We start from the raw sequence: 56984 nt of genomic DNA, 5'->3' as shown, positions 1-56984 counted from the left end.
GTCCATTCGCTGTTCGCTTCGCGGAAACCGACCCGCCAGCGCCGGCGAAGTTCCCCGGGCGCGTCGATCCGCCGCGCTTCGCGTGGCAGGTCACGGCGAGAACCGGGAGCCTTTCACCGGCATATCCGCGCGGGTTCACGAATAGGCGCGGCACGCGCGTCGGAGAGTACGCTAGGCAGTCGCCGTGCGCTAACATGTGCCGGATCGGGGAGCGTCATCCGCCGCAGAGCGGAGCCTTTCCCGCCCTCGCGCGCCGGCCTCGCCGTGCGCCACCGAGCGACACCCCCACCAGGCCTTGGAACCGGTAGTCCAGACAATGAGCAACGAGCCAGAAAGCACGCAGCACAAGAGCGCCCTGCAGGGACTGAAAGGCTACCTGTCGAGCCAGATCCTCGGCCAGGAAAAACTCGTCGACCGCCTGCTGATCGCCCTGCTCGCCGACGGCCACCTGCTGGTGGAAGGCGCCCCGGGGCTGGCCAAGACCAAGGCCATCAAGGACCTCGCCGAGGGCCTGGAGGCCGAGTTCCACCGTATCCAGTTCACCCCCGACCTGCTCCCCGCCGACATCACCGGCACCGAGATCTACCGTCCGGAAACCGGCACCTTCGTGTTCCAGCAGGGACCGATCTTCCACCACTTGGTGCTGGCCGACGAGATCAACCGTGCCCCGGCCAAGGTCCAGTCGGCGCTGCTCGAGGCCATGGCCGAGCGCCAGGTCTCGGTTGGCCGCAGCACCTACGACCTGCCACAGCTGTTTCTGGTGATGGCGACGCAGAACCCGATCGAGCAGGAAGGCACCTACCCGCTGCCGGAGGCCCAGCTCGACCGCTTCCTCATGCACGTCAAGATCGGCTACCCGGAAGCCTCGGTGGAACGCCGCATCCTCCAGCAGGCCCGTGGCGAGGCGCTGCACGGCGAGGCGCGGCCGGAGCGCCGGGTGACCCAGGAAACCATCTTCGCCGCGCGCCAGGAAATCCTCGGCCTGTACATGGCCGACGCGGTGGAGGAATACCTGGTGCAACTGATCATGGCCACCCGCACCCCGGCCAAGCACGACGCGGAACTGGCCGAATGGATCTCCTACGGCGCCAGCCCGCGCGGCTCCATCGCCCTCGACCGCTGCGCGCGAGCCCACGCCTGGCTGGCCGGACGCGACTTCGTCAGCCCCGAGGACATCCAGGCGGTGCTGTTCGACGTGCTGCGCCATCGACTGATTCTGACCTTCGAGGCGGAAGCCGCCGGCATCGACCAGGACCGGGTGGTGCAGCGCATCCTCGACGTGGTCGCCGTGGCCTGAGGCCGCCGCCATGCTGAACACCGCCCCCGGTGTCGAGCTGGGCCTCGACGAACTGCTGGAGATGCGCCACCGCCTGCACGAGGCGCGCCTGTTCGCCTCGCAGAACCGCCGCAGCCCGCTGGTCGGGCTGCATCACTCGCGCCTGCGCGGCCGCGGCGTGGACTTCGACCAGGTGCGCATCTACCAGCCCGGCGACGACGTGCGCACCATCGACTGGCGCGTCACCGCGCGCACCCGCGAGCCGCACACCAAGCTGTTCCACGAGGAACGCGAGCGACCGGTGTTCGTCCTCGTCGAGCAGAGCCAGCGCCTGTTCTTCGGCTCCGGCCTGTGCTTCAAGGCAGTGCTGGCCGCGCGCGCGGCGGCCTTCATCGGCTGGTCGGCGCTGGCCCACAACGATCGCATCGGCGGCCTGGTATTCAACGACCGCGACTGCCACGAGATCAAGCCGCGACGCAGCAAGCACAGCCTGCTGCAACTGTTCAACCAGCTGCTGCGGGCCAACCGCGAACTGCGCGAGGCGCCGGCGGAGCAGCCCGGCGAACTGTTCGGCCTGGCCCTGCGCCGCGCCCGCGAAGTGCTGCGCCCGGGCAGCCTGATCCTGGTGTTATGCGACGAGCGTACCCTCAATGACGTCGCCGAGCAGCAGCTCAGCCTGATCGCACGCCATACCGACCTGGTGCTGCTGCCGCTGTCCGACCCGCTCGACCATGCCCTGCCCGCCGCCGGACTGCTGCGTTTCCGCGAAGGCGCCGCCGACCTCGAGCTGGACACCCACGCCGACGAGCTGCGCCAGGCCTATCGCGACCTGGCCGAGGTGCGCCGCGCGCGCTGGCAACGCCTGGCCCAGCGACTGGGCGTGCCGCTGCTGCCGCTGTCCACCCGGGAAGACCTGGTAGAGCAGTTGCGGGACCTGCTGGAACAACACCAGCCGGGGTATCGCGCATGAATCCGCTCGACCGGCTGGAGCCACTGATAGCTCCCCCGCCCGTCGGCTGGTGGCCCCCGGCGCCTGGCTGGTGGCTGCTGGCCGCCCTGCTGCCGTTGCTCGGCTGGGGGCTCTGGCGACTGCGCCGGCACCTGCCGCGGCGCACCATCGCCACCCGCGGCGAAGCACCGCTGGATCCGCTGCGCGAAGCGGCCCTGGCCGAACTGGCCGCGCTCGCCAAACCCTACGGCAGGGCTTCCGCCGGGCCCTGGCTGCAAGCCATCAATGGCCTGCTCAAGCGCGTCTGCCGGGCGCGCTGGCCGGACAGCGGCAGCCACGCGCTCAGTGGCCGCGCCTGGCTGGCGTTCCTCGACAACCGTTGCCCGGCCGCCGGCCTGACCCGCTGGATGATCCTGGTGGAGGGCGGCTACCGCGCCGACTGCACCCTCGACGACAAGGCCGTGGACGGCCTCGACGCCGCCGTCGCCACCTGGATCCGCAAGCATGTTTGAATTCGCCTGGCCCTGGGTCTTCGCCCTCGCCCCGTTGCCCTGGCTGCTGCGCCTGCTGCTGCCGGCCGCCGACAGCGGCGAGGCGGCGCTCAAGGTGAGCTTCCTCGACGAACTCGAAGACCTCGCCGGGCGCCGCGCCCGCGCACGCCTGCCGGCCTGGCGCCAGCAGGCGCGCTTCGCCCTGCTCTGGTTACTCCTGCTGCTCGCCGCAGCCCGCCCGCAGTGGGTCGGCGAACCCCTGCCACTACCCGCCAGCGGCCGCGACCTGCTGCTCGCGGTGGATGTCTCCGGTTCCATGGACTACCGCGACATGCGCTGGCAGGACGACGAGATCAGCCGCCTGGAACTGGTCAAGAAACTCTTCGGCGACTTCATCGAAGGCCGTCGCGGCGACCGCGTCGGCCTGATCCTGTTCGGCAGCCAGGCCTACCTGCAGGCGCCGCTGACCTTCGACCGACACACCGTGCGGGTCTGGCTGGACGAGGCGCAGATCGGCATCGCCGGGAAGAATACCGCGATCGGCGACGCCATCGGCCTGGCGCTCAAGCGCCTGCGCCAGCGCCCGGCGGAAAGCCGGGTGCTGGTGCTGATCACCGACGGCGCCAACACCGGCGGGCAGATCTCGCCACAGACCGCCGCGCGCCTGGCCGCCGAGGAGCGGGTGAAGATCTACACCATCGGCATCGGCGCCGACCCGCAACAGGGCGGCGTCATCGGCCTGTTCGGCCTCAACCCCGGGCTCGACCTCGACGAACCGGCCCTGCGCGGGATCGCCGAGACTACCGGCGGCGAATACTTTCGCGCGCGCTCCAGCGCCGAGCTGGAAAGCATCTCCGCGACCCTCGACCGCCTCGAGCCGGTGGCCCAGCAGACCACCCGGGCGCGCCCGGCAGTGGCACTCTACAGCTGGCCGCTGGCCGCCGCCCTGGCCCTGAGCGTGCTGCTGGTGGCGCTGGAGCTCTGGCCGCGGGAAAACTGGCGCTGGCCTCGCCGGAGACAGCCATGAACCTGCTGCTCGAAGCCTGGCCGCACTGGCTGCGCCCCTACTGGCTGCTGCTGGCGCCGCCGCTCGCCTGGTTGCTGTGGAGGTTGCTGCACCGCCAGCGTCGCGCCGGACGCTGGCAACTGCTGCTGCCGGCGTCCTTCCAGCCCTGGCTGCTGGTCGGCGGCGCCGGGCGGCAGAATCGCACGCCCTGGATCTGCCTCGGCATCGCCTGGCTGCTGGCCTTGCTGGCCTTGCTCGGGCCCAGTTGGCAGCAACTGGAACAGCCCTCGATGAAGCGCAGCGATCCGCTGGTGGCGATCCTCCAGCTGACCCCCGGGATGCTCGCTGGCGACCTCTCGCCGAGCCGCCTGGAACAGGCCCGACGCAAGCTCCTCGACCTGCTGCGGGCGCGCCACGACGCCCAGACCGCGATCGTCGTCTATGCCGGCAGCGCGCACACCCTGGTGCCGTTGTCGGACGACCTGCTCACCGCGCGCAACCTGCTGGACGCGGTGAAGCCGTCGATCATGCCCGAGCCCGGCCAGCGCGCCGACCTCGCCGTGCGCCAGGCCCTCGACCTGCTGGAACAGGGCGCCCAGGGCAGCGGTCGCCTGCTGCTGCTCGCCAGCGACCTGAGCGAACAGGAGCGGCACGGTATCCGCAGCGCCCTCGGCCACCGCGCGGCGCGCCTCGCCGTACTCGGCGTCGGCACGCCGAAGGGCGCGCCGGTACAGCAGGAAGACGGCAGCTTCCTCAAGGACGACCAGGGCGGCATCCTCCTGCCCAGGCTCGACGAAAGCGGGCTGCGCCGCTTCGCCGCGGAGATCGGCGCCGGCTACCAGCGCCTGCGGCCGAACGACCGCGACCTCGACAGCCTCGGCCTGCTGTCCCGCGGCGGGACACTGGAGGAAGATCGCGAGAACGCCCTGTTGCGCCTGCAACGCTGGGCCGACCAGGGTTATTGGCTGCTCCTGCCGCTGCTCCTGCTGGCCGCCTGCGCCGGCCGCCGCGGCTGGCTGTTCTGCCTGCCGCTGCTGGCGCTGAGCCTGCCGCAGCCGGCGCAGGCCTTCGACTTCGAGGACCTCTGGCGGCGCCCCGACCAGCAGGGTCAGCGCCTGCTGCAACAGGGCCAGGCGGCCGAGGCAGCGAAGCGCTTCGAGGATTTCCGCTGGAAGGGTCAGGCGCTCTACCAGGCCCGCGACTACGCCGCGGCCGCGCAAGCCTTCGCCCGGGGCGACCAGGCCGCCGACCATTACAACCGCGGTAACGCCCTCGCCCGCCAGGGCGAACTGGAAGCCGCCCTCGACGCCTACGAACAGGCGCTGGAACGCCAGCCGCGACTGGCCGCGGCGCAGCGCAACAAGGCCCTGGTCGAGGAGCTGTTGCGCCAACGCCAGGAGCAGGCAGCGCAGCAGCAGACCGGCGAGAACAACGAACAGCGCCAGGAGGCGAGTCAGCAGAACCCGCCATCCGGAAGCAGCCAGCGGCCTCCGCGCGACGCGGCCACCGTCGATGCGCAGAAGGCCCAGGCCGCCGCACCTTCGACCCGCCTGCCGGAAGACGAGGACGGGAAGACCGCCGGCGCTACCGGCGAGGCGCAAGCGCAAGCCGACGACACTGGCCGCCAGGGCGACGACGAAGCCGCCGACGGCCTCGACGACGAACGCCGCCAGGCCCTCGAGCAATGGCTGCGACAGATTCCCGACGACCCCGCCGAGCTGCTGCGGCGCAAGTTCTGGTACCAACAGCAGCAACGCCAGGAAGCCACGCCATGATCCGCCTGTTCTGCAGCCTGCTCCTCGTCCTCCTCGCCGTGCCGGCGCAGGCCAGCTTCAGCGCCAGCGTCGACCGTGCGCGGCTGACCGAGGGGGAAAGCGTCGAACTGACCCTGGAGTCGGACGATCCGACCCTCTTCGGCAAGCCCGACCTGAGCCCGCTGGATACCCTTTTCGAAGTCCTCGGCACGCGCCAGGTCAACCGCCTCGCCACGCAGAACGGCCGGGCCCAGGCCACCACCCGCTGGATCGTCACCCTGCTGCCGAAACAGAGCGGCTACGTGGCGATCCCGCCGATCAGCCTCGGCGCCAGCAGCACCCAGCCGATCCGCCTGCACGTGCTGGAAGCCCGCGACAGCGCCAAGGGCAGCAAGCTGGCGCCGGTGTTCATCGACGCCAGCGTCGACCAGGAAAAGGTCTACGTGCAGGCCCAGGTGATCCTCACCCTGCGCATCTACCACTCGGTCTCGCTGTACGACGACAGCAGCCTGACCCCGCTGGCGATGAACGACGCCAAGGTCGAGCAGCTCGGCGAGGCGCGTACCTACGAGAAGGAGCTCAACGGTATCCGACATGGCGTGATAGAGGTGCGCTACGCGATCTTCCCGCAGAAGAGCGGCGCCCTGGTCATTCCCGCGCAGGCCTTCAGCGCCACCCTGGTCGACCGCGGTGACGACGACTACAACCCCTTCGGCCCGCGCCCTGGGCGGCAGATGCGGGTGACTTCGCCGAGCATCCCGCTGCTGGTCCGGCCGAAGCCGGCCGACTATCCGGCCGACGTCCCGTGGATGCCGGCCCGCGCGCTGAGCATCAGCGAAAGCTGGAGTCCGCAGCCGGAACAGGCGCAGGTCGGCGAATCGCTGACGCGCAACGTGCTGCTGAAGGTCGAAGGGCTTTCCGGCACCCAGCTCCCGCCACTGCCGCTGCCCGACGTGCAGGGCCTGCGACGCTATCCGGACCAGCCGCAACTGGCCGACCAGAGCACCGACCAGGGCCTGATCGGTAGCCGCGAGGAACGCGAGGCGCTGGTGCCGGAACAGGCCGGACGGATCGAACTGCCGGCACTCGAGGTGGTCTGGTGGAACACCCGCGAGGATCGCCTGGAACGAACCAGCCTGCCAGCACGCACCCTGGAGGTGGCCGCCGCGCCGCAGGCCGAGGCGGAAACCCAGGCGCCGCCAGTGGCGCTCGGCGAACGCCTCGAACCGACCCTCTGGCCCTGGCAGTTGGCTACCGCCGCGCTGGCCCTGACCAGCCTGCTCGGCTTCGCCCTGTGGTGGCGCGCCCGTCAGTTGCCGGCGGTGATCCGTGCCGCGGCCAACGGCCCGAGCAGCCGCAGCCTGCTCGACGAGCTGCGCCGCGCCTGCCTGGCCAACGATCCGCAGGCGACCCGTCAGGCCCTCGACGCCTGGGCCCGCCAGCAGCCCGACACCCTGGCCGACATGGCGGCGCGTTTCGTGCCGCTGTCCGATGCCCTGGACGGGCTCAATGGCGCGTTGTACAGCGAAAGCGGCCATTCCTGGCAGGGCGAGGACCTGTGGCGGGCGATCCGTGCCCTGCCGGCGGCGGAACAAGCACCGGCGGGGACGGTCGATAACGGCGGCCTGCCACCGCTCTACCCACGCTGAACAGCGCTATGGTTAGGTCTGCCACGACGTTTCGATTGCGCAGGAGGACCCGCATGCGCTTCCGCTCACTGTTCCTCGCCCTGTGCGGCCTGCTCTCCTGTCATCTCGCGGCGGCCACCGAGCCGCCCACGCCGCCGCAACAGCCGGCCGAGGGCCCCGGCGGCGCGGCCTATCGCCATGCCAGCGTGCACCAGTGGCATTTCGGCGAAGGCGCCAACGAATACTGGGTCTTCACCCCCGAGCAGCCGGTGCCCGGCAACGCCCCGCTGGTGGTCTTCCTGCACGGCTGGAGCGTGATGCAGCCGGACCTCTACCGCGCCTGGATCGACCATATCGTCCGGCGTGGCGCGGTGCTGGTCTATCCGCGCTATCAGCCCAGCCTGAAGACGCCCAACGCGGAGTTCCTCGGCAACGCCACGGCCGCCCTCGGCGACGCCCTCAGACGCCTGCAGGCTGGCGAGCTGGGCGTGCGCCCGCGGCTGAACCAGGTCGCCTACCTCGGCCACTCCGCCGGCGGCCTGCTCGCCGCCAACCTGGCGGCCGCCAGCGAACGCCTGAAGCTGCCGGCGGCGAAGGCGCTGATGGTGGTCGAGCCGGGCAGGAGCCAGGGCAAGCGCTGGAACGGCGTCACCCAGGAACGCCTCTCGGGGCTGGCCAAGGGCACCCTGCTGCTGGCCGTCTGCGGCGACGAGGACAGCCATGTGGCCTGCACCGACGCCAGGCGCATCTACCGCCAGAGCCGGAACATCCCGGCCAGCGACAAGAACCTCCTGCTGCTACGCAGCGACCGTCACGGCAGCCCGCCGCTGCTGGCCAACCACGCCGCGCCCACCGCGCCGGTGTTCGGCCCGCAGTATCCGAAGGAAGAAGACAGCGACTGGCTGCTCGACCGTGTCGAGAAACGCCTCGAGGACCAGCGGGCCGAAGGCCGCTATACCGGCCACGACCCGCTGGTGATCGACGCCCTCGACTGGTACGGCACCTGGAAGCTGTTCGACGGCCTCACCGACGCCGCCTTCTACAAGCGCAACCGCCAGTACGCCCTCGGCGATACGCCGGAACAGACCGGCATGGGCCAGTGGAGCGACGGCACGCCGGTGAAACCGCTCAAGGTGCTCAAGTAAGTGCCTAGAAGTCGTAGCTCAATCGCAGGTTGACGGCGCTGCTGGCGACCCGCTCGCCCTTCGCTCCCTGCAATTCCAGACTGCCCAGCAAAGGACCGCGACGGGCATGCAGCGCCAGGCCCGCGCGGAACAGGTCGCGCGCCCGGCTGGCCGAGACCTGCTTCAGGGCGATGCCTTGCAGTCTCGCGTCGCCATGGCTTGCCGGCGCTCCCAGGGCGCGTTCGTAGCCCAGGTCCAGCTCCGGTTCCACCGACCAGTCGCCCAGGCGCAGACTGCGCGCGACGCTCATTTCCAATGTGCCGAAGCTCGCCCCTCGGGCTGCGCGATCGACGTCGAGCGCGAGTTCGCTGTGCTTTTCGCGGAAGCCTTTCCATTCCGTGCGGGTGGCCAGCAGGCCGATCCGTGGTTCGACGCGCCAGTCATCCTTGCGCCAGCGATATCCGGTCCTGACGCTGGCGTGGTAGAGCCAGCCATCGCTGTCGCCCTTGGCCGTGGCGAAGCCGGGGAGGTGGCGTCTGCTGGCCGCGTCCAGGTAGCCGGCGCCGAGCATGGCGCTGACGTAGCCGCCTTGCTCCAGGCTGTCGAAAGCCTGTACCAGGCCGACGGCGAGCTGGGTGATGTCCAGCTCGACCTTGCCGCCGGCGCTGCCGACCCGGCCCTTGGTCCGCGCCAGCGTCGCGCCGCCCCGGGTACGTTCGCCGAACGCCTGGACCATGCCCAGGGCGAGCCCGTCGCTGCGCTCGCGGCTACCGGCGACGCCCGCGCGTCCCTGGTTGCGCTGGCCGGCGGCGAGTCCCTGGAACCACAAGCGCGGTGCCTGGCCGGACTGCGTCCGGGACAGTTCGCCGAACATCGCGCGGTCCACCTGTGCAGGCTGGCGGCTCAGGTACGCCAGGCTGTCGGCGTACACCTGGCCGCCGGCGCCACGCTGCAAGCCACCCAGGTCGCCGCGAGACAGGCTGGCTTGCAGCCAGGAGTTATAGGCGCCGGCACGCAGGGCGATGGGCTGGTCGCGCAGAGCGTTCAGCGCCGCCGCGGTACGTCCGGCGTTGCCCGGCAGTGCCACCTGCCCGGGCAGGACGAGCGGAGCCAGGGCGAGGGAGATGCCGTCCGCGGCGAAGCGCAGGTCGTGGCGCAAACCTTTTTCGGCGAGGCCCGGCGCCTGCTGCAGGGCCGCGAAACCGCCCACGTAGGTGGCGCCCGGGGCGACCGCCAGGAGCTTCTGTCCCGCCCCCACCGCGGTATCGGTCGTCGTCAGTTGCAGCCGCCCGCCCAACCGTGCGAAAGCGCCCGCGCCGTCGAGTCGGATCGGCGGCTGTCCTTCCAGGGCCACCCGGGTGGTGCTGGATGGCGACAGTTCCAGGGAGCGAGTGAAGCCCGGCGCGCGGTCGGCGACGAGCACACCGTCGATCCGGGTTGGCGCGGCGACGGTGCCGCCACCGCTCAATTCGCCGGCCCGGCCCACGCTCAGCCGCGGTCCTTCGAGGATGCCGTCCACCACCAGGCGCCCGCCACGTACCTCGCTGGCAGCGGAGAAGCGATTGCGTCCGCCGAGGGCCAGTTCGCCCTCCTCGACCGCGACCCCGGCGAAACGATTGTCGCCCGCCAGCAACAGCGCGCCGCTGCCGGCCTTGGCGAGCACGCCGCCGGCGCTGATAGCGTTGCTCCAGACATCCCTGGCGTTCCAGCCGCCCCGGGCGGCGTCCAGCGTCACCCGCTGGTCGCCGAACAGTTGGCCCGGCCCCCGCACCGCCCGGGCCAGGTCCAGCAGGCCCCAGCCGAAACGCGCGTCGACCCCGGGCTCGCCGAGATCGGTAGCGGTGCTCAGCAGAGTCATGCGTACCTGCGCCATGTCCATGTAGGGAAAGCGCTCGGCCAGCAACGCCGCGCTGGCGCTGACCAGGGGCGCGGCGTAGGAAGTACCGCTCTCGTCGTCATAGAGGTAGGTCAGGCCCTCGGCCGAGGAGCCGCTCGCCGTGGCCACGTACATGTCGCCGGGCGCCGCCAGGCACCACTCCTGCGTCACCCCGCACTGGTTGGAATAGTCGGTGAGGTCGCGGTCCGGCCCCAGCGCGACCACGCTGAGGAAACCCTTTTCCAGCTCGGGCATGAAGCGCGGCAAGGTGGCGAGCAGGCCGGGCTGCGCGCTGCTTTCGTTGCCGGCCGCGAACACCAGCAGACGCCCTTCGCGCACACCGTCGGCCAAGGCCCCCAGGTACGGATGCGGGGCCGCGGGATCGATCGCCGCATAGGCGGCATCCACCGCCTCGGCGTCATTGCCGATTGGATCGTCGTTGTAGCTGTTGTTGATGACCCGCAACCTCGGCGCGCTCCGGTAGAGGGTGGTCAGGGCGCCATGGAAGAGGTCCTCGCTGCCCGGTTGCAGCAGGCTGGACGGGCTCGCCTCTGCGCCTGATTCTTCCCCTGTGTCGGCGCCCTCGTCATCGATGTCCTCGCTGGGATCCGACTGCGCCTGGAAAAGCCTGACCTGCGGCGCCACGCCGCCGCGGTAGTTGAAATCGCCGATGGTCTCCGCCCTGGCCGCGATGATTCCGCTGACATTCGCGCCATGACTGGCGACCCGGATTTCGCCGCTCTGCTCATCGCGTTCGAAGAGCGGCTGCATGGGATCGGCGAGCACTTCCTCGCCGTCGATGACCACTCGGCTGGCCAGCGCAGAGATCGCCTGGCCGGCGAAAGCCGGGTGACCGGGAAGGAACCCGCCGTCGATCACCCCGACATCCACGCCCTTGCCGGTCAATCCCAGCCCGCGTGCTTCCGCTACGCCGATGAAGTCCTGCTCCCAACCGCTGGGCCGCATTTCGGCCAGCGCACAAGGCGACAGCGACAGCGAAACGCCCAGCGGCACCAGTGTGCGTAACCCGCGCTTGCGAAAATCCTTCCAATGCGTCGTCCGCGACATGGCAAAGCTCCCCCCGCTCAACGAATGGCCACCGCACCCATTGCGGCGACCGCTCGGGAGCGCCACGCCTTTGCGGTCCACGTGCGGAACGTCCCGAGCAGGGCTGCACGCTAGTCGCGAGGCGGTTAACAAAGGCTTAAGGCCGCGTCCGGCAGATGGCCGCGAGGGCTTCGCGGCGGCAAGAACCGGCACCGTTTCACAGCGACAGCGTGAACCGTTCGATCGGCTGGACAGCGCTATCGTCGATCGACGAACATCGCCGTTCGAGCGACGGAAGCGCCGGGCACCCGGCCGACATGGCCCCCCGACGCTTCCCCAGCGCATTCTCCCGCCCCATCCGCGACGCGACCCAGGCCATGCACATCCACGTACTCGTCGTCGAAGACAACTTCGATCTCGCCGGCACCATCATCGACTACCTCGAGGCCGCCGGAGTGGTCTGCGACCACGCCCGCGACGGCCAGGCCGGCCTCAACCTCGCCCGCGACAACCGCTACGACGTGATCCTGCTGGACATCATGCTGCCGCGGATCAATGGCCGGCAGGTCTGCCGCCAGTTGCGCGAGGCGGGCCTGCAGACCCCGGTGCTGATGCTCACAGCCCTGGACACCCTGCAGGACAAGCTCGACGGCTTCGACGCCGGCGCCGACGACTACCTGCTCAAGCCCTTCGAACTGCCGGAACTGCTGGTCCGCCTGCAGGCCCTCAGCCGGCGTCGCAGCGGCCAGGCCCAGCGCCTGCAGGTCGACGATCTGGTGATGGACCTGGACAGCCGCCAGGTCAGTCGTGGCGGCACGCCACTGGCGTTGTCCCCCACCGCCTGGAAGATCCTCGAGTGCCTGATGCGCGCCAGCCCGGCGCTGGTCACCCGCGAACAGCTGGGGCGCAGCGTGTGGGGCGACGAGCCGCCGGAAAGCAACACCCTGAACGTGCACATGCACCACCTGCGCAGCACCGTCGACAAGGGCTTCGCCACTCCCCTGATCCACACCCTGCACAGTGTCGGCTTCCAGCTGGAGCGCAAATGAAACGCGGCCTGAGCCTGATCCCCATCGTCGGCGGCAGCGTCACCCTGATCCTCGCCGGGGTGCTGCTGGTCTATACCCGCATGCTCGGCGACTACGGCGAGACTGGCGCGCTCTACCTGCTCAGCATGATGATGGAAGAGGAAGGGCTGTACTTCGCCCAGCGCTACCAGGAGGACCCGGCGACGCCGGCGCCGGACAGCTATTACTTCAAGGGCAGCGTCGGCACCGCGGGCCTGCCGCCGAAGCTCAGGGACATGCTCGACAGCCCCCCCTACAGGAGCATCGGCGCCATGCAACTGCTCGGCAACTGGGACGACGATGACGAGGAAGAAGACGAAGACGCGCCCAGCGATGACGCCTACGTGGTGGTCCGCCAGCCGCTGGCCGATGGCAAGACGCTCTACCTCTACGACAACGACGCCGCCGGCAGCATCGACACACCGCTGTCCGACGCCATCATCGATGCCCGCATCAGGCAGACCTGGATCGTCACCCTGCTGGTGGTGCTGCCCTCGCTGGCGGCCGTCGGCCTGCTGGTCTGGTTCATCGTTGCCCCGCTGCGCAAGCTGACACGCTGGTCGATGGGCCTCGACGACCTCGCCCCGGACAGCCAGCGGCCGCGCTTCCACTACCGCGAGCTCAACGTCCTGGCGGAAACCCTGTGGAACAGCGTGACCCGGATCAAGGACTTCAGCCAGCGCGAGGAGCGCTTCCTGCGCTACGCCAGCCATGAGCTGCGGACCCCGCTGGCGGTGATCGGCATGAACCTGGAACTGCTCGACCAGCCCGGCCACCCGCCCTCCCCCCACGCCCTGCAACGCATCCGCCGCTCGGCCCTGGACATGCGGCAGATGACCGAGACCCTGCTCTGGCTCAGCCGCGAGGGTGGCGAGCTGCGCGACGACGGCCACATCGAGGTCGGCCGCCTGCTCGAGGACCTGCTGGAGGAACAGCAGACGCTCAGCCAGCGCCGCGGCCTGAGCTTCCAGCTCGACGTGGAGCCGCACAGCCTGCCGCAGACCCGCGCACGGATCATCATCGGCAATCTCCTGCGCAACGCCCTGCAGTACAGCGACGAGGGCGTCGTGGAAATCGTCGTGCGCGACCGCAGCCTGCGGATCAGCAATCCCATCGGCGCGGCGCAGAGCACGGCGGACTCGATGGCCTTCGGCTACGGCCTGGGCCTCGACCTGGTCCAGCGCCTGTGCCAGAAGAGCGGCTGGCGCCTGCATTACAGCAGCGACGAGCAGCGCTTCCGCTGCGAGCTGCTGTTCCCCGCCACGCCGGACTGAAGCGCGGCGGCCTTCCTCCGCGCAAAAAAACCGCGGCCTGGGCCGCGGTCTTGGCGAGGCTCGACGCGACTCAGTGAGCGAACACCGAGGCCTTCCTGGCCTGCAACTTGGCCGGGTTGATCAGGAAACGCGCCAGGGCCGGCAGCAGCCAGAGGGCGCCGAACATGTTCCACAGCAGCATGAAGGTCAGCATCAGGCCCATGTCGGCCTGGAACTTGATCGCCGAGAAGATCCAGGTGGCCACGCCGATCGCCAGGCACAGGCCGGTGAACAGCACCGCCTTGCCGGTGGAGCGCAGGGTCTCGTAGTAGGCCTCTTGCAACGGCAGGCCCATGCGCAGGAAGGACTCCAGGCGGGTGTAGATGTAGATCCCGTAGTCCACCCCGATGCCGACGCCGAGGGCGATCACCGGCAGGGTCGCGACCTTCACGCCGATGCCCAGCGCCGCCATCAGCGCGTTGCCGAGAACCGAGGTGAGGATCAGCGGCAGGACGATGCAGAGGGTCGCGGCGAAGGAGCGGAAGGTGATCATGCACATGGCCGCCACGCAGATGTACACCAGCACCAGGATGATCAGCTCGGACTGCTTGATCACCTCGTTGGTCGCGGCCTCGATCCCGGCGTTGCCGGCGGCCAGCTGGAATTGCAGGTCCTCCCTGTCGTTCTCCGCGGCGAAGGCCTGCACCGCCGCCACCGCCCGGTCGAGGGTCTCGGCCTTGTGGTCGTTGAGGAACACCAGCAGCGGCGCCAGCGAGCAGTCGGTGTTGTAGAGGCCGTCGGCCCGGGCGATGGAGTTGTTCAGCACGTCCTGATTGCGCGACAGGGTCTCCCACTTCAGGTTGCCCTCGTTCATCCCCTTGATCACCTGCTTGGACACGGTGACCATCGAGATCGCCGACTGCACGCCCTCGGTGTTCTCGAGCTTCCAGGCCAGTTCGTCCATGGCCGCCAGGGCCTGGTGGCTGGAACAGCCTTCCGGGGTGGTCTTGACCATCACCACCAGCACGTCCGAACTGGTCGAGTAGTTGCGGATGATGAAGTCGTTGTCGAGGTTGTAGCGCGAGTCGGGACGCAGCTCCGGCGCCCCCTGGTCGAGGTCGCCGATCTTCAGGTGCTTGCCGTACCAGAGTCCGCCGCCGAGCATCAGCAGGGCGATGACGATGGACACCGGCGCCACCTTCGGGCTGGCGAAATTCGACAGCAGGCGCCAGAACGGGTGCTCGCGCACCGCGTCTTCCTTGCTGCGCTGCACGGCCTTCTTGCTGATGCCGATGTAGGAGATCGCCACGGGCAGCAGGATCAGGTTGGTGAAGACGATCACCGCCACGCCGATCGAGGCGCCGATGGCCAGCTCGCGGATCACCCCGATATCGATCACCAGCAGGGTGATGAAGCCCACGGCGTCGGCGAGGATCGCGATCATCCCGGGCAGGAACAGCTGGCGGAAGGTCAGCCGCGCCGCCATCAGCGCATTGTCGGCGCCGCTGGACTGCAAGGCGATGCCGTTGATCTTCTGCACGCCGTGGGAGATGCCGATGGCGAAGATCAGGAACGGCACCAGCATCGAATAGGGATCCAGGCCGAAACCGACCAGGTTGAGCAGGCCGAGCTGCCAGAGCACCGCCACCAGGGTGGTGATCAGCACGGCGATGGTGCTGCGGATGCACCTGGTGAACCAGTACAGCAGGACCAGGGTGATCAGCAGGCAGATACCGAAGAAGCCGACCACCATCACCAGCCCGTCGATCAGGTCGCCGACCTTCTTCGCGAAGCCGACGATGTGCACCTTCACGTTGGGGTTCTGCAACTGGTACTTGTCGCGGATCTTCTCTTCCAGCTCATGGGAAAACTGCCGGTAGTCGAGCTTGATCAGCTCGCTCTGGTTCTTCGGGTTCGGATACATCTCCAGCAGCGGCACGTCGACGATGCTCGACTTGAAGTTGTTCGCCACCAGGCGGCCGATCTGCCCGGACTTGAGCACGTTGTTGCGCAGCTCCTCCAGCGCCCGCGGCGAACCGTCGTAGGTCTGCGGAATCACCTCGCCGCCGGCGAAGCCTTCCTCGGTCACTTCGGTCCAGCGCACGCTGGGGCTCCACAGCGACTTCAGGCCGGAACGGTCGACCCCGGGGATGTAGAACACCTCGTCATGGATCTGCCGCAGCGTCTCCATGTACTCCTTGGTGAAGATGTCGCCGTTGACCGCCTCCACCGAGATGCGCACGGTGTTACCGAGGTTGGCCAGGTCGTTGCGGTGCTCGAGCATCTTCTGGATGAACGGATGCTCCAGCGGGATCATCTTCTCGAAGCTGGTCGACGGCCGCACCTGGGTGGCCTGGTAGAACAAAAAGACGCTGACCAGCAGGCAAAGGAAGATCACCACCGGCCGGTTGTTGAAGATCAGGCGTTCGAGCAGGCTCGCCTTGTTTTGCTGATGCTGGTTCATGGAACTCATGCGACCCCCGCCTTATTGTTGTTGTTCGAGCGCGGCACCGTTCGCCGCAGCGAGGTGCACGCCGCCCTGGCCGACCAGGATCAGGTGGCCGTCGCCGGTGGCGCTGACGCCGGCCAGGGACAGCCGGTCGGGACGGTTGAAGACGCTGAAGCTGCGCCCGCCGTCGGTGCTTTCGAGGACGCTGCCGCCGTGGCCGACCACGACGATCCGGCCGTCCGCCAGCAGCGCGCCGTCGGAGAGACCGAATTCCAGGTCGCCGGCAGCGGCCTTCAGCGGGATCTCCTCCCAGCTGTCACCGAAATCGGCGGAACGGAACAGGTGCCCGCGCAGGCCGTAGACCAGCACGCCGCCGACGTCGGCGGTACCGATGGCGCCGAACAGCGAACCCTCGTAGGGGCCTTCGAGCTTTTCCCAGGTGGCGCCCCAGTCCTTCGAGCGGAACAGAATGCCGGCCTCGCCGACCACCAGCAGGCCGCTGTCCTTGACCGCGGCGATGGCATTGAGGTGGAACTGGTCCTCGTTGTCCAGGCGTTCGCTGACGTCTTCCCAGCGCTGGCCGCCGTCGCGGGTTTCCAGCAGCGCGCCATAGGCGCCGACGGCCAGGCCGTGCCGTTCGTCGGCGAACCAGATGTCCAGCAGCGGCGATTCGCGGCCGAGATCCTCGAACTGCCTGGTCCAGGTGCTGCCGGCATCGTCGCTGACGAGGATCTGCGCATCGTGCCCGACCGCCCAGCCCTTGCGCTCGTTGACGAAGAACACCGAGGTGAGCAACTGGCGGGTCGGCACCTTGGCCTGGCTCCAGGTCTTGCCATCGTCGTCGGAGAGCAGGATATGCCCGCGGTCGCCGACCGCGACCAGCCGCTTGCCGGCATGGGCGACGCTGAGCAGCAGGCTGCTGGCGGCCTTCGGCGATTCCACGGCGAACTGCGGCGGCGCGGCGGTTGGCGCCGACTCGGCCAGGACCGGGGTGGCGGCGAAGGTCAGGAGAGAAAGCGCCCCGAGAAACGACAGGGCCCTGCTGGCCAGGGGCGATCTGGAAGGAATGGCCGGATGCCGCGAAGCGTTTGCGGATTGGCCGAGCGAAGTGCGCCACGTCATGGGCTCACGCATGGATACCGTCCCCGTTGTTGTTATTAGTGGTTCGTGGTGAGCGTTATATAGCCAGCCTTTGGCGACGGAGACAATTGAAGCCACGTTATCTTTTGTTAAGCGTGTAAGCCGTCTGTAACGGGGGATCGGCGCCGCCCTCCTCCCCGGAGGGAAGCGGTCGGCGCCGGCGAGCGGAGCGATCAGCGGGTGCCGCGGCGGCGCAGCGCCGAGGGCTTGAAGTAGGAATCGTCCGGAACCGCCTGGGTGAAGTCGATGGTGCCCGGCTCCTCGTTGTCCAGGTTCTGCACGTGGTAGCGACGCGCCTGCAGGTCGTGGAACACGTCCAGCGCGCTCCAGGTGTAGGGCAGGTCGTAGAAGTTCTTCAGGTAGGCCATGGACACCCGCCAGAGTTCGCCGCGACCGTCGTACTGGTCGACCACCGCCGCGCTCCAGCTATCCTCGTCGAGATACAGGGTGCGCTTGGAGTAGATGTGCCGCGCGCCCGGCTTCAGGGTGCCTTCCACCACCCACACGCGGTGCAGTTCGTAGCGGGTGTACTGCGGATCGAGGTGCCCGTGCTTGAGCAGCTCGTCGTACTTCACCTCGGGACTGCTGACCTTGTAGTTGTTGTAGGGGATGTAGATTTCCTTCTTGCCCAGCAGCTTCCAGTCGTAGCGGTCCGGCGCGCCGTTGAACATGTCGGTGTCGTCGGCCGTGCGCAGGCCGTCGGCGGCGGCGATCGGCGTGTCGTAGGCGAGGTTCGGCGCGCGCCGCACACGACGCTGGCCGGCGTTGTAGCCCCAGGCCTGGCGCGGCTCCTTGACCTGGTCGAGGGTCTCGTGCACCAGCACCGCGCCACCGGCCAGGCGCGCCGGACTCTTGGTGAACGACAGGTAGTAGAACATCACGTTGTTCAGGTCGGCGAAGCTGCCGCCCTTGAGGTAGTACTTGAACAGCGCTTCCTGCTGCGAGGTCACCAGCGAATAGCTGCCGTTGCGCTGCACCGCGACTTCCGAGGCGCGGCGCACGACATAGGTGCCGCGGTAGCGGGCAACGTGGTTCCACAGCGCCTCCACGCCGCTCTTCGGGATCGGGAACGGCACCCCGCCATAGGCGTCGGCGAACCCGTTGCCGCCGTCCAGCAGCTTGGCGCTGGTGGCATTGGCGAAGGTGTTGTCGTACAGCCACTGCGGCGCCGAGCCGGAACGGCGGCTGGGGTAGACCGGCATCCGGAAGCTGTCCGGATAGGTCTTGAACAGCGCCAGCTGGCCCGGGGTCAGGTGCGCCTTGTGTTGTTCCAGGTTGGTCTTGTCGATGGTGAACAGCGGCTTGTCCGCGGCGAACGGGTCCGGATGGTGCTGGCCCGGCTTGTAGCCGGCCGGCGCCTGGGTGATACCGCCGGTCCAGGCGGGAATGCTGCCGGCGGCGTTGCCGGCCTTCTCCGCGCCCAGCGGGGTGAGGCTCGACTTCAACTGCGCCGCCTCGCCGGCGGAAACGCCGGCCAGCGCGCCACCGCTGCCCAGGGCCAGCGCCAGGGAGGCGCCGATCAGCAGGTGCTTGTTCAACATGAGGGTTCTCCGTGTGAGGTGCCGGGCGCTCGCGGCGCCCGTGTCGCTATCGGTTCGGTCAGAAGGAATACTTGACGGTCAGGCCGATGTTGTCGCGGTCGCGGATATTGTTGTTCTGTCCGCCGCCATAGAACTCGGTGTACTGCAGCTCGCCTTCCAGACTGTTCAGGTAGGTGGCCTTGACCCCCAGGGTGTAGGCCTTGCGGCCTTCGATGAAGTTGCCGGTCTGGTAGGAGTTACCTTCGAAATCGTCCTTGTAGACCACGTAGGGCGACACGTTGACCCCGGCGAACACGTCGTTCCAGGTGCCGCTGAGCAGCAGGGTGTAGCCGTAGGCGTTGCGGTTCACCTGGTCGCCACGGTCGCCGCCGGAGACATAGGAGCTGTTGCCGCGCCCGGCGTAGTAGCGGGTGCTGCCGTCGTAGGCGGTGTACTTCAGGCTGCTGCCGCGCAGGTGTTCCGAGGCCAGCTCGGCGACGCCGGTCAGCGAGTCGAAGCTCAGCGACGGGCCGAAGTTGTAGATGGTCCCCAGGGAGGTATTGAACGCCTCGACCCGCTCGTAGTTGTGGATCTGCCCGCCGAGGCCGACCATCTGCCCGCCGACGTTGATCTGCCCGCCATTGGCGGCCTGCGCCGCGCCGTGGGCGAGGTCGCCGATCAGGTCGTTGGTGGCGGCGATGCCGATCGGCAGGTTCGGCCGGTAGGCCAGCTCGCCGAACACCGAGGCGTCGCCCACCGTGGTGTTGAAGCTGAAGCCGTACATGCGGATGTCTTCGGCGAACTCGCGGCGCGCGTTGATGTTGCCCATCACGTCGGCGGTCACCAGGCCGCTGGCCAGGGCCTCGGCGAGGTTGCCGGCGATCGGCCGCAGGGTGTTGGCCAACGCCGCCAGGTCGGCGCCGGCGTAGTCGCCGATGTCGGCGTACAGGGTCGGTTCCTTGGAGTGGTAGTTGACGAAGTAGAAGCCGAACTCGGTGCTGTTCAGCTCCTCGGCGATGTAGCGGAAGGCCACGCCGAACTGGCCGTCGTTGCGCGCGTTGATGTCCTTGCCGATGGACGACACCTTCATCACGTTGCCGTAGGCCGGGGTCACGCCATTGGCATAGAGGCCGGTGTTCTTCAGCGCGCCGCTGAGCAGCGGGTTGTTGCCCAGCGCCTGGTACAGGCCGATGACGTTGCCGAAGCCGGGCACCGGGGTGTCCAGCGCGGTGCCGGTGAAGTCGCTGTAGCCGGTGTTGCCGCCGTCGGCGAACAGGTCGGTCTCGGAGAAGAAGGTGCCGACCGGGTCGAGGCGGGTCTCCTTCCAGTTCCACTGGTAGAAGGTTTCCATCGACAGGTTGTCGGTCAGGCCGATGTTGAAGCTCAGCGCCTCCACCGGCATCAGCACTTCCTTGAGTTCGGAGCCGGGCAGGCGGTACTTGGCGGCGTCCACCGGGTTGGTGGTGTTGACCCCGCCGCGGTAGAAGATGCCCTCGCCCCAGTTGAACACCTGGCGGCCGAAGCGCGCGCTCAGCGGCATGTTGCCGATGTCCCAGCTGCCGTAGACGTAGGCGTCGAGGATTTCCGCCTTGTGCCCGGCGATGTCGCGGGTCTGGCTGGTGAAGCGGTCGTCGTGGGGATGGCTCTGGCTGGGCTGCGACGGGGTGTTGTGGCTGTAGTAGTCGTTGCGCTTGTCCATGATCTGGGTGTCATAGAACGCCGTGCCACGGATGAACACGCCATAGTTGCGCCAGGTCGCCTCCAGGTCCGAGGTGATCTTGTAGACCTCGGAAACCAGGCCGGTATCGAAGTTGCGGTTGCCGTCGTTGGTGTTGATGTCGTTGTTGCTCTTGTCCTGGCCCTGCACCCGCCACAGGGTGCCGTAGGACAGGGTGGTATCGAGCGAACCGGACACTTCGTTGTCGAGGAAGCTGAACTCGACGGCCTGGGCCTGGCCGCCCAGCAGCGGCAGCAGCCCGGCGAAGGCGAAGCCGGCCCGGGCCGGCGCGCAGCGCAGCCGGGGCTGGTGGTTGGGGATGTACATCGGGAACTCACTCCATGTGGTCATGCGTTGGGCGCCGCCACTGCGGGCGGTTCGCCGTTCGGCCGTTTCTCTGCGGCCTTGTTATGAGTGATCGCGGCATCACCGGCCTCGCGTCGACGGAAGGGAAGCGCGCGACGAGGCAGTGCAACCGGGATGCCAATACAACGGAATCCTCCAGCCAATTCAATGGATTGCAACAAAAACAGGACTTCCTGCCGGATGACTGTTCATTCACTGACCAGAAAACCGGAGGTGTCCGACAAAACGCGCCAGGCGAAATTCGCCGATGGCGCGAAAAGTCCCTTTGCAGAGCCTGCGCCCGGGGATTCGCGAAAGGCGATTAGGCGGACTCCATCAATGCAAAACAGTGAAGCGATTCCCAGAAGTAACAAAGGGCGTTACCAGCCAGTGGCCAGTAACACCCTCTTCCAGGCGAGGCTGGCGGATCAGGCCAGGCTCTTGCTCACCACTTCGTAGACGTCGCTGGACAATTCGCCGGAGGCCAGGATGCGTTCCAGCTCGCCGCGCATCAGCGCCTGCCGCGCCTGGTCGTACTTGCGCCAGCGGGTCAGCGGCACCAGCAGGCGCGAGGCGATCTGCGGGTTGAGTGCGTTGAGCACGATCACCTGGTCGGCGAGGAAGCGATAGCCGGCGCCGTCCGGACGATGGAAGTTGACCAGGTTCTGGTTGGCGAACGCGCCGATCAGCGCGCGCACCTTGTTCGGGTTCTTCAGGGTGAACGCCGGGTGCTGCATCAGCGCCTGGACCCGCTCCAGCCCGCCCGGCAGCGGCGAGCCGGCCTGCACGCTGAACCACTGGTCCATCACCAGCGGGTCGTCCTTGAAGTAGTCGGCGAACATGGCCAGGGCCTTGCCCTTCTCCGCCTCGAAGCCGGAGTTGACCAGCACCGCCAGGGCGGTCAGGCGTTCGGTCATGTTGTCGCAGCCTTCGTACTGCTCCAGGCAGGCGGCGAGGATTTCCTCCCGGCCCGACAGCGACAGGTAGGACAGCGCGATGTTCTGCAGGCTGCGCCGGGCGATGTGGGAGGCCTCGGCGAGGTAGGCGGTGTCGCGGGAAATCGCGCGGTTGGCCTGGTAGCGCTGCCACAGCGGTTCGAACAGCGCTTCGCCGATACGCTGGCGGGCGAATTCGCGGGCGGCATGGATCGCGTCGACATCGGCGACTTCGCTGATCTCGGTGAGATAGGCCTCGCTGGGCAGCGAGAGCATCTCGGCGACCATTGCCTGGTCCAGCGCCTCGTCCGCCAGGAGGGTGCGGTAGGCCTCGATCAGGCGTGGGTCGAGTACCAGTCGCTCGCCGCGCTGGTGCTGGCCGATCAGCTCCTGCAGGACCTGCACCGAAAGCTGCTGGCCGGCTTCCCAGCGGTTGAAGCCGTCGCTGTCGTGCTGCATGAGGAACAGCAACTGGTCGCGGCTGTAGGGGAAGCTCAGTTTCACCGGCGCGGAGAAACCGCGCAGCAGCGATGGCAGCGGTTGCTCCGGCACCTCGACGAAGACGAAGCGCTGCTCGGCCTCGGTCACCGCCAGCACGCGGTTGCCGCCCTGGGCCGCGGCCTCGCCTTCCAGGCGCAGCGGGAGTTCGTTGCCCTGGCCGTCGAGCAGGCCCATCTGCAGCGGGATGACGAAGGGTTCCTTGCTCGGCTGGCCGGGAGTCGGCGGGCAGCTCTGACGCACCGTCAGGGTGTAGCGGCGGGCGGCGGCGTCGTACTCGCCTTCCACCGCCAGGCGCGGAGTGCCGGACTGGCTGTACCAGCGCTTGAACTGGGTCAGGTCGACGCCATTGGCGTCTTCCATGGCCTTGACGAAGTCGTCGCAGGTCACCGCCTGGCCGTCGTGGCGCTGGAAGTACAGGTCCGAGCCCTTGCGGAAGCCCTCAGCGCCGAGCAGGGTGTGGATCATCCGCACCACTTCCGAGCCCTTCTCGTAGACGGTCAGGGTGTAGAAGTTGGAAATCTCGATGAACGAGTCGGGGCGCACCGGATGCGCCATCGGCCCGGCGTCCTCGGCGAACTGGTTGGTGCGCAGGAAGGCCACGTCCTCGACGCGCTTGACCGTGCGCGAGTTCATGTCGGCGGAGAATTCCGAGTCGCGGAACACGGTGAAGCCTTCCTTGAGCGACAGCTGGAACCAGTCGCGGCAGGTCACCCGGTTGCCCGACCAGTTGTGGAAGTACTCGTGCGCCACCACTCCCTCGACCCGCTGGTGGGCGGCGTCGGTGGCGGTCTCGGCGCGGGCCAGGACGCAGCTGGAGTTGAAGATGTTGAGGCCCTTGTTCTCCATCGCGCCCATGTTGAAGTCATTGACCGCGACGATCATGAAGATGTCCAGGTCGTACTCGCGACCGTAGACCTCCTCGTCCCAGCGCATCGACTTCTTCAGGCTGTCCATGGCGTGCTGGACCTTGTCGATGTTCTCCGGCTCGACGTAGATGCGCAGCGCCACGTCGCGCTGGCTCATGGTGCGGAAGCTGTCCTCGACGCACCAGAGGTCGCCGGCGACCAGGGCGAACAGGTAGGCCGGCTTCTTGAACGGGTCTTCCCAGGTCGCCCAGTGCCGGCCGTTGCCCTCGGAACCGCTGGCCACCGGGTTGCCGTTGGAGAGCAGCACCGGGTAGCGCTGCTGTTCGGCGCTGACGGTGGTGGTGAAGCGACTCATCACGTCGGGACGGTCAAGGTAATAGGTGATCTTGCGGAAACCCTCGGCCTCGCACTGGGTGCAGAACATCTTGCCGGACTTGTATAGGCCTTCCAGCGCGGTGTTGCTTTCCGGATGGATACGCACCGTGCTCCTGAGGACGAACTCGGCCTGTAGCGGTTGCACCCCGAGCTGCTCGTCGTCCAACTGGTAGTCGCCGGCGCCGAGCGCCTGGCCATCCAGTTCGAGCGCCAGCAGTTCCAGTTGCTGGCCATGCAGCAACAGCGGCGGCAGGCCGGCGCCGCGCTCGGGGTTGCGCCGCAGCTTCAGCTCGGCGTGCACCAGGCTGTGGTCCTCGAACAGTTCGAATTTCAGGTGGGTCTCGTCGATCAGGTAGTCCGGCGCCTGATAGTCCTTGAGGTGGATGACTTTCGGTTGCTCGGTGCGCATGGCTTGTGGCCCTTCTGCTCAGTGATGCACGGCGATCTGGTAGGCCGTGTATTTGCGAATGTTGATCACCCCGGTGTCGAGGATCAGGTACTGGCCCTTGATACCGCGAAGCGTGCCTTCGACGATAGGCGTTTTTTCCAGGTCGAGGCTGGCGATCTTGCTCGGGTAGGCCTCGACCGGGTAGGCGATCTCGACCGGATCGAGGTCGATGACCGGTTGGATCGCCTGCAGGCCGAAACGTTGCTGCAATTCGCGCAGGCCGTCGGCGCACTGGTCGAACAGTTGCTCGCGGACTGCCGCCAGGTCGACCGGCTCGGCCTCGCCCTTGAGCATGGCCCGCCAGTTGGTGCGGTCGGCGACCTGGCTGCGCAGCAGGTCTTCCACCAGGCCGGACTGCTGGCGGGTGGCCACGCGCAGGATCGGCAGCGCCTGGCGCGCGCCCTGGTCGATCCAGCGGGTGGGAATCTGGGTGGCGCGGGTGATGCCGACCTTCACCCCGGAGGAGTTGGCCAGGTACACCACGTGGTCGGTCATGCAGAAGCGCTCGCCCCACTCCGGTTCGCGGCAGGTGCCCTGCTCGTAGTGGCACTTCTCCGGGCTGACGATGCAACTGTCGCACTGCGCCAGGCGGGTGAAGCAGGGATAGCAATAGCCCTGGCTGAAACTCTTCTTCGTCTTGCGCCCGCAATGGCTGCAGAAGATGCTGCCGAGGTACTCCAGGCGCAGCGGCCGGCCGATCAGCGGGTTCACCGCGACTTCGCGGTCGTCGAGGCGGAAGGCGTATTGCACGGGGGCATTGCTTTCCAGGCGCGCCGTCATCTTGCTCAGCGCGCCACGGGCGATTTCTTCCATCAGTGCACGGAGTCCGACTTGAACAGGATGTTCGGGATCGGCTCGTCGGAGTGCGAGGAACAATGCTGCGGGCCCATGTAGCCGGTGCGCTCCTCCTCGGGGAGGTTCTGCAGCTCCCAGGCGATCACCGCCTGCAAGCACAGCTCCTTCTGCTCCTGGGTCAGCTTGCGGCCGTCCGGCCACTTGCCGATCTCGATGGCCAGCTTGAGGTTCTGGTAGATCTCGGGGGTGATGTTCTCGATCGCTTGGTTGAAGGACGACATGGCCGGCTCCGCTGAAAAGGCATGCCGAGCATTCTACCGGGCCGTGGCCGCCGGCGCACATCCACGCGGCCACGGCCCCTCGCTCACCGCCTCCGGCGCGCCAGCAGACCGCCGAGCAGCCCGGTGACACAGCCGGCCAGCAACCCGCCGACATGCGCGCCGTTGGCGATGGAGCCGAAGCCGAGCAGGTCGATCACCCCGGACAGGCACACCAGCAGCCAGACCAGCATCATCGCCACGACGCCCCGGGGCAGGCGATAGGCCTGGCCCGGCGCCAGGTACTGGAAGATCCAGCAGTGTCCGAGCAGGCCGTAGAGCACTCCGGACAAGCCGCCGAACAGGCTGGCGCCACTCACCGCGTACTGCACCACGTTGGACACCAGGCCGAACAGCAGGGTCAGCCCGAGCAGCATCAGGCGTCCCTGGCGGAATTCGATGCGCCGGCCCAGTTCCCAGAACCACATGGCGTTCATCGCCAGGTGCAGCCAGCCGAAGTGGATCAGCATCGGCGTGAACAGCCGCCACCACTGACCCGCCGCCAGGCTCTCGGCCAGCGGCGTGAACAGCGCGTACTGGCCCTGGATACGGAAGTCCTGGAAGGTCAGCCAGCGCATCGTCGCGAAGTTGTCGCCAAGGTAGGTGACGGCGGCGACGACGAAGGTCAGCAGCAGCACCGCGGCGGTCATCGGGCTCATTCGCAGTTGCCGGACGAACCCCTGCCCCGCCGGTCGCGGCGCGGCCTCCAGGGTTGCCTGCGGATCGCCTTCGGGATAACGCCGGTACAACTCGCGGACCTGCTCGGCGAGCCGCTCGTCGGGCACCCAGAGGACCTGCTGGCCGGATTCCTCGCTGACCCGATGCGGCACGTTCAGGCGCCGCAGCAGGCCGACGAAGCCGGCCAGGTCGACCGACAGGGGGAACTTCAGGACCTGGACCGCGCTCATTCGTCAGCCTCCGGCCGCTTCACTTCGACCCAGACGAACTTGTTGCGGTCCAGGCGGGTTTCCTCATCCAGGCGGTAGGCCGCGAGCTTGCCGTACATCACCGCGCTGTAGTCCAGGCAGGCCAGGTTCGGCCGGATCGGCGCCGGCGTGCCGCGCCGCCAGTAGTGGCCGACGAACAGCAGCGGCTCGGCGGCGCCATAGGTCAGCAGGCTGGACTTCTGCTCCTCGCTCAGCGGCTCGCGGGCGATCGCTTCGGGCAACGCGTCGGGCTGGAAGACGATGTCGCCATAGGTGCGCGGCGCCTCGTCCTCGACCCAGAACTTGGTGCGGAAGAAGGAACGGGTGTAGCCGTCGCTGCTGGTCAGGGTGGCGCCGTGCGGCAGGCGCATGTCGGTGCCGCGCAGCAGGCGGTTGCAGGCCAGGTCGGCGAAGCTTCCGGGCTCCGCCGATTCCTGCAGGAAGGCTTCGCTGATGCGGCCGTCGGGGAACTGCCGGCGCAGGGTTTCTACCAGCCCGCCGTCCCAGCAGGCATGGACCATGCGGAAGCGCCCGGCATCGAGGAACAGCGGCAGTTGCTGGAACCAGCCGAGGAAGTCGCGCCAGTCGGCGTCGTGGCCTTCGAACTGCTCGAGGGTTTCCTTGATCAGCCGGGCGTGCCGCGGCGTGTGCTCGCGGACGTACTGGCGACCGCTACCGGGCGCCGCCGGGGTGCTCCAGCCGAGCGCGTTGAATTCGTGGTTGCCCATGATGCACAGCGCCTCGCCGGCGTCGACCATCGCGTGCACCCGGTGCAGGGCTTCGCGGATGCGCGGGCCGCGGTCGACGATATCGCCGAGGAACAGCGCCTGCCGCCGCGGATGGCGCCAGACGCCGCCCTGCAGGCGGTAGCCGAGCAGGTCGAGAAGGCGGTCCAGGGTATGCGCGCAGCCGTGGACATCGCCGATCAGGTCATAGCCACGTCCGGGGTCGAGTTCCATCAGTCGCCTCCGCCCAGGCGGCTGCCCCAGCCGAGCTTGGTCCGGCAGATCTCGTAGTAGTTGTGGTCGATGGGGTGGATCAGGCGCAGCTTCTGCGGCTTCTTGCTGATCGTCACGGTGTCGCCGGGAGCGCAGGTGAAGTGGTTCTGCCCGTCGCAGGAGACCTGCGGGTAGATCTGCATGTTCGGCGACACGACGATCTTCAGCTCGCTGTTGCCGTCCACCACGATCGGCCGGCTGGAAAGCATGTGCGGGTACATCGGCACGATGACGATGGCGTCCAGCTTCGGATGCATGATCGGCCCGCCGGCGGACAGCGCGTAGGCGGTGGAGCCGGTGGGGGTGGCGACGATCAGGCCGTCGGCCTTCTGGCTGCAGACGAACTGGCCGTCGATGTACAGCTCGAACTCGATCATCCGGGTCGACTTGCCCGGGTGCAGGACCACGTCGTTGAGCGCGTCGCCCTGCCCCATCGAGTCGATGCCGCGACGCACCTGGGCGTCGAGAAGGAAGCGGCTCTCGACGATGTACTGGCCGTCGAGCACCTCACCGACCTTGGCCTCCAGCTCGTCGGGGCGGATGTCGGTGAGGAAGCCCAGGCTGCCGCGGTTGATCCCCAGCACCGGGACCTTGTGCCGGGCCAGCGCGCGGGCCGCGCCGAGCATGCTGCCGTCGCCGCCGACCACCACCACCAGGTCGCAGATCTCGCCCATGATCTTCCGCGAGCAGGTCTGCAGGCCGTGCCCGGGCAGAACCTCGGCGATGGTGTCCTCGAGGATCACGTGCAGGTGACGGTCGATCAGGAATTTCTTCAGCCGGCGGATGGTATCCAGCACCTGGGTGCTGCCGAGGCGGCCGATGATGCCGATATTGCGAAAGGGTTCCATGGGGTTCCTGCGAAAAGCTGCGGGCGGGATAGCGCGGATTATGGGCGAAAGCCGCGGACAGCGGCAAACCGCGCCCGCGCCGGGATGTCGCCACGGGCGACGCAACCCGGCTACCCTCAGGGTATGACGCTGCTGACCGAACTGCTCGACGAATTGCGCCAACCGGCCGTCCGCGACCTGGCCTGGACCCTGCTCGCCCCACCGCTGCTGCGCGAGACCCCGGCGCCGCAGCGACACCCGCTGAGCGCCAGCCGCTGGCACCAGGAGCCGGAGCGCCTGGCCGCCTGGCTGCGCGAACAGGAGCGACAGCCGCAGCACCTCGCTGCCTGGCTCGCACAGTGGCCACGACAGCGCCTGGGCCTGTATTACGAGCATCTCTGGCAGTTCGCCCTGGAACAGGCCCCGGACGTGCGCCTGATCGCCGCCAACCTGCCGGTGCGCGACGGCGGGCATACCCTTGGCGAGCTCGACCTGCTGCTGCGGGACGACGACGGCATCCATCATCTGGAACTGGCGATCAAGCTCTATCTCGGCCCCCAGGCCGGCCCCGGCGACTGGCTCGGGCCCGGCGGCCAGGATCGCCTGTCACGCAAGCTGGAACACCTCTGCCGACACCAGTTGCCACTGGCGGCGACGCGCGAGGGTCGCCAGGTTCTGGCCGACCATGGCGCCGAATCGGCCGCTTCCGCATTGTGGCTGAGCGGCTACCTGTTCCACCCCTGGCCCGGCCCGGGCAGCCTGCCCGCCGAGATCGAGCCACGGCATCTGCGGGGCCGCTGGCTACGCCAGCGCGACTGGCGGGCGTACCTGGCCAGCCTGGGCGAGCCAGCCGCCGCGCAACGCTGGCTGCACCTGCCACGCGCGCACTGGCTGGCGCCGGCCCTGCGGCCGCAGGATCCGCTCGATCCGCCACGCGCCGGCAGCGACTGGGACACAGCGTTCGCCGACGAGCCGCGCCCGCAGATGCTGGTGCGGGTGGTACCGCGTGACGGTCACTGGGTGGAAGCCGAACGGTTGTTCCTGGCCAACGACGACTGGCCGCCGGGCCTCAGCCTGTGGGGCGCCGCGCGGCAGGCCGCGGACGCCTGATCAGAGCAGTGCCAGCAGACGCTCCTGCAGCGCCCGGCGCCCCTGCAGGCCTCCGGTGTGTAGCGCCACCAGGCGGCTGCCACGAGCCACCTCGCCGCGCTCCACTGCCTCGCGCAGGGCGAGCAGCAGCTTGCCGGTGTACAGCGGTTCCAGGGCGACGCCACTGGCCGTCTCGAAGCCGACGATGAACCGCGCCAGCGCGCCATCGAGGCGGGCGAAGCCGCCGCGGCTGGCGTCCAGCAGGCGATAGCCGGCATCGGCGACGCCCGCTGCGGCGAGAGTCGTCGCCACCTGCGCGGCGACGCCGTGGTCCTCCGGCACCGCCAGGGCGCCCACCACCGGATGCCGCCCGGCCTCGCCAAGCACCAGGCCGGCCAGTGTCGTACCGGTGCCGGCGGCCACCCAGACGGCGTCGTAATCGTCCCAGCCGAGCGTCGGCAACTGGGTCGCTATGCGCTCCACCAGCCCGCTGCAACCACGCGCGCCCAGCAGCCCGCCACCGCCCTCGGCGACCGGCAGCAACCCGGGATAACGCTCCCGCCAGGGCGCCCAGAAACCGCCGGCGTGCCGCTGGCGATAGCCGCCGTAGCCGAGCCAGTGCAGTTCCATGCCGAGACTGCGCAGGTCGCGTACCGTCGGCGTATCGACTTCGTTTCCGCGTACCAGGCCGACGCAGCGGAAGCCGAAACGCGCAGCGGCGCCGGCCAGCGCATGCAGGTGGTTGGAATGGGCGCCGCCGAGGCTGATCAGGCCGTCCAACCCGCGCTCGCGGGCCTGCGCCAGGTACGGGGCGAGTTTGAAACCCTTGTTACCGGAAATCAGCGGATCGACCTGGTCCAGGCGCAGCAGCGCCAGTTCGACCCCGGCGCGGGCCAGCCAGTCGGTTTCGATGCGTTGCAGGGTGGCGTGCGGGGACCAGTCGGGAAACGGCAAGGGCTCAGCTCACGGTGCGCAGGCGCCCCGTGGTCTTGTGCCGGGCGCAGCAGTTGGTGTCGCCGGCGACGAAGCGCGCCGGGTTGTCGACCCGGTCGAGCGGCAGGTTGCAGCGCTCGCCGCCGGGCAGCAGGGCCTCGCAGCGTGGCTGCTGGAAATGATCCAGCCACTGGCGGTACTGGCTTTCGGAGACGAAGCACTTGGCCGCCGCGTAGGCCAGCGGATTGTCCTGGTAACGCGGGATATCCTGCAAGGGAATGGTCAGGTGCCCGGCGCCGGGGTGGTAGGCGACGAACACCACGCCCTGGCTGGACAGGCGCTCCAGCAGTTGCTCCGGCCCCTGGGCGGCGAGACGGTCGCGTTCGGCGCGCAGTTCGGCCAGCTCCTGCTCCAGTTGCTGGTCCAGTTCGTTGCGGTAGGCCAGTTCCACGTCGCGGATCGAGATCTGCTCCTTGTAGCCTGCAACCGCCGCCGCCACCCGCGTTTCCAGCTCGTCGGCGAATTCCGAGCGCAGCAGATCGGTCTCGCTGCGCCCCTGGGTCTCGATGAAACGCAGTTGCCGGGTCAGTTCCTCGCGGTTGCGCTGGAACTGTTCGCCCTGCTCCACCAGACGCTGCTGCAGCGCGGTGTTTTCCCGCGCCTGGCGCTCCAGGGCCTGCTGCAGGCTGAGCACCTCGCTGCGCAGGATGTCCAGTTGCCCGCGGGCCTCCTGCTCGCGCCTGGACAGTTCCTGCTCGTGCTGGCGAGCCAGCCCGGCAAGGCGCTGCTCCTGCTGCTGGGCCAGGGCGGCAAGCTGCTGGCGCTGCTGCCTGACCAGTTGCGCCAGGCGGGCCAGTTGTTCGTCGTCCGGCTTGCGCGTCTCCGCCGGCGGGGCTTTCGACGCGGCGGCGTCGGCGGCATACCACTGCTCTTCGGCAGCCATCTGCAACCGCTGCGGCTCCACCGCGGCCGGCTCGTCGTCCACCAGCAGGCCGAGCTGGTTGCGCCTGAGCGCGTCGCGGATGAGGACGAAATGGTTGCGTCCGGCGCTGCTCTCCGGATCCCACAGGTGCATCTGGTGCCAGGACACCGGACACTGGCTGCGGCAGGCCAGGCGGATCGGCCCGCCGCCCATGTCGGGACCGCGTCCGGCGCGTTCGGCGAGGTTGCGCAGGGGCAGGTTCCAGCCGGTGTCGGCGGCGCCCTGCTCGTCGAAGTCGAGATAGAAGAACACCGCCGCCCGCGCCTGCAGGCGCGGGTTGATCAATACGTAGGCCAGGTGCATCTGCTGGTCGGCATACTCCGGCATGCGCACCAGGCCATCGAGCAACGCCTCGAACTCGGGGTACAGCATCTCCTTGCAGACGCCGCTGTCGTTGAAGAACAGCACGGCTTCCGCCATCTGTGGCTTTTTCTGCATGCTCATCGCTCACCCTCGGACGCCTGGCGAGGCGGCCCGCATCCGGCAGTACCATCTGGCATGTCACCTGAAAAACAGGTGCTATCTCGTTGTTCGGGCAAGTCTAGGGGAAAAAATGTCGCGGGCAATGTGACTGGGTTGGCAGACACCCGGGCGCTACCGGACAGCCCGCCGAGCGGTAGGGGAATTTGTGATGCGTTTGGTTTTTGGGCGGACGGAGATCACCGTGGCAGAGCGCCACCGTTCACCGAATGGGCACGAAGCCCCTGCCCACGTCGTCGAGCGCGGGCAGGGCGAGGCTCGGAACCTCTTCACATCCAGCGAACGCCAGGAAAACCGGGCGAATACGGCAGGGAAGCGCAGCTCACAGGCGGCAAACGAGCATTCCGGAGCCGTTTTCGACACGGTTTTTCCGACGCGCGACAGACGGCTGAACGGATGCTCAGAGTTCGGCGGCCAGGCGCGAACCCTGGTTGATGGCGCGCTTGGCATCCAGTTCGGCGGCGACGTCGGCGCCACCGATCAGGTGCACGCTCTGTCCGGCCGCCAGCAGGCCCTCCTGCAGCTCGCGCAGCGGATCCTGGCCGGCGCAGACGATCACGGTATCCACCGGCAGCACCTGCGGCTCGCCGTCGGCGATGCGGATGTGCAGGCCGGCGTCATCGATCCCCAGGTACTCCACCGCGTTGAGCATCTGCACCTGCCTGTTCTTCAGGCCGGCGCGATGGATCCAGCCGGTGGTCTTGCCGAGGCCGTCGCCGACCTTGCTCTTCTTGCGCTGCAGGAGGAATACCTGGCGCGCCGCCGGATGCACCTCGGCCTTGACCCCGGCAATGCCGCCACGGGCCTCCAGGCGGGCATCGATGCCCCACTCCTTCCAGAACGCCTCGCGGTCCAGGCTGGTGGAAGGGCCGGCGTGGGTGACGAACTCGGAGACATCGAAGCCGATGCCGCCGGCGCCGATCACCGCTACCCGGTTGCCCACCGGCTTGCGTTCGAGGATCGCGTCCAGGTAGCCGATCACCTTCGGATGCTCGATGCCGGGGATCGCCGGGGTGCGCGGGACGATGCCGGTGGCGAGGATGATCTCGTCGTAACCACCGGCCACCAGTTCGTCGACCCCGACCCGGGTATTCAGGCGCAGCTCGACCCCGGTGCTCTGCAGCTTGTTGCGGAAATAGCGCAGGGTCTCGTGGAACTCTTCCTTGCCGGGCACCCGCTTGGCCACGTTGAACTGCCCGCCGATCTCGCCGGCGGCGTCGAACAGGCTGACCCGGTGCCCGCGCTCGGCGGCCACGCTGGCGGCGGCCAGGCCGGCCGGACCGGCACCGACCACGGCGATCTTCTTCGCCCGGGCGGTGGGGATGTAGTTCAGCTCGGTCTCGTGGCAGGCGCGCGGGTTGACCAGGCAACTGGTCAGCTTGCCGCCGAAGGTGTGGTCGAGACAGGCCTGGTTGCAGCCGATGCAGGTGTTGATCAGCTCGGCCTGGCCTGCCGCGGCCTTGTTGACGAAATCCGGATCGGCGAGGAACGGCCGGGCCATGGAGACCATGTCGGCGTCGCCCTCGGCCAGCACCCGCTCCGCCACCTCGGGGGTATTGATGCGGTTGGTGGTGATCAGCGGGATGCCGATCTCGCCGCGCAGCTTGGCGGTGACCTTGGTGAAAGCCGCGCGCGGCACCTTGGTGGCGATGGTCGGGATGCGCGCCTCGTGCCAGCCGATGCCGGTGTTGATCAGGGTCGCGCCGGCCTTCTCGATGGCCTTGGCCAGCAGCACGATCTCGTCCCAGCTGCTGCCGCCCTCGACCAGGTCGAGCATCGACAGGCGATAGATGATGATGAAGTTCGGCCCCACCGCCTCGCGCACCCGGCGGACGATCTCCACCGGCAGGCGCATGCGGTTCTCGTAGCTGCCGCCCCAGCGATCGGTGCGCTGGTTGGTGTGCTGCACGAGGAACTGGTTGATGAAATAGCCTTCCGACCCCATGATCTCGACGCCGTCGTAGCCGGCGACCTGGGCCAGGCTGGCGCAGTTGACGAAATCGGCGATCTGTTTCTCGATGCCCTCCTCGTCCAGTTCCTTCGGCTTGAACGGGTTGATCGGCGCCTGGATCGCGCTCGGCGCCACCTGCTTCGGGCTGTAGGCATAGCGACCGGCATGCAGGATCTGCATGCAGATCTTGCCGCCCGCCTCGTGTACCGCCTGGGTCACGATCCGGTGCTTCTCCGCCTCTTCCGGCGTGCTCAGCTTGGCCGCGCCGGAATACACGCCGCCCTCCTCGTTCGGGCCGATGCCGCCGGTGACCATCAGGCCGACGCCGCCGCGGGCACGTTCGGCGAAGTACGCCGCCATGCGCTCGAAGCCCTGCGGTTTCTCTTCCAGGCCGGTGTGCATGGAACCCATCAGGGTGCGGTTGCGCAGGGTGGTGAAGCCGAGGTCCAGGGGGGCGAGCAGGTGCGGATAGGGAACGGCGGCGGTCATCGGGGGTCTCCACATCGGGCGAAACGCGTTCACGGATATGCCGCGGCCTCGGGTGCGATGCGCGATACGGGCGGCGGTCGGTATGGCGACGACTCTAAGGAGCGCCAGGGACGCGCTCAATGATCCTAAGTGACAAGTTACTGATCGGAATGCACAGGGACGCTTGGCAAGCCGACGCCACTCCCCTACCCTGTGGGCTGCCTTGGAGACCCGCATGCGCAAGCTGATCTTCCTGATCCTGATCACCCTCTTCGCCGCCTACGCCGGCTGGGCCGAACACCGCCCGGTGGGCCACTACCTGTCCGACCTGCGCAGCCAGGTCAGCGTGGTCCAGGGCCAGCCCGGCGAGCGCGGCAACCTGCTGGCGGTGCAACCGGAGCTGCTCACCCCGGACTATCAGAGCGCCGAGCGATTGCAGCTGAAGTTCCACGCCTACCTGGAAAACGCCCGCCGCCAGGGCCTGCTCAACGCGCGCACGGTGGTGGTGTTTCCCGAGCACGTCGGCACCTGGCTGGTGGCCAGCGGCGAGAAACCCGAGGTCTATGCCGCCGCCGACTGGCGCACGGCGATGGACTGGATGGCCGCCAGCAACCCGTTGAAGGTGGCGCGCGGCTGGATCACCGCGCGCGGCGACGAACGTCTCACCGACACCCTGTTCCGGATGAAGGCGGTGGACATGGCCCATGACTACCAGACCCTGTTCGGCGGACTCGCCCACGAGTTCAAGGTGACCGTGGTGGCCGGCTCCATCGTGCTGCCCGACCCCGAGGTCGAGGATGGCGAGCTGCGCACCGGCACCGGCCAGCTGTACAATGTCAGCCTGACCTTCGGCCCCGACGGCCTCCCCCTCGGCCAGCCGCAACGCAAGGTGTTCCCGACCCGCCACGAGCTGAGCTTCCTCAACAATGGCCGCGGCGAACGCCTGCAGGTGCTGGATACCCCGGCCGGTCGCCTGGGCGTCCTGATCGGCACCGACAGCTGGTACCCGGATACCTACGCCACCCTGGTCGAACGCCAGGTCGAACTGCTGGCGATTCCCGCCGCCCTGAACCAGAGCGGCCGCTGGCAGCAACCCTGGCCCGGCTTCGACGCCGAACTGGTGCCCGGCGACGTGCGCCTGGCGCCGAACAGCCTGAGCAACGCCGAAGCCTGGCAACGCCTGGCGGTCGGCGAACGCCTGCTCGCCAGCGGCGCCCGTGGCGCCGCCGTGGCCTTCGCCCACAGTCGCCTGTGGAACGCCGTCGAGGACGGCCAGAGCCTGCTCGGCTCGCCCCAGGGCATGCGCCAGGCCAACCCCGGAGGAGGCGCGCAACTGGTCAATCTCTGGCTATGAGCACGCCGCGGGTGCGCCTCGGCGACCTCTCGGTCGGCTTCGTCCAGGCCCTGGCCGATGCCCTGCTCGCCGCCGGCGTCGATCCCGCAGCGCTGCTCGAGCAGTACGGCCTCGACCAGCGGCGCCTGGCCGAACCCGGCGCGCGCCTGTCGATTCCCCGCTACATGCGCCTGGGCCACGCCGCCATCCAGCTCAGCGGCGACCCCGCCCTGGGGCTGCAGATGGGCCGCCTGAGCCGTCTCGGACAGATGGGCCTGGCCGGGGTCAGCGTGGCCCAGGCGCCGAACCTGCGCGCCGCGGCGCGGGCGATGATCCACCTGGAACCGCTCTACGCGCAGAACTACCGCGGTCAGTCGAGCCTGGTGGAAGACGCCGGCGGCGCCTGGTTGCGCTTCTATTCGATCAGCCCCTACAACGCCTACAACCGCTTCGTCGTCGATTCGGTACTGGCCGGCTGGATCAGCCATCTCGGCGCCCTGGCCGGGCAGCCGCTGAAACCCGAACGGGTGGAAATCGAGTATCCGGCGCCGGCCTGGGCCGACCGCTACGAGGCGTTCTTCGGCTGCCCGGTGGCGTTCGGCGCGCCGACCAACCAGTTGCACCTGAGCCAGGCCAGCCTGGCCCTGGGCAATGCAGAGCACTGCCCGAGCACCTGGAACCAGATGCTGGAGATCTGCAATCGCGAACTGGAACAACTGACCCGCACCCGCAGTTGGCGCGAGCGCGTCAGTCGCCTGCTGGGGCCACTGCTCAACGGCCGCGAGCCGGACCTGGAGGAAGTCGCCACGCGCCTCAAGCTGCCGACCTGGACCCTGCGGCGCAAGCTGGCCGAGGAAGGCACGCAGTACCGCAGCATCCTCAACGAGACCCGCCGCGACCTGGCGATGGTCTACATCCGCGAGACCGACCTGGCCTTCGGCGAGATCGCCTACCTGCTCGGCTTCGCCTCGGCGGAAGCCTTCCAGCGCGCCTTCAAGCGCTGGAGCGGGCAGACTCCCGGCGAGTTCCGCCGCGCCCAGCGGCAGAACGCCTGATCACATCTCGGTGGCGTCGTCCGCCGGCTCCGGCAGGTCGTATTCGGCGGCATGCCGTTCCAGCAGCTCTTCCTGGTAGTCGTCCATCGCGGATCACCTCGTTGGTCTGTGCCTTTCAGCTGTAGACGAGAAAGATGACAGCGGGATTACCCCGCGCGGATCGGCGGCGCAAAGCGACCCGGCAGGCGAGGATGGCAGGCATTCGGGACGACAGAAACGAAAGAAGCGGCCAATGGCCGCTTCTTTCGTGGCTCACCCCGCCTTGGCGTGGTGAAGATGTATGGCGCAGCGGACGGGACTCGAACCCGCGACCCCCGGCGTGACAGGCCGGTATTCTAACCGACTGAACTACCGCTGCGCGTCGGCTGGGCAAGATGCCCGGTAAAGCGTCTTCCTCTCGTTGCAGCCAGGCTGCCCGCCTTCTACCGGAAGACGGCGAGTTCGGGGCGATGAACTCGGGAGGGGAAGTGAATGGCGCAGCGGACGGGACTCGAACCCGCGACCCCCGGCGTGACAGGCCGGTATTCTAACCGACTGAACTACCGCTGCGCGTAACCTGCGAGATTGGTGGGTGATGACGGGATCGAACCGCCGACCCTCTGCTTGTAAGGCAGATGCTCTCCCAGCTGAGCTAATCACCCTTCACTCTCGAAGTGGGGCGCATTCTACCGACGGGAAAACCTAAGTCAATGCCCTGATTGAATTTTTTTTGAAATTTCAGCGAACGCCCATGCCACGCCCGCCGCCCGGGCCTTGCCGTTCCGGCGACGGGTCGCTCATTCGACCCGCAGGCTCAGGCGCGCCGAGACCCGCCCATCGACCTGGCGGTCCAGCCCGGCTTCCGCCACCTGCACGCCCTGTCCGTTCAACTGCTCCAGCCAGGGCAACAGCTTGGCGAAGGGCGCCGGCTGCAGGGCCACCTGAACGGCGCCCTCGCCTTCGTTATCGAGCCGCTCGACGCTCAGCCCGGCCTGCGCCGCCGAGGCGGTGACCATGCCCTGCAGCGCCGCCGGGTCGACCTGCGCCTGCGGCGCGGCGGCATCGGCCTGGCGCACGTTGGGCGCCTGCTGCTGGATGTAGGCGTGCAGCGCGCGCTGCTCGGTGAAGTACTGGCGCGCCGACTGCAGGTGGCGCTCCGCCGGACGCCAGAGCGCCAGGTAGAGAATCACCAGCAGGAAGAATGCGCCGAGCCAGGCCAGCGCCAGGCGGTCGCGCGCCGGCAGCGCGCGCCAGCGGATCGCCAGTTGCGAGGTTTCGGCCTGGGCCTTGAGGCGTTCGTGGAATTGCGTCATGACCTTCATCTCAACCTCCTATCACCAGGCGCGCGCTGACCGTCGAGCCATCGCGGCTGGCCGAACCCAGTTGCACCGCCAGCCCCGACTCGCTGAGCCGCGAGCGCAGCCGTTCCAGCACGTCGAAGCCGGGCGCGCGCACCTGCAGCGCCACGTCGCCGCGCGCGGCGCTGAAGTCCAGTTGCTCGACGCTGACCGTCGATTCATCGCCGATCACTGTCGCGGCCTGGCCGAGAAGGCCGAGCAACTGGCCCTCGCCGCCGCTGCTGGCACTGTCGGCCAGGTGCTGGTCGAACTGCGCGCGCAGGTTGATCAGTTTGCGGTCCTCCGGGAACAGCTGGCGGTAGAGCTCCGCGCTCTGCGCCGCGTAGCGGTCGCCCTCGCGCTGCAATTGCCAGGCCTGGACCAGGGTGAAGCCCCACTGCAGCACCAGCCACAGCCCGATCAGTCCCAGCGCCGGACGCCAGCGGCGCCACTGGCTGCTCTGCTGGCGCGCGGTGAACTCGGCCTGGGCCAGGTCGGTGCCCGGAGGCTGCTCGCTCAGCCAGACATGCGGATTGCCCGCCAGCGCCTGGACTTCCAGCCCCTCCGGCGCCGCCACGGCTTCCGCGGCGAAGGCCCGCTGCGGCGGCGGACAACTGTCGCGCAACACCGCCCAATCCTCGTTGCCGCAGGACAGCCGCACGGCTCCGCTGCCACCGAGCAGCCAGCGCTCCTCCAGCCAGAACAGGCAGGTACCCTCGCCCGGCAGGCAGTCGGCATCCACATGCAGCGCAGCCGGCGCCTTGCCCGCGCCCTCGGCCAGCGCCAGCCAGGCGGCGAGCCAGGCGCGCTGCACGGCGAACACCCGGTGGCGACCGTCGGCCAGCGCCGGGCCGAGGGCCAGGTGCATCTGCTCGACATCGTCGGCCAGTTGCTCCTCCACCGCGAACGGCAGCGACTGGCGCAGCCAGCGCGCCTTCTGCGTCGGCAGGTTCACCGCGCAGGCGGACACCGCCTCCACCGGCAGGTACAGCCGCCAGGGCACGCGGATCTCCGCCAGCGCCTGTGCGAACGGCGCGCGCCGGCACTCGCCGTCCTGCACCCACCATACCGGCAGTTCCCCATCGGCCCCCGCCGTACTGGCGGGTGGCAGGAACAGCGCACTCACTCCACTCATCGCTCGTCCTTCTTCCAATCGTCGCCGCCCGTCGACGGAATGGGCGTTCCGCCCTGTCCCATGTCGCGGGCCATCACTCGTATCTTGCCGTTCTTGCCACGCTGCAGGGTACTCACCAGCACCTGCCGGCGGTCGCCCAGGGCGACCTCGCTGATCACCTGGAAGTAGCGGGTGCCGACGGCGAAGTTGACGTTATCCGTTTTCGATCCCAGTTGGTTCAGATGCTTGGTGAACTCGGTCTTTTCCCGGAAACCTTCCCGCCCGCGAGCCGCCACGATGTTCTCGGCCTGGCCCGGGTCGATGCCGAACAACGCGGCGATGACCGGCACGCTGGCGGTGTTCACGTTCAGCGGCGCGTCTTCGGGCAGCGCGCTGACGAACGGCAGCAGGCGGCGGTAGTCGGCCTCCGACAGTTTCAGCAGACGCAGCTCGGACACGTCCTTGAGGCTGCGGTTGGCGGCGCGGTAGGCCGGCGCCTCCAGCAGGTACTGGTTGTCCTCGGCGCCCTGCTCGCCCTGCGGGTTCTGGTCGGCGTCCAGCCAGTCGGCCAGCCGGTCCGGCAGGCCCTTGACGACGTCTTCCTTCATGCCCAGGGTTTCCAGCAGGCGACGGAACTGCTTCACCGAATCCGGCTTGACCTTGCGCTTGCGCACCAGCCCGTTGAGGTTGAAGCGCCCGCTGGGATCCTCGATCCGCACCCGCAGCTCGCCGCCATCGTCCAGCTTGAACGGCGCCATCGGCCGCGCCCAGGCCTCGCCCAGATGATCCACCGATTCGCGGGTGTTCTCGCCGCCCTGGCGCAGGTCGCGGCGCAGCACCGCTTCCGCCAGGCGTTCGCCACCCAGCGCGTAGTGCCAGGCCTGGCGCACGTGCAACTGGTTGGCGCTGCTGCGGATCGCCAGTTGCTGGCGGATGATCAGCCCGGCGCAGACGATGGTCACCACCGCCACCACCAGCAGCACCGTGATCAGCGCGACCCCCTTCTGCCCGCGCCTCATTCCGGCGCCCCCGGCATGCCTTCCGGCGGCCGCGGCACCCCGCCCTCGCCGTTCTCGCCATTCTCTCCGTCCGTCTGGCCCTGCGGCTGGTCCTGCTTGAGCGGCGGGTCGAGCAGGCGCCAGAGGCGCACCAGCTTGCCGTAGTGGCGGTGCTCCAGGGTCATCTCCACCGCCAGCGGCAGGCTCTCCAGGCGCTCCTCCTCGCTACCCTCGTCGGTCGGCCAGTGGCTCTGCCAGTTGTGCTCCTTGTCGAGGAAGCGCCAGCTCAGCGCGGTGACCCCGTCAAGCACCTGCTGTACCCGCGGCCTGCTGTCCTGGGCGCGGTCCAGCACCAGCCAGTAGCGGCGTTCGAGGACCTCCCCGGACAGCGACCAGCGCACCCGTTGCAGGCGCGAGCGCGCCTGGCCGAGCGGATTGCGCCAGCCACCACGGGTGAACTCGATGACCTGGTCGTCCTCGCCCTCGCTGAGGAAGGCGCCGCGGTTGTCGCCCAGCTCGTCACGTACCGGACGTTCGAGCGCCTGGGTCAGGTCGCGCTCCAGCACGCCCATCGCCCGCACCAGCTCGCGCATGCGCTGTTCCTGCACACGGGTCGCCTGGTCGGTCTGCATCACGCTGTCGAACATGCGGTAGGTGGCCAGGGCCAGCAGGGCGAAGATGGCGATGGCGATCAGCAGCTCGAGCAGGGTGAAACCCCGCTGTGAACTCATGGCTGGCTCCCGAGGAAGCCCACCAGACGCGCCGCGGCGCGCTCCTCGAGGTTGCCGCGCTCGCGGCCGAGCGGCTTCGCCGCGACCCAGACGATCACCCGCCGCATCTCCTGCTCGGACGTACTGTCGATCTGGGTACGCCACTCCCAGCGGCGTCCGGCGAACTCCAGTTCGCCCTGGTTGCGTCCGCTGGACGGTGGCGTCTGTTCCAGCTGCAACTCGTTGAGGCGGTTGTCGGCGATCCACATCGCCAGGGTCTTGTCCTCCAGTCGCGAAGCGTTCTGCAGGCTGCGCGCGCTGGCGCTGAGCACGCTGGCCGCGACCATGGCGAAGATCGCCAGGGCCACCAGCACTTCCAGCAGGGTGAATCCACGCACACGCCTCATCGCCGCGCCACCTCGACCCGCGGCAAGCGGAAACCGTCGCTGCTCAGCGACAGCGCGCGGCCTTCGGGTCCGCGCTCGGCCAGACGCAGGCGGAACGGGCTGAGTTCGCCGCTGGAGAGGATCAGCAATTGCGGCTGGTCGGTGCCTTTCTTCTGTTCCTTCTCGCCCTTGCCGCCGGCCAGCACCAGCGGCTGGCCGTCCAGCTCGAAGGTCAGCTCGGCCCATTCCGGCAGGCGATGGCTGTCGCGCGCCACCGGCAGCCAGCGCGCCTTCGCTTCGTCATAGCGCAGCACCTGGTAGGCGTCGCGCTCCAGGCGCAGGCCGTATTCGCGGTTGTCCAGCACGGCCTCGTCGGTCAGCACGCCGATCAGCCCGGCGAGCCGCTCGGCCTCGCTGTCCAGCTCCCGCGAGGTGCTGGCGAAGCCGGTGCTGAGCACCGCCAGGCCGATCAGCACGCTGATGATGACCATCACCACCATCAGCTCGATGAGGGTGAAGCCGCGCGATTCGCGCATGTCCGCTCAGTTGTCCCAGTTGCCGATGTCGGCGTCGTTGTCGCTGCCGCCTTCCTTGCCGTCGGCACCCAGCGAATACAGGTCGAACGGGCCCTTGGTGCCCGGCGCCAGGTACTGGTAGGGATTGCCCCACGGATCGACCGGCAGCTTCTTCAGGTAGCCGTCCTTGTTCCAGTTCTTCGGCTGCGGGTTGCCGGTGGGCTTCTTCACCAGCGCCTCGAGGCCCTGCTGGGTGCTCGGGTAGGCGAAGTTGTCCAGCTTGTACATGTCCAGCGCGGCGGCGATCGCCTTGATGTCGCCCTTGGCCACGGTGACCTTGGCCTGGTCCGGACGGCTCATCACCTGTGGCACCACCAGGGCGGCGAGGATGCCGAGGATCACCACCACGACCATGATTTCGATCAGGGTGAAGCCCGACTGTTGGCGACGCTGCAATGGGCGGCTCTGATTCACGCGATTACCCCACGAGTTGGTTGAGAGAAAGGATCGGAAGAAGAATGGCAAGGACGATGACCAGCACCACCGCGCCCATGAATATCAGCATGAACGGCTCGAACAGGCCGACCATCAGGCCGATCTGCGCGGCCAGGTCGTTCTCCTGGTTGCGCGCGGTGCGCGCCAGCATCTGGTCCAGCTCGCCGGAACGCTCGCCGCTGGCGATCATGTGCAGCATCATCGGCGGGAACTGCCCGGTGGCCTCCAGCGAGCGGGTGAGACTGGCGCCCTCGCGGACTTTCTGCGCCGCCTTGACCACCTCGTTGCGGATGATCCGGTTGGCGATCACCTCGGCGGCGATCGCCAGCGCCTCCACCAGCGGCACGCCGCTGCGGGTGAGGATCGCCAGGGTCGAGGCGAAGCGCGCGGTGTCGGTGGAGCGCACCAGCCGTCCGACCAGCGGCACGCGCAACAGGAAGCCATGCCAGCGCTCGCGAAAGGCGTCCTTGCGCAGCGCATAGCGGAAGCCGATCACCCCGCCGATCGCCGCGACGAAGGCCAGCGCGCCCCAGGCCTTGACCCAGTCGCTGACGCCGATCAGCACGCGGGTCAGCAGCGGCAGGGTCTGTCCGCTGTCGATGAACACGCGGACCACGTCGGGCACCACGTAGCCCAGCAGGAAGCCGACGATGGCCAGTGAGGCGACCATCAGGATCACCGGATAGAGCAGCGCCAGCTGGATCTTCTGCCGCGACTGCTGGCGTTGCTCGGTGTAGTCGGCGAGCTGCTCCAGCACCGGGCCGAGGTGCCCGGCGTGCTCGCCGGCAGCCACCGTGGCGCGATACAGTTCGGGGAAGGCCGAGGGGAACTCGCGCAGGCTGCCGGCCAGGCTATGCCCCTCGAGGACCTTGGCGCGCACCGCGAGGAGCATCGACTGGATGCGCTGCGAGGTGGATTGCGCGGCGGCGGCGCGCAACGCTTCCTCGATCGGCAGCGCGGCCTGGACCAGGGTCGCCAGTTGCCGGGTCACCAGCGCCAGGTCGCGCGCCGACAGCCCGCGGGCGAAGCTCAGGCGTCCGCCCTGCCCGCCCTGCTCGCGGGTACGCGTGGGTTTCACCTCGAGCGGTGCCAGTTGGCGTTCGCGCAGCAGCTGGCGGACCTGGCGCGCGCTGTCCGCCTCCAGCACGCCCTTCTGCTGGCGACCGCCGGGGTCGAGGGCGAGGTATTCGAAAGCGGCCATTATTCTTCCCGGGTCACGCGCAGGACTTCCTCGACCGTGGTGACGCCTTCCAGCACCTTGCGCCGGCCGTCGTCGCGGATGCTCGGTCCGCTGGTGCGGGCATGCCGGGTCATTTCCTGCTCGGAGGATTCGTTGTGGATCAGCGAGCGCATGTGGTCGTCGAACACCACCAGCTCATAGATCCCGGTACGCCCGCGGTAACCGTGCTGGTGGCATTCGCCGCAGCCGCGGGCGCGATGCAGGGTCGGCGGCGCGGCGGGGTCGACGCCGAGCAGCGCGCACTCGGCCTCGTCCGCCAGGTAGGGCTCCTTGCACGCCGGGCAGAGCACCCGTACCAGGCGCTGGGCCAGCACGCCGAGCATCGAGGAGGACAGCAGGAACGGTTCGATGCCCATGTCCACCAGGCGGGTGATCGCGCCGATGGCGCTGTTGGTGTGCAGGGTCGAGAGCACCAGGTGCCCGGTCAGCGAGGCCTGCACGGCGATCTCGGCGGTCTCGCGGTCGCGGATCTCGCCGACCATCACCACATCCGGGTCCTGCCGGAGGATCGCGCGCAGACCGCGGGCGAAAGTCATGTCGACCTTGGCGTTGACCTGGGTCTGGCCGATGCCCTCCAGGTGGTATTCGATCGGATCCTCGACGGTGAGGATGTTGCGGGTGCGGTCGTTGAGGGTGGTCAGGCTGGCATAGAGCGTGGTGGTCTTGCCCGAACCGGTGGGGCCGGTGACCAGCAGGATGCCGTGCGGCTTGCGCACAGTCTCGTCCATCAGCTTGCGGTCGCGCTCGCTCATGCCCAGGTGCTGCAGGTTCAGGCGCCCGGCCTGCTTGTCGAGCAGGCGCAGCACCACACGCTCGCCGTTGGCCGAGGGCAGGGTCGAGACACGGATGTCCACCTCGCGCCCGCCGACCCGCAGGGAAATACGGCCGTCCTGAGGGATGCGCTTCTCGGCGATGTCCAGGCGGGCCATGACCTTGATCCGCGATACCAGCAACGCCGCCAGCTCGCGCTTGGGTTCGAGCACCTCGCGCAGTACCCCGTCGACGCGAAAGCGCACCACCAGGCGCTTCTCGAAGGTCTCCAGGTGGATGTCGGAGGCGTTCTCGCGGATCGCCTCGCCGAGGATCGCGTTGATCAGGCGGATGATCGGCGCATCGTCCTCCTGCTCCATCAGGTCCTCGGTTTCCGGGACCTGGTCGGCCAGGGCGGCGAGATCGAGACTCCCGCCGAGGTCTTCGGCGAGCTGCATGGCCGCGGAGGAATCGTGCTGGTAGGACGCGGCCAGGGCCTGGTTGAAAGCCTCCTCGCCGAGCGCCTTGAGCGGCAGGCGGCGACCGGCGAAGCGCTGCGCCTCGGCGATCGCCGCCGGCTCCACCTGCGGCCGGCAGGCCAGCCAGTACTGTTCCTCCAGGCACAGGAACAGCAGGCCCTGGCGCTTGGCGAAGCTGAACGGCAGGCGCCGGGGCGGCGTGCCCGGCGCGGCGATGTCGGGTAACGGGGCTGTCATCATGGATGCCTTATAGCGGTAACCTAACAGAAGTATCTTGGTCGTATATGACCACTGAATGGTTACCGTCAGTATTGTTAGTTGTTAGTCATTTTGTGCGGCCGGTCCCGAGTCCCTCTTGCAGGAGTATCCTGGCGAGCCGTTATCTTAAGCACAAGCGCGCCTGGCCCTGCCAGTCACACCTGTTACACCTATTGATAGAAGTAGGTAGCCTACTGGCAACGAACTGCTATGATCCCTCGGCGATCTTCAGACATAACGATAAAGACCAGGAGTGATGTATTGCCTTTCTCCGGCGCCTCTTCCCGCTGGCTGCAGCGGTACGCCCCGGCCCTTCTGGCTGTTGCCCTGATCATCGCCATGAGCATCAGTCTCGCCTGGCAGGCCGCCGGCTGGCTGCGCCTGCAGCGCAGCCCGGTCGCGGTCGCCGCCTCGCCGGTCAGCCACGAAGCGATCCACAGCGATCCGGCCCGCCTGGCCCGGCTCTTCGGTACCAGCGCCCAGGACCCCAACGCCCCGCCACCGGCCACCAACCTCGACCTGGTGCTCAAGGGCAGCTTCGTCCAGAGCGACCCCAAGCAGTCCAGCGCGATCATCCAGCGCCAGGGCGACAAGCCACACCGCTATGCGATCGGCGGCGAGATCAGCGACGGCGTGAAGCTGCACGCGGTCTACCGCGACCGCGTCGAACTGCAGCGCGGCGGGCGCCTGGAAAGCCTGCCCTTCCCGCACCGCTCCGGAGGGCTGCTGGCCAACGCGGACACCATTACAAGCGAGAACGACTCGATCGAACAACTGCAAAGCCTGCAGGATGAGAACGCTGCAGCATTGCGCGAGCGCCTGGACGCCTTGCGCCAGCAGATGGAAGCGACACCCATCGCAGAACCCGCCGAAGAAGACTCGAGCGAGCCCACGACCACGCCTACGGAAAGCGACTGACCCGATGTCCCAGCCTTTGTTCCGCGCCCTGCTTGCCCCCTCCAGTCGTTCGTACGTCCCTGCCGTCCTTCTCAGCCTGGCCCTCGGCATCCAGGCCGCGCACGCCGAAGACAGCGGCAGGAACGCCGTCGCCCCCGCCGGCAACCAGCAGGAGGCACACTGGACGATCAACCTCAAGGATGCCGACATCCGCGAATTCATCGACCAGATTTCCGAGATCACCGGCGAGACCTTCGTCGTCGACCCGCGGGTCAAGGGCCAGGTCAGCGTGGTGTCCAAGGCCCAGCTGTCGCTGAGCGAGGTCTACCAGCTGTTCCTCTCGGTGATGAGCACCCACGGCTTCACCGTGGTGGCCCAGGGTGACCAGGCGCGCATCGTGCCCAACGCCGAAGCCAAGACCGAGGCCGGCGGTGGCCAGAGCGCACCGGACCGCCTGGAGACCCGGGTGATCCAGGTCCAGCAGAGCCCGGTGTCGGAACTGATTCCGCTGATCCGCCCGCTGGTCCCGCAGTATGGGCACCTCGCCGCGGTACCCTCGGCCAACGCGCTGATCATCAGCGACCGCAGCGCCAACATCGCGCGGATCGAGGACGTGATCCGCCAGCTCGACCAGAAGGGCAGCCACGACTACAGCGTGATCAACCTGCGCCACGGCTGGGTGATGGACGCCGCCGAGGTACTCAACAGCGCCATGAGCCGCGGCCAGGCCAAGGGCGCGGCCGGCGCTCAGGTGATCGCCGACGCGCGCACCAACCGCCTGATCATCCTCGGCCCGCCGCAGGCGCGCGCCAAGCTGGTGCAACTGGCGCAGTCGCTGGATACGCCGACCGCGCGCTCGGCCAATACCCGGGTGATCCGCCTGCGCCACAACGATGCCAAGACCCTGGCGGAAACCCTCGGGCAGATTTCCGAAGGCATGAAGAACAACGGCGGCCAGGGCGGCGAGCAGAGCGGTGGCGGCCGTCCGAGCAATATCCTGATCCGCGCCGACGAAAGCACCAACGCCCTGGTCCTGCTGGCCGACCCGGACACCGTCAACGCCCTCGAGGACATCGTCCGCCAGCTCGACGTGCCGCGCGCCCAGGTGCTGGTGGAAGCGGCCATCGTCGAGATCTCCGGCGACATCCAGGACGCCGTCGGCGTGCAGTGGGCGATCAACAAGGGTGGCATGGGTGGAACCAGGACCAGCTTCGGCAATACCGGACTGTCCATCGGCACCCTGCTGCAGGCGCTCAAGGATGACAAGATTCCCAACCCGCTCCCCGACGGCGCCGTCGTCGGCATCGGCAGCAGCAGCTTCGGCGCGCTGGTCACCGCGCTGTCGGCCAACAGCAAGAGCAACCTGTTGTCGACCCCGAGCCTGCTGACCCTGGACAACCAGAAGGCGGAAATCCTGGTCGGCCAGAACGTCCCTTTCAATACCGGCTCCTACACCACCAACAGCGAAGGCTCCAGCAACCCGTTCACCACCGTCGAGCGCAAGGACATCGGCGTCAACCTCAAGGTCACCCCGCATATCAACGATGGCGCCGCGCTGCGTTTGGAAATCGAGCAGGAAATTTCCTCCATCGCGCCGAATGTGCAACAGGTCAGCGACACCGATATCATCACCAACAAGCGCTCGATCAAGAGCACCATCCTCGCCGAGAACGGCCAGGTCATCGTGCTCGGCGGCCTGATCCAGGACGACGTGGTGCAGGCCGAATCCAAGGTCCCGCTGCTTGGCGACATCCCCTGGCTGGGCAGGTTGTTCCGCTCGACCAAGGACACTCACACCAAGCGCAACCTGATGGTCTTCCTGCGCCCCACCGTGGTCCTCGACGGAGCGGGCCTGGCGGCGATTTCCGGGAAAAAGTACAGCGACATCCGCGTGCTCGACGGACGCCGGGGTCCCGAAGGCCGTCCGAGCATCCTGCCGAGCAGCGCCGGGCAATTGTTCGATGGGCAGACCGTGGATCTTCGCGACCTGAAATCGGAGTGATGCCCACTCCGGAACGCCGGAGCGAGAACGAAAAAGGCGCTGCCCGTTACGGACAGCGCCTTTTTTTCATACCGCCATGGCGCGACTCAGTCGAGGTAGATCATCTTCCGCGTCATGCCGCCGTCGACCAGGAACTCCTGGCCGGTGACGAAGCCGGCGTCCTCGGACAGCAGCCAGGCCACCAGCGAGGCCACGTCCTCGACGCTGCCGACCCGGCCGACCGGGTGCTGGTCGTGGTCCAGCTCGGTCAGCGGCGCGGCCTCGCGTTCGGCCACGTCGCGGGTATCGATCCAGCCGGGGCTGACCGCGTTGACACGGATTTCAGGGCCGAGGCTGGCGGCCAGCGCGTGGGTCAGCGCCAGCAACCCGCCCTTGCTCGCCGCGTAGGCTTCGGAATCGGGCTCTGACTGGTGGGCGCGGGTGGAGGCGATGTTGACGATGGCGCCGCTGTGCGCGCGCAGGTAGGGCGTGCAGTATTTGGCCAGCAGCATCGGGCCGTTCAGGTTGACCGCCAGGGTACGGGTCCATTCGCCGAGGGTCAGCGCCTCCAGCGGGGTATTGCGCGGATTGGCGATGGCGGCGTTGCACACCAGCGCGTCCAGGCGACCGAACTGGCCGAGCACCTCGGCCACGCTCATCGCCACCTGGCTCTCCTGGGCCACGTCCATGGCGACGAACCAGGCCTGCTCACCGAGCGCCTCGGCAACCCTGGCGCCACGTTCGCGGTCATTGTCGGCGAGCACCACCTGCCAGCCCTCGGCGATCAGCCAGGCGCTGATGCCCAGGCCGATGCCACGGGCCGCCCCGGTGACCAGCGCGACCTTGCCGTTGCCTCGCAGGTTGCCTTCGTTCACAGCGCGGCCAGCCCCCGGGCCATGTCGGCCTTGAGGTCGTCGAGATCTTCCAGGCCGACGGCGACCCGGATCAGGCTGTCGCCGATCCCGGCGCGCGCCCGGTCCTCGGCGGACAGGCGGCCGTGGGAGGTGGTCGCCGGATGGGCGATGGTGGTCTTGGTATCGCCCAGGTTGGTGGTGATCGAGACCATCCGCGTGGCGTCGATGAAGCGCCAGGCGGCATCGCGCCCGCCCTTCACGTCGAAACTGACCACCGCGCCGAAACCGCTCTGCTGACGACAGGCCAACTCATGCTGCGGGTGGCTCCGCAGGCCGGCGTAGTAGACCCGCTCGATGCCCGGCTGGCGTTCCAGCCACTCCGCCAGGGCCTGGGCGCTGGCGCAATGCGCCTGCATGCGGATGCGCAGGGTTTCCAGCCCCTTGAGGAACAGCCAGGCATTGAACGGGCTGAGGGTCGGACCGGCGGTACGGAGGAAGCCGACCACCTCCTTCATCTGCTCGCCGCGCCCGGCGACCACCCCACCCATGCCCCGGCCCTGGCCATCGATGTATTTGGTCGCGGAGTGGATCACCACGTCCGCTCCGAGCTTCAGCGGCTGCTGCAGGGCCGGCGTGCAGAAGCAGTTGTCCACCGCCAGCAGCGCGCCCCTGGCATGGGCGATCTCGGCGAGCGCGGCGATATCCACCAGTTCGGCCAGCGGGTTGGACGGCGACTCGACGAAGAACAGCTTGGTATTCGGCTTGCACGCCGCTTCCCAGGCCGTGAGATCGTTCAACGGCGGATAGTCGACCTGGATGCCGAAGCGCTTGAAGTACTTGTCGAACAGGCTGATGGTCGAACCGAACACGCTGCGCGAGACCAGCACATGGTCGCCGGCGCTGCACAGGCTCATCACCAGGGCGAGGATCGCCGACATGCCCGACGCCGTGGCCACCGCCTGTTCGGCTCCCTCGAGGGCGGCGATGCGCTCCTCGAAGGTGCGCACAGTGGGGTTGGTGTAGCGCGAATAGACGTTGCCCGGCACTTCGCCGGCGAAGCGCGCGGCAGCGTCGGCGGCGGTGCGGAACACATAGCTGGAGGTGGTGAACAGCGCCTCGCCGTGCTCGCCCTCGGGCGTCCGCCGCTGCCCGGCGCGCACCGCCAGGGTGTCGAAGGCCGCGCCTTCCAGGTCGCTGTCGAGGCGCCCGGCATCCCAATCCTGTGTCATGCCGCTCTCCCCCTTTCAGTCGTTGTACAGGTCGATGATCGCGCTGACCGCCTGGCTCTTCGCCTTGGTCGCATCGTTGCGCGCCTGTTCGATCCGGTTCAGATAGGCCTCGTTGACGTCGCCGGTCACGTATTCGCCGTCGAACACGGCGCAGTCGAAGCGGTCGATCTTGATCTTGCCGCCGCCGACCGCGTCGATCAGGTCCGGCAGGTCCTGGTAGACCAGCCAGTCGGCACCGATCAGCTTACTGACGTCCTCGGTGCTGCGATTGTGCGCGATCAGCTCGTGCGCGCTCGGCATGTCGATGCCGTAGACGTTGGGATAGCGCACCGCTGGCGCGGCGGAGCAGAAGTATACGTTCTTCGCGCCGGCCTCGCGGGCCATCTGGATGATCTGCTTGCAGGTGGTGCCGCGGACGATCGAGTCGTCCACCAGCATGACGTTCTTGCCACGGAATTCCAGCTCGATGGCGTTGAGCTTCTGCCGCACGGATTTCTTCCGCGCCGCCTGGCCGGGCATGATGAAGGTGCGGCCGATGTAGCGGTTCTTGACGAAGCCCTCGCGGAACTTCACGCCGAGCCGGTTGGCCAGCTCCAGCGCCGCGGTGCGGCTGGTGTCCGGGATCGGGATGACCACGTCGATATCGTGTTCGGGACGCTCGCGGAGGATCTTGTCGGCGAGCTTCTCGCCCATCCGCAGGCGCGCCTTGTACACCGAGATGCCGTCCATGATCGAGTCCGGACGCGCCAGGTAGACGTGCTCGAAGATGCACGGCGCGTATTTCGGCGCCTTGGCGCACTGGCGGGTGTAGAGCTTGCCTTCCTCGGTGATGTACACCGCCTCGCCCGGCGCCAGGTCGCGGATCAGGGTGAAGCCGAGCACGTCCAGGGCCACGCTCTCGGAGGCGATCATGTATTCGACGCCATTCTCGGTGTGGCGCTGGCCGAAGACGATCGGCCGGATCGCGTTGGGGTCGCGGAAACCGACGATGCCGTGGCCGGTGATCATCGCCACCACCGCGTAACCGCCGACGCAGCGGTCGTGCACGCCGGAGACCGCGGCGAAGATGTCCTCCTCGGTGGGCTGCAGCTTGTTGCGCACCGCCAGTTCGTGGGCGAACACGTTGAGCAGCACTTCCGAGTCGGAGTTGGTGTTCACGTGGCGCAGGTCGGACTCGTAGATTTCCTTGGCCAGTTGCTCGACGTTGGTCAGGTTGCCGTTGTGCGCCAGGGTGATGCCATAGGGCGAGTTGACGTAGAACGGCTGCGCTTCCGCCGAACTGGAGCTGCCGGCGGTCGGGTAGCGCACATGGCCGATGCCGACGCTGCCGATCAGGCGCTGCATGTGGCGCTGCTGGAAGACGTCGCGGACCAGGCCGTTGTCCTTGCGCAGGTACAGCTTATCGTCATGGCAGGTGACGATACCGGCAGCGTCCTGGCCGCGATGTTGGAGGACGGTGAGCGCGTCATACAGCGCCTGATTGACGTTCGACTTGCCCACGATACCGACGATGCCACACATGTGACGCAACCCCTACTTGGCTCAAGCTGGAAAGATGGGAAGCGCGATCGGCCCGTCCCGGACCATCGAGCTGACCAGCGCCTCGTCGGCCGCTGGCTCCCGCGAATCGGCGACCCTCGCCGCCGACTGGCTCGCGGCACCTCCTGTGCCGCCGACGCCGCGCCATCGACGCGCCGCCCTGGAAAAACACGGAACCCGGCCTCGGCCAGTGTCCCGCCAAAATCACTGGCTGGGAAGCAGCCCGCCGACGCCGCTCGGTGGCGTGATCGGCGCGGCCGGCAACCACTGGCCGGCGAAACCGAGAATGAAGTTCTTCGACCAGTCGGCGACCATCAGGAAATGCGGCATCAGCACCGACTGCTGCCACCAGGGGTCCTGTTGCACCGGGGCCAGGCTGAGCAGGCCGACCAGCAGCACGACCAGCAGCACGCCACGCGCACCGCCGAAGACCATGCCGAGGAAGCGGTCGGTACCGGACAGGCCGGTGACCCGGATCAGTTCGCCGATGAGGTAGTTGACCAGCGCCCCGAGCAGCAGGGTCGCGATGAACAGCAGCGCGCAGGCTGCGATGATGCGGGCCGAGGGGGTCTGGATGTATTCGCCCAGGTGCTGCGCCAGCGCCCCGCCGAACATCCAGGCCACCGCGCCGGCGACTATCCAGGTAAGCAGGGACAAGGCTTCCTTGACGAAGCCGCGACTCAGACTGATCAGGCTGGAAACGACGATGATGGCGACCATCGTCCAATCGACCCAGGTAAATGCCACTATGCAGCCCACAAGCAGAAAAGGCGCTGCATTTTAGCAGAGCGCGCCCGCGACGGTAAGCCGCGGGTGGCGGTCAACCGCGTTCCGGCTGGAAACGCACGACGAAGCCGTTGAGCTTCTGCTGCTTGCTCAGCTGGTCACGCAGGCGATCGGCCTCGGCGCGCTGGATCACCGGCCCGACGAAGACCCGGTTCATCCCGTCGAAACTGCGGATATAGGCGTTGTAGCCCTGGGAACGCAGGGTCTTCTGCAATTCCTCGGCGCGCGCCCGGTTGGACAGGCTGGCCAGCTGCACCGACCAGCTCTGCGGCAGGTTGTTGGCGTCCAGGCGTTTCTCCGCGGCTGGCTGGCTCGGCGGCGCAGCGGCCGGTTGCGGCTGGCTCGGCGGCGTGCTGGCAGCCGGGGCCTGAACCTGTGCTGGCGGCTGGGCGGCCGGAGGAGACGTCGGCAGGCCGCCGATCGGCTGGCTGGGCTGGCCGGCGGTGGCCGGAGTGCCCTCCTGGACGATTTCCGGCGCAATGTCTTCTTCGCCGGGTTGCAGCTCCGGCACTTCGGTCGGCTGCACCTCGACGCTGGGCATCGCCGGCGATTGCGGGCGCGGCGGCGCTTCCACCACGACCTGGCGCGACTCGTCTTCGCGGGTGAACAGCATCGGCAGGAAGATCACCGCCAGGGCGATCAGCACCAGCGCCCCGACGATACGCTGCTTCAGCCCTCTTTCCAGCAAGGCCATGGTTTACTCCCCCTTATCCGTTCTATGGGCCAGCCATTGCAAGCCTTCGGCCACGCTGTAGAACGATCCGAACAGCAGAATGACATCGTCCGCGGACGCCTTGGCGCACTGCGCCTCCAGGGCGGCGGCGATATCCGCATGGCTGCTCGCCGGAACCTGGCGCAGGATCAGCGCCGCTTCCAGCTCCGCCGCCGGCCGCGAACGCGGGGTCGGCAACGGTGCAACGGCCCAATCCTGCACCAAGCCGGTCAAGGGTTCCAGCACGCCATTGAGGTCCTTGTCCGCCAGCAGACCGAATACCGACAGGTAACGGCCTCGCGGCGGTGCCGCGCGCAACCGCTGCGCCAGGTACTGGGCGGCCTGGGGATTGTGCCCGACATCCAGCAGCAGCTGGCGCGGCTGGCCGTTCCAGGACAGGCCGCGGCGATCGAGACGACCGCTGACCCGGGTCCGTCGCAAGGCCTCGGCGAGGCCGTGCGCCTGCCAGGGCAGGTCGAGCAGCGCGTAGGCCTGCAGGGCCAGCGCGGCGTTTTCCATGGGCAGGTCGAGCAACGGCAGGTCGTGCAGGGCCAACGCCTGGCCGTCCACGGCCAGTCCGCGCCAGTGCCAGCCATGATCGGCGAGCGCCAGGTCGTAGTCACGGCCGCGCAGGTAGAACGGCGCGCCGAGCGTCGCCACCTGCTCGAGCAACGGCTGCGGCGGATCGAGGTCGCCGCACAGGGCTGGCTTGCCGGCGCGCAGGATGCCGGCTTTCTCGAAAGCCACGCTGTCGCGGGTATCGCCCAGCCAGTCGGCATGATCCAGGCCGATACTGGTGATCAACGCCAGGTCGGCATCGATCAGGTTGACCGCGTCCAGGCGACCGCCGAGACCGACCTCCAGCACCGCGAACTCCAGCCCGGCACGTTCGAACAACCAGAAGGCGGCCAGGGTGCCCATTTCGAAATAGGTCAGGGAAATCTCGCCACGTGCGGCTTCCACCGCGGCGAAGGCTTCGCACAGCTGCGCATCGCTCGCCTCGACGCCATCGATCCGCACCCGCTCGTTGTAGCGCAACAGATGCGGCGAGCTGTAGACCCCGACCGACAATCCCTGCTCGCGCAGCAACTCGGCGAGCAAGGCGCAGGTGGAGCCCTTGCCGTTGGTCCCGGTGACGGTGACCACGCGTTTCGCCGGTCTTCCCAGGCCGAGCCGGCGCGCTACCTCGCGGGAACGCTCCAGGCCCATGTCGATGGCCGTCGGATGGAGATGTTCGAGATAGCTCAGCCAATCGGCCAGGGAACGCCGGGTCATGCGGATACGGGGCTCGGCGAATGAGTGAAGGCCGACAGCAGCCTGGCCAGGCGCGGACGCAACTCGCCACGGTGCACGATCATGTCGATGGCACCGTGCTCGAGGAGGAACTCGCTGCGCTGGAAGCCTTCCGGCAGTTTCTCGCGGACGGTCTGCTCGATCACGCGGGGGCCGGCGAAGCCGATCAGCGCCTTGGGCTCGCCGACGATCACGTCGCCGAGCATCGCCAGGCTGGCGGAAACACCGCCGTAGACCGGGTCGGTCAGCACCGAGACGAACGGGATGCCTTCCTCGCGCAGGCGCGCCAGGACCGCCGAGGTCTTGGCCATCTGCATCAGCGAGATCAGCGCTTCCTGCATGCGCGCGCCACCGGAAGCGGAGAAGCAGATCAGCGGGCAGCGCTGTTCCAGGGCGACGTTGGCCGCGCGGACGAAGCGCTCGCCGACGATGGCGCCCATGGAACCACCCATGAAGGAGAACTCGAAGGCGCAGGCGACCACCGGCATGCCCTCCAGCTTGCCGCTCATGGCGATCAGCGCGTCCTTCTCGCCGGTATCCTTCTGCGCCGCGGAGAGGCGATCCTTGTACTTCTTGCTGTCGCGGAACTTCAGGCGGTCCACCGGCTCCAGGTCGGCGCCCAGTTCCTCGCGGCCTTCCTCGTCGAGGAAGATGTCCAGGCGGGTACGCGCGTTGATGCGCATGTGGTGGTCGCACTTCGGACAGACATCCAGGGTCTTTTCCAGCTCCGGACGGTACAGCACGGCTTCGCAGGACGGGCATTTGTGCCACAGGCCTTCCGGCACCGAGCTCTTCTGGGACTCGGAACGCATGATGGAAGGGATCAGCTTGTCTACCAGCCAGTTGCTCATGCTCTTTGTTCTCCAGTGCAAGGTCGGGATGGCCGCACCGATCCGGTGGCGACGTCCCTGAGCAAATTCATCTTCGTGACCGCCAGCGATGGCGGGCTGCACGGCTGCGATGCGTCTCGCCGCCAGCCCTTCCCCCGCCAAGGCGCTCACCTGGGCGATACCCGGCAGGCGGGCACCGCGAAATATCTGGTCGCCCTCTCGGCGACCCGGCGCTGTCGCGGAAACGGCGACACGCTAGTGGACGGCGGCGAACCGTCCGTCGTCACATCAGGCCTCGTCGCGACCGCGCGAACGCACCGCGTCGACGAAGGCGCGGACCTTCGCCGCATCCTTGATTCCCTTGCTCGCCTCGACGCCGCCGCTGACGTCCACCGCATACGGCTGCACCTGCGCGACGGCGTCGGCGACATTGTTCGCCGTCAGACCACCTGCCAGCACCAGGGGTTTCCCCAGGCCAGCCGGCACCAGCGACCAATCGAACGCCGCCCCCGTGCCACCGGGAACGCCCTCCACATAGGTGTCCAGAAGAATCCCGGCAGCTCCCGGATAATCCGCCACGCGCGCGAGGATGTCGTCGCCGGGCTTCATCCGCAGGGCTTTCAGGTAGGGACGCCGATGTCCCTCGCAGTCCTCGGCGCGCTCGTCACCATGGAATTGCAGCAGGTCCAGCGGCACAGCATCGAGAATCTCGCCCAGTTCGCAGCGGCTGGCGTTGACGAACAGGCCGACGCTGGTCACGAACGGCGGCAGAGCACGAACGATCTCCCGCGCCCTGTGGATATTCACCGCGCGCGGGCTCTTCGCGTAGAACACCAGGCCGATGGCATCGGCTCCCGCCGCAGCGGCGGCCAGGGCGTCCTCGACTCGGGTGATACCGCAGATCTTGATGCGAACGGCTGGCAACGACGGAGAACCCTCGGAGAGTGAGCGACGAACCGGCGGACAGCCGGCCCGCCGGGAATTCTCGATGGTAGCAAAAGCCCGTTTCGACGTCAGCCGACGATATCGGGCAATCCGGAAAGGAAATGCGGCCCCAGGTATCGCTCGGGCAATTCGAATTCCCCGGGGTACTCCACCCGCACCAAATAGAGTCCGTAAGGGTGGGCAGTGACCCCGCCGGCGCGCCGGTCGCGCGCCTCGAGCACTTCCTTCGCCCATTCGATCGGCCGCTCGCCGGCACCGATGGTCATCAGCACGCCAGCGATGTTGCGCACCATATGGTGAAGGAAAGCGTTACCGCGGATGTCCAGCACGATCAACCGACCATGCTCCAGCAGGCGCACGTGATGCATGGTCTTGACCGGCGACCTGGCCTGGCACTGCACCGCGCGGAACGAGGTGAAGTCGTGGGTGCCGACCAGCACCTGGGCCGCCTCGCGCATCCGCTCGATATCCAGCGGCCGATGGTTCCAGGTGACCTCCTCGGCCAGGTGCGCCGGGCGGATCGGGTCGTTGTAGATGGCGTAGCGGTAGCGCCGGGCCATGGCCGAGAAGCGCGCGTGGAAATGCGCCGGCATCACCCGCGCCCAGGTCACGCTGATGTCGCCGGGCAGGTTGGCATTGGTGCCCATGACCCAGGCTTTCAACGGCCGCTCCACCGCGGTGTCGAAGTGCACCACCTGGCCGCTGGCATGCACTGCGGCGTCGGTACGGCCGGCGCAGATCACCCCGACCGACTCGGCGGCGACCTTCGACAAGGCGCGCTCCAGCGCTTCCTGCACGGAAGGCACGCCGACCTCCTGGCGCTGCCAGCCACGATAGCGGGAGCCCTTGTACTCGACGCCGAGGGCGATTCTGGAAACGCCAGCGGCAGCCGATTCGGCTGCCGCTGGCGAAACAACATCGTTCATGTGGGTCGCTTCATTTCCGGATCAGGCCAGGCGCTCCAGCAACTCGCGGGCTTCCGCCTGCTGGCTGTCGTTGCCTTCGGCCAGGACTTCCTCGAGGATATCGCGCGCGCCCTCGCTGTCACCCATGTCGATATAGGCACGCGCCAGATCCAGCTTGGTCGCCGCTTCATCGGCGCCGGAAAGGAAATCGAAGTCGTCGTCGGATTCCCCATCCAGGGTCGAGGCGATCGCCGCATCCTCGGCCGAGAAGCTCGGCGCCGCATTCTTCGGCTCGTCAAGATTGCTGGCCAATTCGTCCAACTGCGCACTCACCTCGTCCAACTGGGCGGCAAAACTGTCTTCGCTCTTCGCCGGGACGGCCGGTTCCACCGGTTCGTCGGCCAGCGACAGGTCGAAGTCGTCCGGCAGGGACAACGACGGCTCGTCGGCGGCCTCGGTGTCGAGGCCGAACCCGTTGTCGGCGGGCGCCGCGGCGGGCGCGTCGTCATTCAGCGAGAGCAGGAAATCGTCATCCGACAGCTTGTCTTCCGGCGCATCGAGGTCCAGGGAGAAATCACCCAGGCCGTCGCCCTTGGCGTCGACCGGGGTCTCCGCCAGGTCGGCGAAGTCCAGGCCGAAATCGAGGTCATCGGCCGGCTTCTCCGCCGGCGCCGAGGCAGCCAGGTCGAGATCGCTGTCCAGGGTCAGGTCGTCCAGCGCACCGCTATCGGACTTGAGGTCGGCCTGCACCTCGTCACCGCCGAGATCGCCATCGAGGTCATCCAGGCTCAGGTCGAAGGCGTCGTCGAGGTCCTGCCCGGCCGCGTCCTG

General features: G+C 68.1%; 47 protein-coding genes and 3 tRNA genes (1 of these 50 cut by a window edge). 14 read left to right on the top strand and 36 right to left on the bottom strand.

Translation table 11 applies throughout. The features are described 5' to 3' along the window. Positions 1–316 precede the first annotated feature (316 nt). Genes B7D75_RS09725 through B7D75_RS09695 form a run of 7 tightly spaced genes read left to right on the top strand, consistent with a single transcriptional unit; the run spans position 317 to position 8249 of the window. The gene (locus B7D75_RS09725; protein ID WP_012075096.1) at positions 317–1297 is read left to right on the top strand and encodes an AAA family ATPase; all 981 of its coding nucleotides are present in this window, start codon (positions 317–319) and stop codon (positions 1295–1297) included. Positions 1298–1307: 10 nt separating this feature from the next. Beyond that, a complete protein-coding gene (locus B7D75_RS09720; protein WP_033977608.1) occupies positions 1308–2246 on the top strand; it encodes a DUF58 domain-containing protein in 939 nt (312 codons plus the stop codon). Further along, positions 2243–2737: a DUF4381 domain-containing protein gene (locus tag B7D75_RS09715; protein WP_003107434.1), complete on the top strand. Its 495-nt coding sequence runs from the start codon at positions 2243–2245 to the stop codon at positions 2735–2737. The genes B7D75_RS09720 and B7D75_RS09715 overlap by 4 nt, the downstream gene beginning before the upstream one ends. Further along, positions 2730–3743, top strand: coding sequence for a vWA domain-containing protein (locus B7D75_RS09710; RefSeq protein ID WP_034078412.1), 1014 nt, complete (start codon positions 2730–2732; stop codon positions 3741–3743). Before B7D75_RS09715 ends, B7D75_RS09710 begins: the two co-directional genes overlap by 8 nt. Then, the gene (locus tag B7D75_RS09705) at positions 3740–5497 is read left to right on the top strand and encodes a VWA domain-containing protein (protein WP_034078411.1); all 1758 of its coding nucleotides are present in this window, start codon (positions 3740–3742) and stop codon (positions 5495–5497) included. Before B7D75_RS09710 ends, B7D75_RS09705 begins: the two co-directional genes overlap by 4 nt. After that, positions 5494–7125: a BatD family protein gene (locus B7D75_RS09700; RefSeq protein ID WP_034078410.1), complete on the top strand. Its 1632-nt coding sequence runs from the start codon at positions 5494–5496 to the stop codon at positions 7123–7125. The genes B7D75_RS09705 and B7D75_RS09700 overlap by 4 nt, the downstream gene beginning before the upstream one ends. Positions 7126–7178: 53 nt before the next feature. Further along, the gene (locus B7D75_RS09695) at positions 7179–8249 is read left to right on the top strand and encodes an alpha/beta hydrolase fold domain-containing protein (RefSeq protein WP_043102235.1); all 1071 of its coding nucleotides are present in this window, start codon (positions 7179–7181) and stop codon (positions 8247–8249) included. A gap of 4 nt (positions 8250–8253) precedes the next feature. Here the strand turns inward: B7D75_RS09695 and B7D75_RS09690 are convergent, their stop codons facing one another. After that, positions 8254–11172: a S8 family serine peptidase gene (locus tag B7D75_RS09690; RefSeq protein WP_107113951.1), complete on the bottom strand. Its 2919-nt coding sequence runs from the start codon at positions 11170–11172 to the stop codon at positions 8254–8256. A gap of 356 nt (positions 11173–11528) precedes the next feature. On the opposite strand from B7D75_RS09690, the gene cprR reads away from it, so the two are divergent. Together cprR and cprS are read left to right on the top strand one after the other, a co-directional pair. After that, positions 11529–12200 carry a cationic peptide response regulator transcription factor CprR gene (gene cprR / locus B7D75_RS09685; RefSeq protein WP_033977647.1) on the top strand — a complete coding sequence of 224 codons (672 nt, stop codon included), beginning with the start codon at positions 11529–11531 and terminating at the stop codon, positions 12198–12200. Continuing rightward, entirely contained in the window at positions 12197–13492 is a 1296-nt protein-coding gene (gene cprS / locus B7D75_RS09680; protein ID WP_107113950.1) for a cationic peptide sensor histidine kinase CprS, read from the top strand. Before cprR ends, cprS begins: the two co-directional genes overlap by 4 nt. Before the next feature lie 70 nt (positions 13493–13562). Here the strand turns inward: cprS and B7D75_RS09675 are convergent, their stop codons facing one another. The 10 genes from B7D75_RS09675 to B7D75_RS09625 all read right to left on the bottom strand — a co-directional run bounded on the left by B7D75_RS09675 (position 13563) and on the right by B7D75_RS09625 (position 27651). Then, positions 13563–15944: an efflux RND transporter permease subunit gene (locus tag B7D75_RS09675; RefSeq protein WP_023443275.1), complete on the bottom strand. Its 2382-nt coding sequence runs from the start codon at positions 15942–15944 to the stop codon at positions 13563–13565. Positions 15945–15956: 12 nt separating this feature from the next. Beyond that, a complete protein-coding gene (locus B7D75_RS09670) occupies positions 15957–17054 on the bottom strand; it encodes a WD40/YVTN/BNR-like repeat-containing protein (RefSeq protein ID WP_107113949.1) in 1098 nt (365 codons plus the stop codon). Between the two features lie 179 nt (positions 17055–17233). Beyond that, positions 17234–18601, bottom strand: a complete 1368-nt coding sequence (locus B7D75_RS09665) for a DUF1329 domain-containing protein (protein ID WP_107113948.1) — start codon at positions 18599–18601, stop codon at positions 17234–17236. A gap of 58 nt (positions 18602–18659) precedes the next feature. Then, positions 18660–20624, bottom strand: coding sequence for a DUF1302 domain-containing protein (locus B7D75_RS09660; protein WP_012075086.1), 1965 nt, complete (start codon positions 20622–20624; stop codon positions 18660–18662). A gap of 446 nt (positions 20625–21070) precedes the next feature. After that, complete coding sequence (gene pepN / locus B7D75_RS09650) at positions 21071–23728, bottom strand: aminopeptidase N (RefSeq protein WP_107113947.1); 2658 nt, start codon at positions 23726–23728, stop codon at positions 21071–21073. A gap of 18 nt (positions 23729–23746) precedes the next feature. Further along, complete coding sequence (locus tag B7D75_RS09645) at positions 23747–24580, bottom strand: DUF2797 domain-containing protein (RefSeq protein ID WP_053816965.1); 834 nt, start codon at positions 24578–24580, stop codon at positions 23747–23749. After that, complete coding sequence (locus tag B7D75_RS09640; RefSeq protein ID WP_003104989.1) at positions 24580–24843, bottom strand: YeaC family protein; 264 nt, start codon at positions 24841–24843, stop codon at positions 24580–24582. The genes B7D75_RS09645 and B7D75_RS09640 overlap by 1 nt, the downstream gene beginning before the upstream one ends. An 83-nt stretch (positions 24844–24926) precedes the next feature. Beyond that, positions 24927–25787 (bottom strand): rhomboid family intramembrane serine protease, encoded by an 861-nt coding sequence (locus tag B7D75_RS09635; protein WP_043103273.1) that lies wholly within the window; start codon positions 25785–25787, stop codon positions 24927–24929. Then, positions 25784–26764: a metallophosphoesterase gene (locus B7D75_RS09630; RefSeq protein ID WP_034078400.1), complete on the bottom strand. Its 981-nt coding sequence runs from the start codon at positions 26762–26764 to the stop codon at positions 25784–25786. The genes B7D75_RS09635 and B7D75_RS09630 overlap by 4 nt, the downstream gene beginning before the upstream one ends. Beyond that, positions 26764–27651, bottom strand: coding sequence for an NAD(+) kinase (locus B7D75_RS09625; protein WP_003091343.1), 888 nt, complete (start codon positions 27649–27651; stop codon positions 26764–26766). Before B7D75_RS09625 ends, B7D75_RS09630 begins: the two co-directional genes overlap by 1 nt. 123 nt (positions 27652–27774) lie before the next feature. On the opposite strand from B7D75_RS09625, the gene B7D75_RS09620 reads away from it, so the two are divergent. Continuing rightward, on the top strand, positions 27775–28740 hold the full coding sequence (locus tag B7D75_RS09620; protein WP_107113946.1) for a DUF1853 family protein: 966 nt from the start codon (positions 27775–27777) through the stop codon (positions 28738–28740). Here B7D75_RS09620 and B7D75_RS09615 read toward each other — a convergent pair whose 3' ends face one another. From B7D75_RS09615 to B7D75_RS09605, 3 genes are all read right to left on the bottom strand, one after another. Beyond that, the gene (locus B7D75_RS09615; protein ID WP_079383425.1) at positions 28741–29640 is read right to left on the bottom strand and encodes a 1-aminocyclopropane-1-carboxylate deaminase/D-cysteine desulfhydrase; all 900 of its coding nucleotides are present in this window, start codon (positions 29638–29640) and stop codon (positions 28741–28743) included. Between the two features lie 37 nt (positions 29641–29677). Continuing rightward, positions 29678–31078, bottom strand: coding sequence for a hypothetical protein (locus tag B7D75_RS09610; protein WP_003148798.1), 1401 nt, complete (start codon positions 31076–31078; stop codon positions 29678–29680). 436 nt (positions 31079–31514) lie between these two features. After that, on the bottom strand, positions 31515–33554 hold the full coding sequence (locus tag B7D75_RS09605; protein WP_012075078.1) for an NADPH-dependent 2,4-dienoyl-CoA reductase: 2040 nt from the start codon (positions 33552–33554) through the stop codon (positions 31515–31517). Between the two features lie 214 nt (positions 33555–33768). Between B7D75_RS09605 and B7D75_RS09600 the strand changes: the two genes are divergently transcribed. Further along, positions 33769–34887, top strand: a complete 1119-nt coding sequence (locus B7D75_RS09600; RefSeq protein WP_012075076.1) for a carbon-nitrogen hydrolase family protein — start codon at positions 33769–33771, stop codon at positions 34885–34887. Then, a complete protein-coding gene (locus B7D75_RS09595; protein WP_034028133.1) occupies positions 34884–35921 on the top strand; it encodes an AraC family transcriptional regulator in 1038 nt (345 codons plus the stop codon). The genes B7D75_RS09600 and B7D75_RS09595 overlap by 4 nt, the downstream gene beginning before the upstream one ends. Positions 35922–36202: 281 nt before the next feature. On the opposite strand, the gene B7D75_RS09590 is transcribed toward B7D75_RS09595, so the two are convergent. From B7D75_RS09590 to xcpR, 12 genes are all read right to left on the bottom strand, one after another. Continuing rightward, positions 36203–36279, bottom strand: a tRNA-Asp gene (locus B7D75_RS09590). Between the two features lie 114 nt (positions 36280–36393). Beyond that, a tRNA-Asp gene (locus B7D75_RS09585) sits at positions 36394–36470 on the bottom strand. A 16-nt stretch (positions 36471–36486) separates the two neighbouring features. After that, a tRNA-Val gene (locus tag B7D75_RS09580) sits at positions 36487–36562 on the bottom strand. A gap of 135 nt (positions 36563–36697) precedes the next feature. Continuing rightward, positions 36698–37222, bottom strand: coding sequence for a GspM family type II secretion system protein XcpZ (gene xcpZ / locus B7D75_RS09575; RefSeq protein ID WP_033977045.1), 525 nt, complete (start codon positions 37220–37222; stop codon positions 36698–36700). Between the two features lies 1 nt (position 37223). Further along, positions 37224–38372 carry a GspL family type II secretion system protein XcpY gene (gene xcpY / locus B7D75_RS09570; RefSeq protein ID WP_107113945.1) on the bottom strand — a complete coding sequence of 383 codons (1149 nt, stop codon included), beginning with the start codon at positions 38370–38372 and terminating at the stop codon, positions 37224–37226. After that, positions 38369–39370, bottom strand: a complete 1002-nt coding sequence (gene xcpX, locus B7D75_RS09565; RefSeq protein WP_107113944.1) for a GspK family T2SS minor pseudopilin variant XcpX — start codon at positions 39368–39370, stop codon at positions 38369–38371. Before xcpX ends, xcpY begins: the two co-directional genes overlap by 4 nt. Then, on the bottom strand, positions 39367–40080 hold the full coding sequence (gene xcpW / locus B7D75_RS09560; RefSeq protein WP_107113943.1) for a GspJ family T2SS minor pseudopilin variant XcpW: 714 nt from the start codon (positions 40078–40080) through the stop codon (positions 39367–39369). Before xcpW ends, xcpX begins: the two co-directional genes overlap by 4 nt. After that, positions 40077–40466, bottom strand: coding sequence for a GspI family T2SS minor pseudopilin variant XcpV (xcpV, locus tag B7D75_RS09555; protein WP_003154139.1), 390 nt, complete (start codon positions 40464–40466; stop codon positions 40077–40079). Before xcpV ends, xcpW begins: the two co-directional genes overlap by 4 nt. Next, positions 40463–40981: a GspH family T2SS minor pseudopilin variant XcpU gene (gene xcpU, locus B7D75_RS09550; protein WP_012075070.1), complete on the bottom strand. Its 519-nt coding sequence runs from the start codon at positions 40979–40981 to the stop codon at positions 40463–40465. The genes xcpV and xcpU overlap by 4 nt, the downstream gene beginning before the upstream one ends. A gap of 6 nt (positions 40982–40987) precedes the next feature. After that, positions 40988–41434 (bottom strand): GspG family T2SS major pseudopilin variant XcpT, encoded by a 447-nt coding sequence (xcpT, locus tag B7D75_RS09545; protein WP_003119751.1) that lies wholly within the window; start codon positions 41432–41434, stop codon positions 40988–40990. Between the two features lie 4 nt (positions 41435–41438). Then, positions 41439–42656, bottom strand: a complete 1218-nt coding sequence (xcpS, locus tag B7D75_RS09540) for a GspF family T2SS innner membrane protein variant XcpS (RefSeq protein WP_012075069.1) — start codon at positions 42654–42656, stop codon at positions 41439–41441. Continuing rightward, on the bottom strand, positions 42656–44164 hold the full coding sequence (gene xcpR / locus B7D75_RS09535; RefSeq protein WP_079383413.1) for a GspE family T2SS ATPase variant XcpR: 1509 nt from the start codon (positions 44162–44164) through the stop codon (positions 42656–42658). The genes xcpS and xcpR overlap by 1 nt, the downstream gene beginning before the upstream one ends. A gap of 228 nt (positions 44165–44392) precedes the next feature. Between xcpR and xcpP the strand changes: the two genes are divergently transcribed. Both xcpP and xcpQ read left to right on the top strand, forming a co-directional pair. Beyond that, positions 44393–45100, top strand: a complete 708-nt coding sequence (xcpP, locus tag B7D75_RS09530) for a type II secretion system protein N (protein ID WP_107113942.1) — start codon at positions 44393–44395, stop codon at positions 45098–45100. A gap of 4 nt (positions 45101–45104) precedes the next feature. Next, the gene (xcpQ, locus tag B7D75_RS09525) at positions 45105–47081 is read left to right on the top strand and encodes a GspD family T2SS secretin variant XcpQ (RefSeq protein ID WP_043103284.1); all 1977 of its coding nucleotides are present in this window, start codon (positions 45105–45107) and stop codon (positions 47079–47081) included. Between the two features lie 86 nt (positions 47082–47167). Here the strand turns inward: xcpQ and B7D75_RS09520 are convergent, their stop codons facing one another. The 10 genes from B7D75_RS09520 to fimV form a co-directional block, all read right to left on the bottom strand. Then, positions 47168–47935, bottom strand: coding sequence for an SDR family oxidoreductase (locus B7D75_RS09520; RefSeq protein WP_012075065.1), 768 nt, complete (start codon positions 47933–47935; stop codon positions 47168–47170). After that, the gene (locus B7D75_RS09515) at positions 47932–49143 is read right to left on the bottom strand and encodes an O-succinylhomoserine sulfhydrylase (RefSeq protein ID WP_107113941.1); all 1212 of its coding nucleotides are present in this window, start codon (positions 49141–49143) and stop codon (positions 47932–47934) included. The genes B7D75_RS09520 and B7D75_RS09515 overlap by 4 nt, the downstream gene beginning before the upstream one ends. Before the next feature lie 15 nt (positions 49144–49158). Continuing rightward, positions 49159–50664: an amidophosphoribosyltransferase gene (purF, locus tag B7D75_RS09510; protein WP_003154132.1), complete on the bottom strand. Its 1506-nt coding sequence runs from the start codon at positions 50662–50664 to the stop codon at positions 49159–49161. Between the two features lie 222 nt (positions 50665–50886). Then, positions 50887–51429, bottom strand: coding sequence for a CvpA family protein (locus tag B7D75_RS09505; protein WP_074197483.1), 543 nt, complete (start codon positions 51427–51429; stop codon positions 50887–50889). A gap of 73 nt (positions 51430–51502) precedes the next feature. Further along, complete coding sequence (locus tag B7D75_RS09500) at positions 51503–52162, bottom strand: SPOR domain-containing protein (protein ID WP_034078390.1); 660 nt, start codon at positions 52160–52162, stop codon at positions 51503–51505. A 3-nt stretch (positions 52163–52165) separates the two neighbouring features. After that, positions 52166–53455, bottom strand: coding sequence for a bifunctional tetrahydrofolate synthase/dihydrofolate synthase (folC, locus tag B7D75_RS09495; RefSeq protein WP_107113940.1), 1290 nt, complete (start codon positions 53453–53455; stop codon positions 52166–52168). Further along, positions 53452–54324, bottom strand: a complete 873-nt coding sequence (gene accD, locus B7D75_RS09490; RefSeq protein WP_012075059.1) for an acetyl-CoA carboxylase, carboxyltransferase subunit beta — start codon at positions 54322–54324, stop codon at positions 53452–53454. Before accD ends, folC begins: the two co-directional genes overlap by 4 nt. Before the next feature lie 267 nt (positions 54325–54591). After that, positions 54592–55227: a phosphoribosylanthranilate isomerase gene (locus B7D75_RS09485; protein ID WP_034078388.1), complete on the bottom strand. Its 636-nt coding sequence runs from the start codon at positions 55225–55227 to the stop codon at positions 54592–54594. 89 nt (positions 55228–55316) lie between these two features. After that, a complete protein-coding gene (gene truA / locus B7D75_RS09480) occupies positions 55317–56174 on the bottom strand; it encodes a tRNA pseudouridine(38-40) synthase TruA (protein WP_053816961.1) in 858 nt (285 codons plus the stop codon). A 21-nt stretch (positions 56175–56195) separates the two neighbouring features. Further along, on the bottom strand, positions 56196–56984 hold the end of the coding sequence (gene fimV, locus B7D75_RS09475; protein WP_107113939.1) for a motility hub landmark protein FimV. The gene runs 1956 nt beyond the window's last position; only the last 789 of its 2745 coding nucleotides appear in the window; its start codon lies beyond the right edge, outside the window — the gene reads right to left on this strand; it ends in the stop codon at positions 56196–56198.

Origin of the sequence: Pseudomonas paraeruginosa (assembly GCF_003025345.2) — a bacterium.
Taxonomy (GTDB): domain Bacteria; phylum Pseudomonadota; class Gammaproteobacteria; order Pseudomonadales; family Pseudomonadaceae; genus Pseudomonas; species Pseudomonas paraeruginosa.
The sequence above is the reverse complement of the archived record's forward strand: the minus strand, read 5'-3'. Positions and strand labels throughout refer to the sequence as shown.

Excerpts from the sequence above, each read along its gene's own strand:
- B7D75_RS09725 (WP_012075096.1), top strand. The coding sequence starts at position 317 with ATGAGCAACGAGCCAGAAAGCACGCAGCACAAGAGCGCCCTGCAGGGA.
- B7D75_RS09720 (WP_033977608.1), top strand. The coding sequence starts at position 1,308 with ATGCTGAACACCGCCCCCGGTGTCGAGCTGGGCCTCGACGAACTGCTG.
- B7D75_RS09715 (WP_003107434.1), top strand. The coding sequence starts at position 2,243 with ATGAATCCGCTCGACCGGCTGGAGCCACTGATAGCTCCCCCGCCCGTC.
- B7D75_RS09710 (WP_034078412.1), top strand. The coding sequence starts at position 2,730 with ATGTTTGAATTCGCCTGGCCCTGGGTCTTCGCCCTCGCCCCGTTGCCC.
- B7D75_RS09705 (WP_034078411.1), top strand. The coding sequence starts at position 3,740 with ATGAACCTGCTGCTCGAAGCCTGGCCGCACTGGCTGCGCCCCTACTGG.
- B7D75_RS09700 (WP_034078410.1), top strand. The coding sequence starts at position 5,494 with ATGATCCGCCTGTTCTGCAGCCTGCTCCTCGTCCTCCTCGCCGTGCCG.
- B7D75_RS09695 (WP_043102235.1), top strand. The coding sequence starts at position 7,179 with ATGCGCTTCCGCTCACTGTTCCTCGCCCTGTGCGGCCTGCTCTCCTGT.
- B7D75_RS09690 (WP_107113951.1), bottom strand. The coding sequence starts at position 11,172 with ATGTCGCGGACGACGCATTGGAAGGATTTTCGCAAGCGCGGGTTACGC.
- cprR (WP_033977647.1), top strand. The coding sequence starts at position 11,529 with ATGCACATCCACGTACTCGTCGTCGAAGACAACTTCGATCTCGCCGGC.
- cprS (WP_107113950.1), top strand. The coding sequence starts at position 12,197 with ATGAAACGCGGCCTGAGCCTGATCCCCATCGTCGGCGGCAGCGTCACC.
- B7D75_RS09675 (WP_023443275.1), bottom strand. The coding sequence starts at position 15,944 with ATGAGTTCCATGAACCAGCATCAGCAAAACAAGGCGAGCCTGCTCGAA.
- B7D75_RS09670 (WP_107113949.1), bottom strand. The coding sequence starts at position 17,054 with ATGCGTGAGCCCATGACGTGGCGCACTTCGCTCGGCCAATCCGCAAAC.
- B7D75_RS09665 (WP_107113948.1), bottom strand. The coding sequence starts at position 18,601 with ATGTTGAACAAGCACCTGCTGATCGGCGCCTCCCTGGCGCTGGCCCTG.
- B7D75_RS09660 (WP_012075086.1), bottom strand. The coding sequence starts at position 20,624 with ATGTACATCCCCAACCACCAGCCCCGGCTGCGCTGCGCGCCGGCCCGG.
- pepN (WP_107113947.1), bottom strand. The coding sequence starts at position 23,728 with ATGCGCACCGAGCAACCGAAAGTCATCCACCTCAAGGACTATCAGGCG.
- B7D75_RS09645 (WP_053816965.1), bottom strand. The coding sequence starts at position 24,580 with ATGGAAGAAATCGCCCGTGGCGCGCTGAGCAAGATGACGGCGCGCCTG.
- B7D75_RS09640 (WP_003104989.1), bottom strand. The coding sequence starts at position 24,843 with ATGTCGTCCTTCAACCAAGCGATCGAGAACATCACCCCCGAGATCTAC.
- B7D75_RS09635 (WP_043103273.1), bottom strand. The coding sequence starts at position 25,787 with ATGAGCGCGGTCCAGGTCCTGAAGTTCCCCCTGTCGGTCGACCTGGCC.
- B7D75_RS09630 (WP_034078400.1), bottom strand. The coding sequence starts at position 26,764 with ATGGAACTCGACCCCGGACGTGGCTATGACCTGATCGGCGATGTCCAC.
- B7D75_RS09625 (WP_003091343.1), bottom strand. The coding sequence starts at position 27,651 with ATGGAACCCTTTCGCAATATCGGCATCATCGGCCGCCTCGGCAGCACC.
- B7D75_RS09620 (WP_107113946.1), top strand. The coding sequence starts at position 27,775 with ATGACGCTGCTGACCGAACTGCTCGACGAATTGCGCCAACCGGCCGTC.
- B7D75_RS09610 (WP_003148798.1), bottom strand. The coding sequence starts at position 31,078 with ATGAGCATGCAGAAAAAGCCACAGATGGCGGAAGCCGTGCTGTTCTTC.
- B7D75_RS09605 (WP_012075078.1), bottom strand. The coding sequence starts at position 33,554 with ATGACCGCCGCCGTTCCCTATCCGCACCTGCTCGCCCCCCTGGACCTC.
- B7D75_RS09600 (WP_012075076.1), top strand. The coding sequence starts at position 33,769 with ATGCGCAAGCTGATCTTCCTGATCCTGATCACCCTCTTCGCCGCCTAC.
- B7D75_RS09595 (WP_034028133.1), top strand. The coding sequence starts at position 34,884 with ATGAGCACGCCGCGGGTGCGCCTCGGCGACCTCTCGGTCGGCTTCGTC.
- xcpZ (WP_033977045.1), bottom strand. The coding sequence starts at position 37,222 with ATGAAGGTCATGACGCAATTCCACGAACGCCTCAAGGCCCAGGCCGAA.
- xcpY (WP_107113945.1), bottom strand. The coding sequence starts at position 38,372 with ATGAGTGGAGTGAGTGCGCTGTTCCTGCCACCCGCCAGTACGGCGGGG.
- xcpX (WP_107113944.1), bottom strand. The coding sequence starts at position 39,370 with ATGAGGCGCGGGCAGAAGGGGGTCGCGCTGATCACGGTGCTGCTGGTG.
- xcpW (WP_107113943.1), bottom strand. The coding sequence starts at position 40,080 with ATGAGTTCACAGCGGGGTTTCACCCTGCTCGAGCTGCTGATCGCCATC.
- xcpV (WP_003154139.1), bottom strand. The coding sequence starts at position 40,466 with ATGAGGCGTGTGCGTGGATTCACCCTGCTGGAAGTGCTGGTGGCCCTG.
- xcpU (WP_012075070.1), bottom strand. The coding sequence starts at position 40,981 with ATGCGCGAATCGCGCGGCTTCACCCTCATCGAGCTGATGGTGGTGATG.
- xcpS (WP_012075069.1), bottom strand. The coding sequence starts at position 42,656 with ATGGCCGCTTTCGAATACCTCGCCCTCGACCCCGGCGGTCGCCAGCAG.
- xcpR (WP_079383413.1), bottom strand. The coding sequence starts at position 44,164 with ATGATGACAGCCCCGTTACCCGACATCGCCGCGCCGGGCACGCCGCCC.
- xcpP (WP_107113942.1), top strand. The coding sequence starts at position 44,393 with ATGATCCCTCGGCGATCTTCAGACATAACGATAAAGACCAGGAGTGAT.
- xcpQ (WP_043103284.1), top strand. The coding sequence starts at position 45,105 with ATGTCCCAGCCTTTGTTCCGCGCCCTGCTTGCCCCCTCCAGTCGTTCG.
- B7D75_RS09515 (WP_107113941.1), bottom strand. The coding sequence starts at position 49,143 with ATGACACAGGATTGGGATGCCGGGCGCCTCGACAGCGACCTGGAAGGC.
- purF (WP_003154132.1), bottom strand. The coding sequence starts at position 50,664 with ATGTGTGGCATCGTCGGTATCGTGGGCAAGTCGAACGTCAATCAGGCG.
- B7D75_RS09500 (WP_034078390.1), bottom strand. The coding sequence starts at position 52,162 with ATGGCCTTGCTGGAAAGAGGGCTGAAGCAGCGTATCGTCGGGGCGCTG.
- folC (WP_107113940.1), bottom strand. The coding sequence starts at position 53,455 with ATGACCCGGCGTTCCCTGGCCGATTGGCTGAGCTATCTCGAACATCTC.
- accD (WP_012075059.1), bottom strand. The coding sequence starts at position 54,324 with ATGAGCAACTGGCTGGTAGACAAGCTGATCCCTTCCATCATGCGTTCC.
- truA (WP_053816961.1), bottom strand. The coding sequence starts at position 56,174 with ATGAACGATGTTGTTTCGCCAGCGGCAGCCGAATCGGCTGCCGCTGGC.